Annotated in this window: 50 protein-coding genes, 1 tRNA gene and 1 pseudogene (2 of these 52 cut by a window edge); 27 read left to right on the top strand and 25 right to left on the bottom strand. The window is 66.6% G+C overall.

Annotated features, from left to right (window positions below):
* Both mdoH and TVNIR_RS06005 read right to left on the bottom strand, forming a co-directional pair.
* On the bottom strand, positions 1–1,463 hold the 5' portion of the coding sequence (gene mdoH, locus TVNIR_RS06010; RefSeq protein ID WP_169794292.1) for a glucans biosynthesis glucosyltransferase MdoH. It extends 577 nt beyond the left edge of the window; the window shows 1,463 of its 2,040 coding nt (coding positions 1–1,463); its start codon is at positions 1,461–1,463; the stop codon falls past the left edge of the window.
* Positions 1,453–3,024, bottom strand: a complete 1,572-nt coding sequence (locus TVNIR_RS06005) for an OpgD/OpgG family glucan biosynthesis protein (protein ID WP_015258099.1) — start codon at positions 3,022–3,024, stop codon at positions 1,453–1,455. Before TVNIR_RS06005 ends, mdoH begins: the two co-directional genes overlap by 11 nt.
* Before the next feature lie 457 nt (positions 3,025–3,481).
* Here TVNIR_RS06005 and TVNIR_RS06000 point away from each other — a divergent pair, with 457 nt between their 5' ends.
* Complete coding sequence (locus TVNIR_RS06000) at positions 3,482–5,062, top strand: alkaline phosphatase family protein (RefSeq protein ID WP_015258097.1); 1,581 nt, start codon at positions 3,482–3,484, stop codon at positions 5,060–5,062.
* A 221-nt stretch (positions 5,063–5,283) separates the two neighbouring features.
* The gene (locus TVNIR_RS05995) at positions 5,284–6,141 is read left to right on the top strand and encodes an amidohydrolase family protein (RefSeq protein WP_015258096.1); all 858 of its coding nucleotides are present in this window, start codon (positions 5,284–5,286) and stop codon (positions 6,139–6,141) included.
* A 291-nt stretch (positions 6,142–6,432) separates the two neighbouring features.
* On the opposite strand, the gene TVNIR_RS05990 is transcribed toward TVNIR_RS05995, so the two are convergent.
* From TVNIR_RS05990 to TVNIR_RS05980, 3 genes are read right to left on the bottom strand one after another with little or no spacing between them, the layout of a single operon-like run.
* A complete protein-coding gene (locus TVNIR_RS05990; RefSeq protein WP_083499373.1) occupies positions 6,433–7,551 on the bottom strand; it encodes a hypothetical protein in 1,119 nt (372 codons plus the stop codon).
* The gene (locus tag TVNIR_RS05985) at positions 7,548–8,369 is read right to left on the bottom strand and encodes a hypothetical protein (RefSeq protein ID WP_015258094.1); all 822 of its coding nucleotides are present in this window, start codon (positions 8,367–8,369) and stop codon (positions 7,548–7,550) included. Before TVNIR_RS05985 ends, TVNIR_RS05990 begins: the two co-directional genes overlap by 4 nt.
* 4 nt (positions 8,370–8,373) lie before the next feature.
* Entirely contained in the window at positions 8,374–9,855 is a 1,482-nt protein-coding gene (locus tag TVNIR_RS05980; RefSeq protein WP_015258093.1) for an SLC13 family permease, read from the bottom strand.
* Between the two features lie 696 nt (positions 9,856–10,551).
* On the opposite strand from TVNIR_RS05980, the gene TVNIR_RS05975 reads away from it, so the two are divergent.
* The 4 genes from TVNIR_RS05975 to ppk1 all read left to right on the top strand — a co-directional run bounded on the left by TVNIR_RS05975 (position 10,552) and on the right by ppk1 (position 15,846).
* On the top strand, positions 10,552–11,133 hold the full coding sequence (locus TVNIR_RS05975; RefSeq protein ID WP_015258092.1) for a superoxide dismutase: 582 nt from the start codon (positions 10,552–10,554) through the stop codon (positions 11,131–11,133).
* A 109-nt stretch (positions 11,134–11,242) separates the two neighbouring features.
* Positions 11,243–12,439: an aspartate aminotransferase family protein gene (locus TVNIR_RS05970; protein ID WP_015258091.1), complete on the top strand. Its 1,197-nt coding sequence runs from the start codon at positions 11,243–11,245 to the stop codon at positions 12,437–12,439.
* On the top strand, positions 12,436–13,347 hold the full coding sequence (gene argF, locus TVNIR_RS05965) for an ornithine carbamoyltransferase (RefSeq protein WP_015258090.1): 912 nt from the start codon (positions 12,436–12,438) through the stop codon (positions 13,345–13,347). Before TVNIR_RS05970 ends, argF begins: the two co-directional genes overlap by 4 nt.
* A 423-nt stretch (positions 13,348–13,770) precedes the next feature.
* The gene (ppk1, locus tag TVNIR_RS05960) at positions 13,771–15,846 is read left to right on the top strand and encodes a polyphosphate kinase 1 (RefSeq protein ID WP_015258089.1); all 2,076 of its coding nucleotides are present in this window, start codon (positions 13,771–13,773) and stop codon (positions 15,844–15,846) included.
* A 137-nt stretch (positions 15,847–15,983) separates the two neighbouring features.
* On the opposite strand, the gene TVNIR_RS05955 is transcribed toward ppk1, so the two are convergent.
* Both TVNIR_RS05955 and TVNIR_RS05950 read right to left on the bottom strand, forming a co-directional pair.
* The gene (locus TVNIR_RS05955) at positions 15,984–17,420 is read right to left on the bottom strand and encodes a Ppx/GppA phosphatase family protein (RefSeq protein ID WP_015258088.1); all 1,437 of its coding nucleotides are present in this window, start codon (positions 17,418–17,420) and stop codon (positions 15,984–15,986) included.
* A 334-nt stretch (positions 17,421–17,754) separates the two neighbouring features.
* Positions 17,755–18,285 carry a SixA phosphatase family protein gene (locus TVNIR_RS05950; protein WP_043739446.1) on the bottom strand — a complete coding sequence of 177 codons (531 nt, stop codon included), beginning with the start codon at positions 18,283–18,285 and terminating at the stop codon, positions 17,755–17,757.
* A gap of 145 nt (positions 18,286–18,430) precedes the next feature.
* Between TVNIR_RS05950 and egtC the strand changes: the two genes are divergently transcribed.
* Positions 18,431–19,213: an ergothioneine biosynthesis protein EgtC gene (egtC, locus tag TVNIR_RS05945; protein ID WP_015258085.1), complete on the top strand. Its 783-nt coding sequence runs from the start codon at positions 18,431–18,433 to the stop codon at positions 19,211–19,213.
* Positions 19,214–19,344: 131 nt separating this feature from the next.
* Positions 19,345–20,073 carry an SIMPL domain-containing protein gene (locus TVNIR_RS05940; protein ID WP_015258084.1) on the top strand — a complete coding sequence of 243 codons (729 nt, stop codon included), beginning with the start codon at positions 19,345–19,347 and terminating at the stop codon, positions 20,071–20,073.
* Positions 20,074–20,368: 295 nt separating this feature from the next.
* Here TVNIR_RS05940 and TVNIR_RS05935 read toward each other — a convergent pair whose 3' ends face one another.
* Positions 20,369–21,049, bottom strand: a complete 681-nt coding sequence (locus TVNIR_RS05935; RefSeq protein ID WP_418081290.1) for a hypothetical protein — start codon at positions 21,047–21,049, stop codon at positions 20,369–20,371.
* 54 nt (positions 21,050–21,103) lie between these two features.
* On the opposite strand from TVNIR_RS05935, the gene TVNIR_RS05930 reads away from it, so the two are divergent.
* Together TVNIR_RS05930 and TVNIR_RS05925 are read left to right on the top strand one after the other, a co-directional pair.
* Positions 21,104–21,958 carry a tetratricopeptide repeat protein gene (locus TVNIR_RS05930; protein ID WP_015258082.1) on the top strand — a complete coding sequence of 285 codons (855 nt, stop codon included), beginning with the start codon at positions 21,104–21,106 and terminating at the stop codon, positions 21,956–21,958.
* Positions 21,959–22,031: 73 nt separating this feature from the next.
* Positions 22,032–22,214 (top strand): PLDc N-terminal domain-containing protein, encoded by a 183-nt coding sequence (locus TVNIR_RS05925; RefSeq protein WP_015258081.1) that lies wholly within the window; start codon positions 22,032–22,034, stop codon positions 22,212–22,214.
* A 46-nt stretch (positions 22,215–22,260) separates the two neighbouring features.
* On the opposite strand, the gene malQ is transcribed toward TVNIR_RS05925, so the two are convergent.
* The 3 genes from malQ to glgC are packed head-to-tail and all read right to left on the bottom strand — an operon-like array spanning position 22,261 to position 26,733.
* Positions 22,261–23,739 (bottom strand): 4-alpha-glucanotransferase, encoded by a 1,479-nt coding sequence (gene malQ, locus TVNIR_RS05920; protein WP_015258080.1) that lies wholly within the window; start codon positions 23,737–23,739, stop codon positions 22,261–22,263.
* Positions 23,736–25,478, bottom strand: a complete 1,743-nt coding sequence (locus tag TVNIR_RS05915; protein ID WP_043739445.1) for a glycoside hydrolase family 57 protein — start codon at positions 25,476–25,478, stop codon at positions 23,736–23,738. The genes malQ and TVNIR_RS05915 overlap by 4 nt, the downstream gene beginning before the upstream one ends.
* The gene (gene glgC / locus TVNIR_RS05910; protein ID WP_015258077.1) at positions 25,468–26,733 is read right to left on the bottom strand and encodes a glucose-1-phosphate adenylyltransferase; all 1,266 of its coding nucleotides are present in this window, start codon (positions 26,731–26,733) and stop codon (positions 25,468–25,470) included. The genes TVNIR_RS05915 and glgC overlap by 11 nt, the downstream gene beginning before the upstream one ends.
* 108 nt (positions 26,734–26,841) lie before the next feature.
* Between glgC and glgB the strand changes: the two genes are divergently transcribed.
* Positions 26,842–29,055 (top strand): 1,4-alpha-glucan branching protein GlgB, encoded by a 2,214-nt coding sequence (gene glgB / locus TVNIR_RS05905; RefSeq protein ID WP_043739444.1) that lies wholly within the window; start codon positions 26,842–26,844, stop codon positions 29,053–29,055.
* A gap of 348 nt (positions 29,056–29,403) precedes the next feature.
* Here the strand turns inward: glgB and TVNIR_RS05900 are convergent, their stop codons facing one another.
* Genes TVNIR_RS05900 through TVNIR_RS05890 form a run of 3 tightly spaced genes read right to left on the bottom strand, consistent with a single transcriptional unit; the run spans position 29,404 to position 32,938 of the window.
* On the bottom strand, positions 29,404–30,171 hold the full coding sequence (locus tag TVNIR_RS05900) for a fumarate reductase iron-sulfur subunit (protein WP_015258074.1): 768 nt from the start codon (positions 30,169–30,171) through the stop codon (positions 29,404–29,406).
* Positions 30,168–32,147: a fumarate reductase flavoprotein subunit gene (locus TVNIR_RS05895; RefSeq protein WP_015258073.1), complete on the bottom strand. Its 1,980-nt coding sequence runs from the start codon at positions 32,145–32,147 to the stop codon at positions 30,168–30,170. The genes TVNIR_RS05900 and TVNIR_RS05895 overlap by 4 nt, the downstream gene beginning before the upstream one ends.
* Entirely contained in the window at positions 32,144–32,938 is a 795-nt protein-coding gene (locus TVNIR_RS05890) for a fumarate reductase cytochrome b subunit (protein WP_043739442.1), read from the bottom strand. Before TVNIR_RS05890 ends, TVNIR_RS05895 begins: the two co-directional genes overlap by 4 nt.
* Before the next feature lie 360 nt (positions 32,939–33,298).
* Here TVNIR_RS05890 and TVNIR_RS05885 point away from each other — a divergent pair, with 360 nt between their 5' ends.
* The 4 genes from TVNIR_RS05885 (at position 33,299) to TVNIR_RS05870 (ending at position 36,179) form a co-directional block, all read left to right on the top strand.
* On the top strand, positions 33,299–33,739 hold the full coding sequence (locus TVNIR_RS05885) for a hemerythrin domain-containing protein (protein WP_015258071.1): 441 nt from the start codon (positions 33,299–33,301) through the stop codon (positions 33,737–33,739).
* A gap of 3 nt (positions 33,740–33,742) precedes the next feature.
* Entirely contained in the window at positions 33,743–34,009 is a 267-nt protein-coding gene (locus TVNIR_RS05880; RefSeq protein ID WP_015258070.1) for a DUF2249 domain-containing protein, read from the top strand.
* A complete protein-coding gene (locus tag TVNIR_RS05875) occupies positions 33,984–35,354 on the top strand; it encodes a hypothetical protein (RefSeq protein WP_058933124.1) in 1,371 nt (456 codons plus the stop codon). Before TVNIR_RS05880 ends, TVNIR_RS05875 begins: the two co-directional genes overlap by 26 nt.
* A gap of 156 nt (positions 35,355–35,510) precedes the next feature.
* Positions 35,511–36,179, top strand: a complete 669-nt coding sequence (locus TVNIR_RS05870; protein ID WP_015258068.1) for a Crp/Fnr family transcriptional regulator — start codon at positions 35,511–35,513, stop codon at positions 36,177–36,179.
* 45 nt (positions 36,180–36,224) lie between these two features.
* Here TVNIR_RS05870 and TVNIR_RS05865 read toward each other — a convergent pair whose 3' ends face one another.
* Together TVNIR_RS05865 and rtcA are read right to left on the bottom strand one after the other, a co-directional pair.
* The gene (locus TVNIR_RS05865; protein WP_015258067.1) at positions 36,225–37,244 is read right to left on the bottom strand and encodes a ribonuclease Z; all 1,020 of its coding nucleotides are present in this window, start codon (positions 37,242–37,244) and stop codon (positions 36,225–36,227) included.
* Positions 37,245–37,274: 30 nt separating this feature from the next.
* On the bottom strand, positions 37,275–38,300 hold the full coding sequence (gene rtcA / locus TVNIR_RS05860; protein WP_043740274.1) for an RNA 3'-terminal phosphate cyclase: 1,026 nt from the start codon (positions 38,298–38,300) through the stop codon (positions 37,275–37,277).
* Between the two features lie 546 nt (positions 38,301–38,846).
* Here rtcA and TVNIR_RS05850 point away from each other — a divergent pair.
* Together TVNIR_RS05850 and TVNIR_RS21005 are read left to right on the top strand one after the other, a co-directional pair.
* Positions 38,847–39,089, top strand: a complete 243-nt coding sequence (locus TVNIR_RS05850) for a hypothetical protein (protein ID WP_015258065.1) — start codon at positions 38,847–38,849, stop codon at positions 39,087–39,089.
* Positions 39,090–39,168: 79 nt separating this feature from the next.
* Complete coding sequence (locus TVNIR_RS21005; protein ID WP_015258064.1) at positions 39,169–39,291, top strand: hypothetical protein; 123 nt, start codon at positions 39,169–39,171, stop codon at positions 39,289–39,291.
* 5 nt (positions 39,292–39,296) lie between these two features.
* Here TVNIR_RS21005 and TVNIR_RS05840 read toward each other — a convergent pair whose 3' ends face one another.
* Together TVNIR_RS05840 and TVNIR_RS05835 are read right to left on the bottom strand one after the other, a co-directional pair.
* A complete protein-coding gene (locus TVNIR_RS05840; RefSeq protein WP_169794291.1) occupies positions 39,297–39,941 on the bottom strand; it encodes a UvrD-helicase domain-containing protein in 645 nt (214 codons plus the stop codon).
* A 123-nt stretch (positions 39,942–40,064) separates the two neighbouring features.
* On the bottom strand, positions 40,065–41,252 hold the full coding sequence (locus tag TVNIR_RS05835; protein ID WP_015258062.1) for a PD-(D/E)XK nuclease family protein: 1,188 nt from the start codon (positions 41,250–41,252) through the stop codon (positions 40,065–40,067).
* Positions 41,253–41,367: 115 nt separating this feature from the next.
* On the opposite strand from TVNIR_RS05835, the gene TVNIR_RS05830 reads away from it, so the two are divergent.
* Together TVNIR_RS05830 and TVNIR_RS21235 are read left to right on the top strand one after the other, a co-directional pair.
* A complete protein-coding gene (locus tag TVNIR_RS05830; protein WP_043739438.1) occupies positions 41,368–41,643 on the top strand; it encodes a hypothetical protein in 276 nt (91 codons plus the stop codon).
* A gap of 177 nt (positions 41,644–41,820) precedes the next feature.
* A complete protein-coding gene (locus TVNIR_RS21235) occupies positions 41,821–41,940 on the top strand; it encodes an ATP-binding protein (protein ID WP_418081349.1) in 120 nt (39 codons plus the stop codon).
* 239 nt (positions 41,941–42,179) lie between these two features.
* On the opposite strand, the gene TVNIR_RS05825 is transcribed toward TVNIR_RS21235, so the two are convergent.
* Positions 42,180–44,495, bottom strand: coding sequence for an IS4 family transposase (locus tag TVNIR_RS05825; protein WP_015258061.1), 2,316 nt, complete (start codon positions 44,493–44,495; stop codon positions 42,180–42,182).
* 368 nt (positions 44,496–44,863) lie between these two features.
* On the bottom strand, positions 44,864–46,174 hold the full coding sequence (locus tag TVNIR_RS05820; protein ID WP_058933122.1) for a type II toxin-antitoxin system HipA family toxin: 1,311 nt from the start codon (positions 46,172–46,174) through the stop codon (positions 44,864–44,866).
* 145 nt (positions 46,175–46,319) lie between these two features.
* Here TVNIR_RS05820 and TVNIR_RS21230 point away from each other — a divergent pair.
* Positions 46,320–46,598, top strand: a pseudogene (locus tag TVNIR_RS21230) (tyrosine-type recombinase/integrase); the annotation flags it as partial.
* A 118-nt stretch (positions 46,599–46,716) separates the two neighbouring features.
* Positions 46,717–47,013 (top strand): tyrosine-type recombinase/integrase, encoded by a 297-nt coding sequence (locus TVNIR_RS20170; RefSeq protein ID WP_015258058.1) that lies wholly within the window; start codon positions 46,717–46,719, stop codon positions 47,011–47,013.
* Between the two features lie 62 nt (positions 47,014–47,075).
* Here TVNIR_RS20170 and TVNIR_RS05810 read toward each other — a convergent pair.
* From TVNIR_RS05810 to phaE, 5 genes are all read right to left on the bottom strand, one after another.
* A tRNA-Ser gene (locus TVNIR_RS05810) sits at positions 47,076–47,166 on the bottom strand.
* A gap of 149 nt (positions 47,167–47,315) precedes the next feature.
* Positions 47,316–47,645, bottom strand: a complete 330-nt coding sequence (locus tag TVNIR_RS05805; protein ID WP_015258057.1) for a DUF1820 family protein — start codon at positions 47,643–47,645, stop codon at positions 47,316–47,318.
* 36 nt (positions 47,646–47,681) lie between these two features.
* Positions 47,682–48,536 (bottom strand): formyltetrahydrofolate deformylase, encoded by an 855-nt coding sequence (purU, locus tag TVNIR_RS05800; protein ID WP_015258056.1) that lies wholly within the window; start codon positions 48,534–48,536, stop codon positions 47,682–47,684.
* Between the two features lie 275 nt (positions 48,537–48,811).
* The gene (locus tag TVNIR_RS05795; RefSeq protein WP_043739434.1) at positions 48,812–49,879 is read right to left on the bottom strand and encodes a class III poly(R)-hydroxyalkanoic acid synthase subunit PhaC; all 1,068 of its coding nucleotides are present in this window, start codon (positions 49,877–49,879) and stop codon (positions 48,812–48,814) included.
* Positions 49,879–51,099, bottom strand: a complete 1,221-nt coding sequence (gene phaE / locus TVNIR_RS05790; protein ID WP_015258053.1) for a class III poly(R)-hydroxyalkanoic acid synthase subunit PhaE — start codon at positions 51,097–51,099, stop codon at positions 49,879–49,881. The genes TVNIR_RS05795 and phaE overlap by 1 nt, the downstream gene beginning before the upstream one ends.
* Before the next feature lie 228 nt (positions 51,100–51,327).
* Here phaE and TVNIR_RS05785 point away from each other — a divergent pair, with 228 nt between their 5' ends.
* The 6 genes from TVNIR_RS05785 to mltF all read left to right on the top strand — a co-directional run.
* On the top strand, positions 51,328–52,515 hold the full coding sequence (locus TVNIR_RS05785; protein ID WP_015258052.1) for an acetyl-CoA C-acetyltransferase: 1,188 nt from the start codon (positions 51,328–51,330) through the stop codon (positions 52,513–52,515).
* 111 nt (positions 52,516–52,626) lie between these two features.
* Positions 52,627–53,112 (top strand): polyhydroxyalkanoate synthesis repressor PhaR, encoded by a 486-nt coding sequence (gene phaR, locus TVNIR_RS05780; RefSeq protein WP_015258051.1) that lies wholly within the window; start codon positions 52,627–52,629, stop codon positions 53,110–53,112.
* A gap of 386 nt (positions 53,113–53,498) precedes the next feature.
* Positions 53,499–53,642, top strand: coding sequence for a hypothetical protein (locus TVNIR_RS19995; protein ID WP_015258050.1), 144 nt, complete (start codon positions 53,499–53,501; stop codon positions 53,640–53,642).
* Between the two features lie 928 nt (positions 53,643–54,570).
* A complete protein-coding gene (locus TVNIR_RS05775) occupies positions 54,571–54,960 on the top strand; it encodes a phasin family protein (protein WP_157092204.1) in 390 nt (129 codons plus the stop codon).
* Positions 54,961–55,045: 85 nt separating this feature from the next.
* Positions 55,046–55,792 carry an acetoacetyl-CoA reductase gene (gene phbB, locus TVNIR_RS05770; protein WP_015258048.1) on the top strand — a complete coding sequence of 249 codons (747 nt, stop codon included), beginning with the start codon at positions 55,046–55,048 and terminating at the stop codon, positions 55,790–55,792.
* 152 nt (positions 55,793–55,944) lie between these two features.
* A protein-coding gene (gene mltF / locus TVNIR_RS05765) for a membrane-bound lytic murein transglycosylase MltF (protein ID WP_015258047.1) crosses the window boundary here: on the top strand, positions 55,945–56,998 show its 5' portion. Its footprint extends 407 nt past the window's final position; the window shows 1,054 of its 1,461 coding nt (coding positions 1–1,054); it begins with the start codon at positions 55,945–55,947; the stop codon falls past the right edge of the window.

Below are 56,998 nucleotides of genomic sequence, written 5' to 3'. Positions count from 1 at the left end.
GCCATCATCGCCGGCGCAATCAGCACCGAGTACCCGGTTTCCAGCAGTCCGCTGGCCGCCAGCCGCATCCGCCCCCCGAACGCGGCAGGTGCCCGAACCAGAGCCAGCATCACCCCGAGCAACTTGGGCAGCAGCAGCAACACCAGCGTGCCGGCCAGCAGCCCCAGGGCCATCGGCTGTGACGGTTCGGCGACGGGGATGCTGGCGGACGGTCCGGTGCTGGCCGCCCCGGTGGCGGCGGCCAGCATGAACATCCAGAACAGCGACGACAGGTAGGAGACCGCTCCGAAGAGGAAATGCACCCGGTTCAGCGGCTGCAACCCCGGAACGCGCAGCAGCCTCAGGTGCTGCAGGTTGCCCTGGATCCAGCGCCGGTCGCGTCGCGCGAAGTCGACCAGATTCCCCGGCAGTTCCTCGTGGCTACCGCCCAGCCCCGGCAGCAGCCACAGATCCCAGCCCGCGCGGCGCAGGAACGCGGCCTCGACGAAGTCGTGGCTCAGGATCTCCCCGCCCAGCGGCGGCCTGCCGGGCAGGATCGGCAGCCCACAGTGCTCCATGAACGGCCGAATCCGGATGATCGCGTTATGACCCCAGTAGTTGGCGCCGTCCGCCTGCCAGAAGGCGAGTCCGGCGGCCAGGATCGGGCCGTGCACGGCATTGGCGAACTGCTGGAAGCGCCCGAACAGCGTCTCCTGTCGCGCGGGCAAGGGCAACGTCTGGATCAGGCCGGTGCGCGGATTGGCATCCATGTAGCGAACCAGCGTCACCAGCGTCAGGCCTTCGACCAGGCTGTCCGCATCCAGCACCACCATGTATTCGTACCGGGCGCCCCAGCGGTCGCAGAACTCCGCGATGTTGCCGGCCTTGCGACCGGTATTGGCCCGGCGGCGCCGGTATTGCAGCCGCAGCGAGGGCGGCAGCCGCGAACGCAGACGGGCGACGCCACGCTCCTCGGCCCGGATGATGGCGGGATCGTTGCTGTCGCTGAGGAGGAAGAAATCGAAGGCATCGGCGCACCCGGTCGCCGCGAGCGACCGGCACATCGCCGCCACCCCGTGCATCACGCGGTCCGGGGCTTCGTTGTAGACGGGCATCACGACCGCCGTGCGCTGGCGCAGGGGCGTATCCGCGAACCGCCTCGTGCGGGCGGACAGCCGGCGCAGGCTCAGCGGGTTGCAGCCCACAGCGTGCAGCAGAAAACCGGCCATCGCGGTCCAGAACGACGCCGCAATCCAGGAAAAGGTGATCGCGAACAGCCCCAGGATGAACACCTCGAACGGGCCGAAGCCGCCCGCCGACAGCACCCCTGCCATCATCGCCGTGCCGCCCAGCGCGGTGACCAGCACCACCCCGAAGAACAGGATCTGCCGCCCGCGCACGGCCGGCGCGGCGAGGCGCATCGATTCCCCGCGGCCAGCCGCCCGTGCCGCACGATCGGTGACGTTGCCGGGTTCAGCGTTCATCGGGATACCAGACATAGGTCCAGGTTTCGGTCACCGGGCGGCCTTGGTGGAGAAGAGCCAGGCGAAGGTCCGACGGCCGCCCGCCCTCCGGGGCGAGCAGGAACGATGCGCGCCAGCCCGAACCATCGGGCAGCCGGCGCGCACGCAGGTCGTCGATCTTTCCCGAACGGGCATCGATCCGGGGCTCGAGCTGGGCCCCGGCCGGCAGTTGCTCGAGCTCCCTGTCGGCAAAATCGACGATGAACCGGCGCAGGGTGCGGGGCGGGGAATCCGCGACTCCCGGTACCGCCCCCCAGCCGGAGCGGGTGCGCGTCACCCGCGCCGGCGGCTGCCCCGGCGGGCGGTCGTCGAACACCACCAGGCGGTAGCGGTACTCCCGCCGGTCGCCGCGCCTGAATGCGCGGTCGCCCGCCCAGAATGCGACGACGTTGTCGTGGGTCTCGGAATCGGTGGGGATTTCGATCAACTCCACCCCGCCACGGCCCCAGTCGCCTCCCAGCGGCACGACCCACTGACTGGGCCGGCGGTGATACTCGGCTTCAAGATCGAGGTACGCACCGAATTCCCGGCGCCGCTGCACCAACCCGAAACCACGAGGGCGCTCGTCGCGCAGCGAACTGACCCGCAGATACCGGGGGTTGCTGAGCGGGCGCCACAGCCACTCGCCCGTGGAGCCGTGCTTCATCAATCCCTCCGAGTCGTGCACGCGGGGCCGGAAATCATCGTAGGCGCGCACGCTCGCGTCGCCGAAAAAGTACATGCTGGTCAGGGGTGCCACCCCCAGTTTCCGCACATCCTCGCGCGCGAACAGTCGCTTGTCGACCGACACGGTCACCTCGGCCCCGACGTGGAGATCGAATCGGTAGGCACCCGCTACCGAGGGGCCGTCCAGCAACGCCAGCACGGTGACCGTATCGGCACCCGACTCCGGTCGCACCAGCCAGAACGCCCGAAACGCCGGGAACTCCTCCCCTGCAGGCTCCGCGGTGTCGATGGCAATGCCGCGCGACGACAGCCCGTAAACCTGCCCCGGCCCGACCAGGCGGAAATACGAAGCCCCGAGAAACACCATCACCTCATCCTTGTAGGACTCTGTATTGATGGGGAAATGGAGTCGAAATCCCGCGAATCCCGGATCCCGCGACGCGACGCCCGCGAGGGCGCTGGCGTCCCCGTCGTAGCGGAACATCGCAGGGTCGAACGCGACCTCGCGGACCGCTCCGTCCCGCAGTTCGTAGACCGACACCGGGTGGCGAAACAGGAAGCCCGGGTGGAAGAACTGCACTTCGAAACGCGCCTCGCCCCGCCACAGAGACTTCTCGGGTCGGAAACGGATCGAGCGGTACTGATCGTAGGTGATCTCCGCCAGGGGTTCGGGCAGCGTCGCCTGCGGTGCCTGGTAGGGCGAGCCGGCCGCCGCCCGCGCCCGCGCGGCAACCTGTTCGAACAGCGTCTCGACCTGCGCGTTGGAGGGCGACGCAGCGCCCCAGGCGCCGTGCGCGGGGATCGCCAGCCAGGCCACTGCCAGGACCAGCCCGATCCATCTCCTCCATCCAGTCATGCGCTCTCCGCTGACTTCGCACCATGCGTTGTCACAGCAGGGACGGGGCATCTCGAAGTTCGGGGCGATTGCCCTGTACCCTGCCCTCAGCGCCCAGTATCCATCAACGTGAACGTTCGCGACCCAATAGCACGAAAAACACGGGAAACGGAATGGGCTCGATGTCTTTTCGGCATGTTCCAAGCGTGCCGTGGCTCGCCACTTCAACGTACGGGATGACTGCCGGCGATGGCAGCTGACGTGAAAGAATCCGTCCCCTCTCGCCGGCCCGCAGGACGGAGGAACGAAACGTGATCCGCCATTGGGTGAATGCGTCATGCCGACCCGGCCGGCCGCGGCTACCCCGACCCGGCGAAGCCCAACCTGAATCCCGCGGGACAGTCCCCCAGCGGAACAATGGTCCCCCAGGCACAGGGGGGCTGGCTTCAACCCGTGCCACCTGTGGTGAGGACGCCTCTTGCTGCGCCTGCTGATCATCTTCGGCCTGCTGAACCTGCTGTTCCTGGCGCTGGAGATCCCGCGGCACGCGGGTTTCGGTCCCAACTGGCTGGCACTGGACGCGGCGTTGCTGGCGGGCCTGTTCGCGCTGCTGCCGCCGGGTCGCGGGACGACCCGGATCGCCAGGCTTGCCGGATGGCTGTTCGCCGTTCTCACGCTGCTGACGTTGGCCGATGCTTTTGCGCGCCTGAGTCTGTCGCGCCCCGTGAACCTCTATGTCGACTACCCGTTGGCGCGCTCGGTCTACCACCTCACGGCGGGGAACGTAGCGCTGCCCGGGGCGCTGCTCGCCGCGCTGCTCGTACTGCTGGCCGTGGCCGCGATCGGACTGCTGGTATCGCGCCTGCTCGTCCGCCTGCCCGGCGGCCGCGGCACCGCCCAGACCGGGCTGGCGACCGTGCTGATCCTGGTCGGCGCCGCCGGGACCACCGCCTTCCACGCAGGCGAAGCCGTACCCAACCTGCCGCGCGCGATCACACCCGGCATCACCCTGGTACTGGACCAGTTCCGGTTCGGTCGCGAGGCCCGATCCGAGCGCCTGGCTTTCGAGACCGAACTCGAACGCGAGCGGGACGATGGGTCCGGAACCCGCCTCGAAGGGCTCGCGGGAATCGACGTGATCGTCGGCTTCATCGAATCCTACGGGGTTTCGGCGCTGTTCGACGACCGGTATTCCCCGGTGGTCGGCGCGCGGCTCGACGCCCTCGGGCGGCGCGCCGACGAATCGGGGCTGCACGTGGCGACCGGCCTCGTGAACGCGCCGATGTTCGGGGGGCAGTCGTGGCTCACCCACGCCTCGTTGCTGAGCGGCCTTTGGATCTCCAGCCAGACGCGCTACGAACTGCTGCTCGGGACCGAACGGTCGACGCTGGTCCGGGACTTCGAGCGGACGGGACACCGCACGCTCGCAGTGATGCCGGCGATCGTGCGCTCCTGGCCCGAGGGCCGCTGGTACGGCTTCGACAAGATCCTCGGGGCCGGCGACATCCCCTATGCCGGCCCCGCGTTCAACTGGGTGACCATTCCGGATCAGTACGTCTGGGCCCATTTCGAGCAGAAACTACGCCGCAGCGACGATCGCCCCGTGTTCGCCAAGCTCGCGCTGGTCAGCAGCCATGCACCCTGGGTACCGGTGCTGCCGGTCCTGGACGACTGGGACGCAATCGGTGACGGTTCCGTGTTCCGGCAGTGGGAAGGCAGCGGCGAGGCCCCCGAGGCCGTCTGGCGGGATCCCGCCCGGGTCCGGGAGGCCTACGCCGATTCCGTTGCCTACGCGCTGGAAGTGGCCGGCGCCTACACCGTCCGCTACACCGACGAACGGACCCTGCTGGTCCTGATCGGCGACCACCAGCCCGCATCCATCATCACCGGCCGCGACCCCAGTCCGGCGGTCCCGGTACACGTCGTCAGCGGCGATCCCGCGTTGCTGGAACCGTTCATTCAACGCGGTTTCGTGCCCGGGGTCTGGCCCGACGGCGAGTTCACCGGCACAGGCATGGATCGCTTCCGGCACTGGCTGCACGAGGCATTCGGACGATAGCCGGTGCTTGTACATGCAGACGCTTCCGGCGGGCGGCCGCCAGGGCCGCAGTGGCGCCGTGCGGCGGCGCCGGAATCCGCCGATGCCAAGGGGTAACCCGGCCTGGCGGCCCCGCAGGGAACAAAACCTGCCGTCGGCAGCGTCCTTGCTGAAGGCCGCGAAGCTGTCGACCCCCGAATGGTCGTCACGACGCGGAACTGCCGCACCAGAAGGAGGAACCGATGCCTGCCGAAACCGTTCGGCGGCTGTCTGCCGCCGCGTTGCTGACCCTGCTGCTGGTCCCGTGGACCGCCCACCCCGATCCGCAGCCTCTGTTCGACGCCCATCTCCATTACAACGTTGCGCACGCGGAGACCCTTTCGCCGAAGCAGGCGGCCGCCGCACTGGCCGAGGCGGGCATCGTGCGGGCGGTGGTCTCCACCCGGACCGACGCACTGGCCGAAGCACTGATGCAGGCCGCACCCGGGCAGATCCTGCCGTTTCTGGATGTCTACGAGACCCCCGCGCACAAGGAAACCTGGATGCACCAGCAGGGCCTGCCCGAACGCATACGGGCCCGGCTGGACGCAGGCCTGGCCAGCGGCTCCTGGCGCGGGATCGGCGAGCTGCACCTGTTCGCGGATGACCGGCATTCACCGGTGTTCCGCGAGCTCCTGGAGCTCGCGCACGCGCGCGGGCTGCCGGTGATGATCCACGGTGACCCGGCGGTGATCGACCGGGCCTACGAGATCGAGCCCGAGGCGTGGATTCTCTGGGCGCACGCGGGCAGCTTCCCCTATCCACCGCTGGTGCGCGACTACCTGGATCGCTACCCGGAACTCTACGTGGATCTCTCGATGCGCAGCGAGCGCCTGAACCCTCCCGGGGGAATGCCGCTCGATTGGCAGGACCTGCTGATCGAACACGCGGACCGATTCCTGATCGGCGCCGACACGTTCAGCATCCGGCGCTGGCTGGAGCTCGACGAGCACGTCGCGGACATTCGCGCTTGGCTGGCACAGCTGCCGCCGGATGTTGCGCGCCGGATCGGGCACGATAATGCCGCCGCGCTGTTCGCCACGGAAGCGCCCGCGGACTGACTCCCTCGCCAGCCCGCTGGCCGCGGTATCGGCCGATTGCCGGGTGCTGGCCGGCCACGCGCTGCCCGAAGGTGGGCGCACTTGGTGCTATCCACCTTCCGCGGCTCCGCGGTGGTCGGGAGCATGTCGCCGCGTAGGTTGTGCCAACGCAGGAGGCACAACCTACGCCACCACAACCCCAGACGCCGGCCCATCGCCAACGCCCGCGACGTTGTGCCTGCGGCACAGCCTGCGGCGGCTTGGCAGATGCGCAAGGGCGGAAAAGGCCGAACGAAGGCCGGCATCCTGCGGTCAAGTCTGGCCGGGGGCCGAGATCCGCACCGATTCGATCGGCGAGAAACTGCGCTCGATCTCGAGCTGCATCGCGCCGTGCCAGGCGGTGATCGCGTCGACGTAGCGTTCCAGCATCGCCGCCTCGAGCTCGGCCCGCAGCCCCTCCAGGCGCTGTTCCCAGTCGGCGATCAGCGCATCGCGGTGACGCCATTCGTCGACGCTGAGCAATGCCCAATCGGCCGCCACCCAGGAGGCTCCCCCAATCGCCAGCGCGCAGGGGAGCGCCGCGGGGCCGGTCGCGGCACAGCCGAGTGCGGTCGCGCCCGCCGCGCCGACCTTGGCGGCACCATGGCCCGCGCCCTTGGCCGCCACTGCGCTTGCGGTCAGCGCCGCACCCGCCGGCTGCACCAGCAGGCGTGCGAGCGCCGGGGCCGCGAGCCCCGCCCCGCCGGCCGCGGCGGTGCTGGTCGAGACCCGCTGCAGGAACTCGCTGCCGCCGTGCCCGGAGATCTCCGCGGCCAGCGCGTCCAGCGACCACTGTTCGACCGGTGCGGGACCGGGCGCGGACACCTGCCCGTTCGCGGCCAGTTCCATCAGGTTCTGCAGCCAGCGCGCGTGCAGGTCCTGCACGTGCCCGGCCAGCGAGGACTGCGCGCGCGCGTCGATCGCTGCCAGCTCGCGGTCAAAGCCTTCGCCGCCGAATACGAGCGCCAGCGCCCGATCCGCCAGGTAATCCCCGTCACGGACACCGATCCACTGCAGCACCGGCATCAGCATGCGGGCGTATTCGCCGGAAACGGAAAAATACCAGTCGGCGTAGTCGGGAATGCGCGCGGACAGTTCCGCGAACATCGGGTCGAGTTCGGCCGAGAGCAGCGCACGCACCCGCTCCTGGGCCTCCCGTGATCCAGCCGAGGCATGGACCTGCGAGCGGCGGACCATCTCGCGGGCGGTCGCCGGCGTTACCGTCAGCCGTTCGCTCGCCACCACGATCTCGTAGGGCGCCAGGGCCGACCACAGTCTTTCCCACGGACGCTGGTCGAGTGCCAGCAGCGTAAGCCCTGCCAGCGCCCCGAGCAGCAGCAGCGCCCGAAACAGGTTGCCGGCCGTGCCCGGCCGCGCGCGAATCGTCGTCATCTCCCTACCCCCGGATGCCAATCCCGCCAATGCGCCAGGGCCAACACCGACGAACAGAATACCAGGTAAGACCACACGGCCAGGGCGTCGGTTGCAAGCAGCAGCGCCCAGCCCAGGAACTGAAGCGAAGGCCGCGTGACCCCGGGCAGCACCTGCTGCCCCAACCACCAGCCAACCGCGTCCACCGCCGCAGCGGCCTGCAGCAGCACCTGCAGCAGCGCGCTGGACGCGTGCTGGCCGGCCACTTCGGACAGCACGGCGTCGCTCAGGCTCACGCCGGTAAAATCGGGATACGCCAGAAACACCGCGGCGACGGCGAGCCCGCCGAACAGCAGCACGAAGTTGATGACGAGCGCGAACCTCAACGCCAAGACGGCCCGAAAGCGCGGCACCGCGTGCCGCTTCAGCAGCTGGAACACCCCGTGCCACAGCAGAACGAGCAGCGGCACACTCAGGACCATTGCCAACAATAGCGGACCCGGCTGGCGCACGACCGCAACCAGCAGCACCCCGGCCAGCACCACGCCCTTGGCCACGGCTACCAGGGCGAGCCCCGCTCCGCCGCGCAGCCAGCGGTGCCCGACACTCTCGGGGCGCAGTGCACCCGCCAGAAAGATCCGCCGCCGGACGACCGCGCGCAGCCAGATGCCGGCCGCCATCAGCACCGCCATCGCGCCGACCAGCCCGACCACGGCCGCCTGCGGCAGCGCCACCGCCCATTCCCGGGCCACGAACAGGAACAGCGGCACCGGCAGCAGCCGGAACATGTCGTTCAGCATGGCGCGCAGTCGGGTTTCCGGACCGGGGAGCGCAGCCATCGATTCATCCGGCCCCGAAGATCACGCCGACCCAGGTCATCGCGACGATGACCAGAACCAGCACCGAGACCAGGCTGGGCAGCGCACCGCCGCGCACCATGTCGAGCACCGCCAGCCGATCGCTGCCGAACACGATCGCGTTCGGGGGCGTCGCCACCGGCAGCATGAACGCCGCCGAGGCCGCAAGCGCCACGGGAATCGCCAGCAACAGCGGCGCCGCCTGGACCTGCAGCGCCAGTGCCGCCACCAGCGGCAGCAGCGTGGCGGCTGTCGCGGTATTGCTGGTTACGTGGCTCAGACCCATCGTCAGTACGATCACGCCGAATACCAGCAGCCACAATGGAAGGTCGACCGCGCCCTGCAGCGACTGCGCCGCCAGCCCCGCCAGCCCGCTGCCTTCGATCGCGGCACCGAGGCTCAGCCCCCCGCCGACCAGTACCAGCACCCCCCACGGCAGATCCCGGGTGTTTTCCCAGGCCAGCAGGTAACGCTGTTCGGTACGCCCCGAGGGCACGACGAACAGCACCGCGGCGCCCAGCACCGCGATTCCCGCGTCAGTCAGTTCGACCGGCAGCCATTCGTTCAACAAGGGTCTGAACAGCCAGGCCAGCGCAACCAGGACGAAGATCACGGCCACGCGGCGCTCGGCGGACGACCAGCCACCGAGTTCCGCCCGCTGGCCGGCCAACAGTTCGTCCAGGCCCTCGAGCCCGATACGGTGCACCGGGAACACCCAGTGCGTCAGCGACCACCAAGTGAACGCGAGCAGGGCTGCCGAGACCGGCAACCCCATCGCCAGCCACTGCACGAATCCGATCTCGAGTCCGTAGCGCTCGTTCAGAAACGCGGCGGTCAACGCGTTGGGCGGTGAGCCGATCAGTGTGGCCATGCCGCCGATGTTGGCCGCGAATGCGATCCCGAGCAGCAGCGCCACCGCGGGTCGCGAACCGGTGCCGCGCGCCTGCGGATCCGACTCGACCAGCGCGAGCACCGACAGCGCGATCGGCAGCATCAGCGCCGCGGTCGCGGTATTGCTGACCCACATGCTGAGCCCCGCAGTCGCGAGCATGAAACCACCGACCAGACGGTCCAGGCGGTTGCCCGACAGGTGCAGGATCGCCAGCGCGACACGCCGGTGCAAATTCCAGCGCTGCACCGCGAGCGCCACCGAGAAGCCGCCGACGAACAGAAAGATCAGCGGGTTGGCATAGGGCGCCGTCGCCTCGGCAATCGGCACGACCCCGAGAACCGGCAGGACCGCGACCGGCAGCAGCGCGGTAACCGGAATCGGCGCCGCCTCGGTGATCCACCAGGTCGCCATGAGCAGCGTCAGCCCGAGCACGATCCACGCCTCGGCCGAGACGCCGGCGGGCGCAGCCGCCGCGAGAAATACCAGGAACACGGCAGGTCCGAGCCAGCGCCCGACCCGCGCCAGCGTCTGACCGGCGGAGGCCCCCACCGATCCCGGGCGCGACGCTGGCCTCATGGCCCCGCTCCGGCTTCGGCGACGCCGACCCGGTTGCCGGCCATACCTCCGACGCCCGGGTCTGAACCGGAGATCAGCGCTGCATCGAGAATCAACAAGCGTCCTCCCCGAACGACCGTATCGGTCCGGCATCATACAAGTGCCGTCCTGGCGCCGACTATCCCGCGTGCCCGCGAGGCGCGTTGCCGGGATTACCCGACCGTGTCAGAGTCCCGCCCGTCGCCAGCGGCAGCACCGAGCGCGCCATGGCGTTGCCTGACGGTGTCGGGAGGCCGCCCTCTGAACGCCCCCACGCCGCCCGAATCCCGCTCCGCCGATCGTTTTGCCCCGGCGCTCGATCGGCGAGAGGGCTCGCCTTCTGATATGGATTGCATCGCAACTAACTGTGCCAAAGGGCTCTTCTCTGTGCCAAAGGGCTCTTCTCTGTGCCAAAGGGCTCTTCTTTGGCGCAGATACTGGCCAATCCCGAAGACCCCATGGATTGCGACGCAATCCATGGGGTCTACAGGGCAGGCGCAGGTGTATGCATGAACCCTCACCCCACAGAGCACCATCGGCGGAGCTTTCGTGCCCATCACGTCGGCGAAAGCCGGCGCAAAACCTCGGCAATTGCATCCGGCAGAGGGTGTGTCTATCTTTCGTCGTCCCCTAGTCACCTGCGAACCGTTCGCAGTCCACCAACTGAGGAGAATCTGCATGGCACACGAACTGCCCGCCCTGCCGTACGCGAAGAATGCACTGGAACCGCACATCTCGGCTGAGACGCTCGAGTTCCATCACGACAAGCACCACGCGACCTACGTGACCAAACTCAACGGTCTGCTGCCCGGCAGCGAGTTCGAGAACGCCAGCCTCGAGGACATCGTACGCAAGGCGCCGGCCGGCGGCATCTTCAACAACGGCGCACAGGTCTGGAACCACACCTTCTATTTCAACTGCATGGGCCCGAACGGTGGCGGAGAACCCGCGGGCCAACTCGCCGACGCAATCAATTCGGCGTTCGGCTCGTTCGCGGCTTTCAAGGAAAAGTTCACCGATTCCGCGGTGAACAACTTCGGTTCCGGCTGGACCTGGCTGGTGCAGAATGCCGACGGTTCTCTGGAGATCGTGAACACCTCCAACGCCGCAAACCCGATGCGTGACGGCAAGATCCCGCTGCTGACCGCAGACGTCTGGGAACACGCGTATTACATCGATTATCGCAACGCCCGACCGAAATACCTCGAGGGCTTCTGGAACGTGGTGAACTGGGATTTCGTTGCCAGCCAGATGAAATAGTCTCACAATTAACATGAACCACCGGGGGCGCATGCCTGGCGTCCCCGGCGCTCGGGCCGGTGTGCCGTCGTTCGATGCCACCGGCCTTCTTCGTTCGGAGGCCGTTGCCATGGCAGATGCGCTGCAAACCACGTACAACCGGTTGCCGGTCGCCTTCGAGTACGGCGAAGGCGCGTGGCTCTGGGATACCGAGGGGCGACGCTATCTCGATGCGCTGTCCGGCATCGCCGTCTGCGGCCTGGGCCATGCTCATCCCAAGATCGCCGCCGCGATTGCCGAACAGGCCCATACGCTGATCCACACGTCGAACCTGTACCGCGTTCCGTTGCAGGAGCAGCTGGCGCGGCGCCTGTGTGCGCTCGGCGGAATGGATCAGGCCTTTTTCTGCAACTCCGGGGCCGAGGCCAACGAGGCTGCGATCAAGCTGGCCCGGCTGCACGGACACCGCCGCGGCATCGCCCGGCCGAAGATCGTCGTGATGGAAGGAAGCTTCCACGGGCGTACGCTGGCCACGCTCTCGGCCACTGGCAACGCGCGGATCCAGAAGGGCTTCGAACCGCTGGTCGAGGGCTTCGTCCGGGTGCCGTACGACGACCCGGACGCGGTCGCGGCGCTGGGAGGCGATCCCGAAATCGCGGCGATCCTGGTCGAACCGATCACCGGCGAAGGCGGGATTCGCCTACCGCGCCCGGGTTACCTGCAGGAACTACGGGAACTGGCGACCCGGCACGACTGGCTGCTGATGCTGGACGAGATCCAGTCCGGGATCGGGCGCACTGGACAGTGGTTCGCGTTCCAGCACGAGGAAATCGTGCCGGATGTGCTCAGCCTGGCCAAGGGCCTCGGCAACGGCGTGCCCATCGGGGCCAGTCTGGTTTCCGGCCGTGCGATCGACCTGTTCACCCCCGGAAGTCACGGCACCACCTTCGGCGGCAACCCACTCGTCTGCCGTGCGGCGCTGGCCGTGCTCGACGTGATGCAGGAGGAAGCGCTCTGCGAGCAGGCCGCGCGGCATGGCGACGTGCTCCTGCGCCTGCTGCAGGAGCGTCTGGCGCATCGCCCGGAGGTCGTCGAAATCCGCGGCAGGGGGCTGATGTTGGGCATAGAACTCGACCGCCCTGCAGCCGAACTGGTACGCCGCGCGCTGGACCGGGGCCTGCTGATCAACGTGACCGCAGAGCGGGTCGTGCGGCTGCTGCCGCCGCTGATCACGGACGACGATCAGATTACGGAGATCGCGGACACCGTGGCCGACATCGTGTCCCGGTTCATCACGAAGCACAAAGAACAGAAGGTTACGGTATGAATGTGCGGCACTTTCTCTCGTTTTCCGACCTTAGCGGATCCGAGGTCCGGCAGATCATCCAGCGCGCGACCGAGCTCAAGCGGCAGACCCGTGCAGGCATCGCGCAGGACCACATCCTGCGCGGCAAGACGCTCGGGATGATCTTCGAGAAATCGTCCACCCGCACCCGGGTGTCGTTCGAGGTGGGGATGCTGCAGCTGGGCGGCCATGCGCTGTTCCTGTCCCCGCGCGATACCCAGCTCGGGCGCGGCGAACCGATCGAGGACACCGCGCGCGTGCTTTCCCGGATGGTGGACAGCGTCATGATCCGCACCTACGAGCACGAGAAGATCGAGCGTTTCGCGCGCTTTGCGACGGTGCCGGTGATCAACGGCCTGACCGATCACGAACACCCCGCCCAGTTGCTTGCCGATCTGCAGACCTACACCGAGCATCGCGGCGACATCGGCGGCAGGCGCATAGCCTGGATCGGCGACGGCAACAACATGTGCAACAGCTACATCCTCGCAGCCCGGCAGCTGGGGTTCACGCTCGCCGCCGCGTGTCCCGAGGGCTACGACCCCGATCCCCGCATCGTGGCCGCGGCGGGCGACGCACTCGAACTGGTACGCGACCCGGCGGCCGCCACGCGCGATGCCGACCTGGTGGTCACCGATGTCTGGGCCAGCATGGGCCAGGAAGACGAGAAAAGTGCCCGGCGCCAGGCGTTCACCGGGTTCCTGGTCGATTCCGGGCTGATGGCCTTGGCCCGCCCCGATGCACTGTTCATGCACTGCCTGCCGGCGCATCGCGAAGAAGAGGTGACCACCGACGTGCTGGAAGGGCCGCAGAGCGTGATCTGGGACGAGGCCGAGAACCGCCTGCACGCCCAGAAAGCGCTGATCGAGTTCCTGCTGACCGGCAGCTGACCCGGCGCGCGGAGCGGGATCGCCCGGGTGGCTCGCGTGCGACCCGGACAGAGACCTGGATCCTGCCCACACTGAACGCAACAGCCGCCCGCGTCGACTTCATGGATCGCATCGCAATCCATGAAGTCTTCGGGACCGGCCAATATCTGCGGCAACTTTGATGGCGCACGAGCCCCCCGATGGTGAAGGCCGAAGGCCGCCATCCAGCGCTGGGGGCGCCGCGGACGCCTGGGCGGTACGAACGCCGCGTGGCGGATGACGCTGCGCTATTGCGTCCTGCGCGGATGAATACGGTACTCACTGTGGGCAAGCGCCAGCGCCGAGACCATGAACACGAGGACGATGAGCACGAGCAACGGCTACGCGGCATACCCGCCCGTGCAACGTGTATAGTCCCGGCCATTCCCGCCCCATGGAACCCGTATGAACGCCGTCGACCTTTCCAATCCCGAACTCTACCTGAACCGGGAACTCTCGCTGCTGGAATTCAACCGCCGGGTGCTGGAACTCGCGCTCGACGAACGCTTCCCCCTGCTCGAGCGCCTGCGCTTCCTGTGCATCTCGTCGACCAACCTCGACGAGTTCTTCGAAGTGCGCGTGGGTTCGCTGCGCCAGCAAGTCGCGCTCAATGTGCAGACCCCCGGGCCGGATGGTCTGTCGGCGCAGGAACAGCTGGCAAAGATCAGCGTCGGCGCGCACGAACTGGTGGCAGAGCAGTACCGAACGCTGAACGAGGTGCTGATCCCGGCGCTGGCCGAGCAGGAGATACGCTTCATCCGGCGCACGCACTGGACCGAGGAACAGCAGCGCTGGCTGCGCAGTTTCTTCCAGGAACAGCTGCAGCCGGTATTGAGCCCGATCGGACTCGATCCGGCACATCCGTTCCCGCGCATCCTGAACAAGAGCCTGAACTTCATCGTCACGCTCAAAGGCAAGGACGCGTTCGGGCGCGAGTCGCGCCGGGCGGTGGTGCAGGCCCCGCGTTCGCTGCCGCGCGTCGTCCGTCTACCCCGCGAGGTCGCCGGCGGGGACAACGATTTCGTGTTCCTGTCGTCGATCCTGCACGCCCACGTGAACGAGCTGTTCCAAGGCATGAAGGTCACCGGCTGCTACCAGTTCCGGCTGACCCGCAACTCGGACCTGTTCGTGCGCGAGGAGGAGATCGACGACCTGCTGAACGCGCTGGAGGGTGAACTGCCCCAGCGCAACTACGGTGAAGCGGTGCGGCTCGAGATCGCGGACAACTGCCCGGAGGACGACGCGCGTTTCCTGCTCGCGCACTTTCACCTGACCGAGGACGAGTTGTACCAGGTGCACGGGCTGGTGAACCTGAACCGGCTGATGGCGGTACACGACTTGGTCGACCGGGCCGAACTCAAGTTCCCACCGTTCATCCCGAGCCTGCCGAAAGCGCACGGCAGCGGCAGCATCTTCGATGCGATCCGGCAGCAGGAGCTGCTGCTGCACCACCCTTACGAGTCGTTCATGCCGGTGGTCGAGTTCATTCGCCAGGCGGCGCGGGATCCCGACGTGCTGGCGATCAAGCAGACGCTGTACCGCACCGGAACCCGATCGCAGCTGGTCGAACTGCTGATCGAGGCCGCACAGGCCGGCAAAGAAGTCACGGTGGTGATCGAATTGCGCGCGCGCTTCGACGAAGAGGCCAACATCGAACTCGCGAACCGGATGCAGGACGCCGGGGTGCACATCACCTACGGCGTGGTCGGCTACAAGACCCATGCCAAGATGGCGCTGGTCGTGCGCCGGGACAACGACCAGATTACCCGCTATGCGCACCTCGGCACCGGCAACTACCACGCCGGCACCGCGAAGGCCTACACCGACTACGGCCTGCTCACCGCGGACCCGGTGATTACCGAGGACGTGCACCGGGTGTTCCAGCAGCTGACCGGGCTGGGCAAGGTCTCCAAGCTCCGCAACCTGCTGCAGGCGCCGTTCACGCTGCACCCGTCGATCATCGACCGGATTGAACGCGAGACCGCGATCGCCGCGGCGGGCAAGCCGGCGCTGATCGCCGCGCGCATGAACTCGCTGATCGAGCCGGGCGTGATCCAGGCGCTCTACCACGCCTCGAGTGCAGGGGTACAGGTGCAGCTGCTGGTGCGCGGCATCTGCTGCCTGCGGCCGGGCGTACCCGGCGTGTCCGAGAACATCGAGGTGCGCTCGGTGCTCGGGCGCTTCCTGGAACACTCGCGGGTGTTCTATTTCGCCAACGACGGCCAGGCCGAACTGTTCATGTCCAGCGCCGACTGGATGCCGCGCAACTTTTTCCGCCGGGTCGAAGTCGCATTCCCGATCAAGGATCCGAAGCTGCGCGAGCGCGTGGCCGAGGAATCACTGTTCTGCTACATGCGCGACACCTGCAGTGCCTGGGTTCTGCAGAAGGACGGCAGCTATCAGCGCCAGCAGCCGGCTCCGGGCGAACCGCCGTATTCCGCCCAGGAAGATCTGCTGGAGAAGCTCGCGAACAAGGGCTGAGTCCGGCGCCTTCCCCGGCATCACCCATCCGCTGCAGGGGCCGCGAACGCCGCCACGCTCGCGCCGGCGGTTGTACCGAAGACGCAACCCACAGGCCGCCAATGGCGCCGACGGGCCGTTCCGGGATCTTCGGCCGGTTAACCGAAGCGGAGCGTGAACCCGAGCGAATCCAATTGCCCCGCCTCCTGTTCCAGGTCGGTGATCGTCAACGGGTGCTCGGACAGCCAGCCCGGCCCGAATCCCAGCGTAATCTCCCGCCGCTCGACGCGGACTTCCTGAACGGGTACGGGCTCGTCGCTGCGTGAACGGTGCAGCAGTACCGCGAGCCGCAGCAGAAGCGCGAGCCGGATCAGCCGCCGCCGCCGGACTTTCGGTAACGGCTCGAACAGCTTCGGCTGCAGGCGGCGGCGGTGCGCGCGCACCAGCAACGCAAGCTCGGCCTGTTCCTGTCGGGAGAAACCCGGAAGATCGGCGTGGGTCAGGATGTACTCGCCATGCTTGTGGTAGCGGCTGTGCGACAGCGCGAGCCCGATCTCGTGCAGTTCGGCGGACCAGGTCAGCAGGTGCGCATCGGTTTCACCCAACTGCCAGACTTCGGCCACCGGTTCGAACAGACGCTTCGCCTCCGTCGCCACCCGCTCGGCGTGCCGGGCATCCACCGCAAAGCGCTTGCGCAAATTCTGGATCGTCCGGGCACGCACATCTTCGTGGTGAAAGCGTCCGAACAGATCGTGCACGACCCCCTCGCGCATCGCTCCCTCGGAGGTCATCAGGCACTCGATTGCCAGGCCCCGAAAGGCCCCCACGATCACCGCGAGGCCACCTGCAATCACTGGCCGGCGATCCTCCGAAAGGCCCGGGAGATTCAGCCGATCGACGTGCCCCGCATCGATCATGCGTGCCCGCAGGGTCTCCAGGCCGCCCAGGCTTATTCCCGGCGTCTTTTCCGTGCCGCCTTCGTGCAGCATGCGATCCAGCGCCAGCAGGGTGCCCGACGAACCCAGCGCCTGTTCCCACCCCAGCCCGCGGTAGGCCGCCACGATCGGCTGCAGTTCCAGCTGCGCATGCAATTCCGCCTGCCGAAACCGCGCCGCGGTGATGCGCCCATCGGGAAAGTGCAACCTGCTGAAAGTGACGCAGCCCATCTGCAGGCTCTCGGCAAGCCTCGGCTCAAAGCGCTCGCCGATGATGAACTCGGTACTGCCGCCGCCGATGTCGATCACCAGACGCCGGCCACCGTCGTCCGCAAGGGTATGGGCCACCCCGAGGTAGATCAGCCGCGCCTCCTCGCGCCCCCCGATGATCTCCACCGGGTGCCCGAGCGCGTCTTTCGCCGCCTCCAGGAAGCCGCGGGCGCCACGCGCCTTGCGCAGGGTGTTGGTGCCGAGCGCCCGGACGCTGCCCGGCGGCAGGTTGCGCAGGCGCTGGCCGAATCGGCGCAGACAGTCGAGTGCCCGCTGCTGCGCCTCCTCCGACAACCGGTTGCGCGCATCCAGCCCGCTGGCCAGGCGCACGGTCTCCTTCAGTCGGTCCACGGTGATGATCTCGCCCTCGTGCCAGCGCGCAACCAGCATGTGGAAGCTGTTCGAGCCGAGATCCACTGCGGCAACGGTATCGGAATTCAAGTTACCCCCCTGCTGCGGCCCGACCGGCGCCGGGTTCCCGCGGTCATCCTGCTGCTATCGTCATTCGCGTTGATTCACAGACATCAGCGCCTTGTCATGCTTCCGGATTCTCGCCCGGATTGGCTACGGATGAACACGGACAGACACGGACAACACGGATTGGTTAGGATTTCGGAATCCATCCTATCCCTCTCACCACCATCTCCATCCACGTTCATCCGTGTCCATCGGTGGTCCATCCGTGCCTAATAGTCATGATGGGGCTGGCTATCAGGGCGAACGACTATAGCTTGCGCAGCACGGACTGCGGGAGCTTCCAGAGCAATTCCACCGAACCCGGCTTGATCGCGCCCCGGCAGCGAAGCGCACAGACCGAACCCTTCTCCATCGGGACCGGTACTGCATGTGTTGCGCACAGCCAGTGCCCGAGCAGCCCGGACAGGTCGGGCTCGTGCCCGACCAGCACCGCGCTCTCCCCGATCCGCAGGCGCGGCTCGAGCCAGGCGGCCAGGCGCTCGCGGTCCCAGGGCGGAACCAGGTCTTCGAACGCCTCCAGCGGGCAGCCGAAGACCGCCGCGACCCCCTCCGCGGTCTGTCGTGCCCGGACATACGGACTGCTCCAGACGTGATCGACCCGGTTCAGGATCCGGCCCAGCCTCCCGGCCGCCGCGCGGTTGCGATCGATGCCTTCGGCAGTCAGCGGCCTTTCCCGATCGGGGCGACCCGTGTCGCGCAGGAATGTTTCCGGGTCACCCGCCTGCGCGTGCCGGATCAAAATCAGCAGCCGCTCTCCCGGTTCGAGTCGATTCTTCATCGTGTTTTTATATAGTTGGCGAACACTCATGAACGCGCTTCGAAGGTCAGGGAGATTTCCGGACGCCCGTGCGGGCCCGTGCAACCCGTCGGCGGGAACGCTAACATGAATGGGGTCGCCGCACCCACTCCCCGAGGTCACCCGGATGTGCCGCCATCTCGCCTACGTTGGCCCGGAGGTTCCGTTGCAGGATCTCTTGTTGCGGCCGCCGCACAGCCTGCTGCAACAGGCCGCCGAGCCCGGGGAACTTCGGTATGCCCGGATGAATGCCGATGGCTTCGGATTCGGCTGGTACGGCGAGGATGACGTCGCGGTCGTCTACCGGCGCGCGGAACCGATCTGGCAGGATCCGAACCTGCGTGATCTGGCCCGCAACCTGTACGCCGACCTGTGGGTCGCTGCGGTCCGCAGTGCGTCACCGGGATTCGGTGCCGATGTCGTCAACGCCCAGCCCTTCGCGAGCGGCGATCTGCTGTTCAGCCACAACGGTCTGATCGAGGGCTTTCGCCCCTCGGTGCGCCGCCAGATCCAGGAGCTGCTCGACCCGGAGGTCGAGGCCGAAATTCTCGGCACCACCGACTCGGAATACTTGTTCGCCCTGATCCGCCAGCTGCTACTGGACGACGAAAACCTGAGCCTCGAGGGAGCCGTGGTGGACGCATTCTCCAGCGTGCAGTCGTGGCTGAACGCCGGCAAGGCACTGCTCAACGTGATTCTGACCGACGGCGAACGGCTGGTGGCGAGCCGCCACTCGGTGAACGATCCGAGCCCCAGTCTCCACTACACGCTGGACGACGAGGCCTTTCCCGAGGGCGCGGTGGTGATCGCCTCGGAGCCGCTGACCGACCCGGAACGCTGGCACAGCATTCCGCAGGGGCATCTGTTGATCGTGGTACCCGATGAACCCCCGGAACTGCTGGCACTCTAGAAACCCGGACACGCAGGCATGCATGGAAACGGGGCACAGCGCGACCGGCCACGTTGCTCGGCGGGAAACGCAATGGTCGGGCCGCCTATACTTCACCTGCACGCATCGCGAACTGCCCAACCGAGGTTTGAATGTCCCGAGTTCTCCTGATCCCGACCCTGCTCGCCGCCCTTCTCGCCTGGCCGCCGATCGCGGGCGCCGACGACGGTTCCACGCTACTGACCGTCACTGCCCAGGCCGAAGGTGAGTTCGACAACGACCGGATGACCGTTCAACTGCGTGCGGAACGCCGCGCCGCCGAGGTGAGCGAGGCGGTGGCCGACATCAACCGCCGGATGCGCGCGGCGCTCGAACGGCTGGCCCGCGAACCGGAGATCGACGCGCGCACGCTGAGCTACTCGACATCGCCGATCTATGATCGCGACCGCAGCCGCACCGAACCCGTTGCCTGGCAGGTCGACCAGGTGCTTGAACTCAAGGGTGGAAACTTCGAGCTGATCGCCAGTATTGCCGGAGAACTGCAGGAGCACGGACTGGCCATCGCCCAGATCCATTTCTCGCTGAGCCCGGAGAAACGCGCGCGGCATCATCGCGAGCTGCTGCTCGAGGCGATTCGCCGCTGGCAGCACATCGCCCAGGACATGGGGGCAGCCATCGGGGCCTCGCATATCGTGCCGAAGGCGCTGACCCTGCACGACGACGGCTTCCCGGGCCCCCGCCCGATGCTCGCGCTGCGGGCGCTGGACACGGCCGAATCCACCCCGGCGCTCGAGGCCGGACGGTCGACGCTGCGCGTCACCGTCTCGGGCGAAGCGCGCGCCTACGGCGCAGCGACCCTACGCACCCTGGAACGGCGTTAACGCGCCACGGAAAGCACGGACAGACACGGAAAAGGATTTAATCCGTTTCATCTTCCGTGATTTCCGTGTTCTTCCGTGGCTGCATTTTCGCGTCAACGATCACAACGAGCGCAACAGCGCAGCTGTCATCCGCCATTCGGCATTCGGCATTCGGCATTCGGCATTCACGCCGCCGAGGTGAGCGAGGCGACCCCAGCGCGGGAACGGCGGATGACGGTCTTCGGCCTTGTCCGGCGCACGCTTCCGGCATCGCCGGGGTTGGCCGTGCGACGATGCGCGTTGGCCTGGTGCCGGTTCAGGGGGCCAGCAGCAGATGCAGGTGGCCGTCGTCGACCTGCAGCGCCTCGATCCCTGCACCCAGCGCTGCCAGGCCGCTGGTGGCCAGCAGATCCTCGCCCTTCAGCCCGCCCAGCCAGGCATCGGGAAGTGGCACCCCCGCCACGCTCACCCCCACCAGACGGGCCTGCACGCGCTCGTCCCGCGTCAGCAGTTGCAGACCCGTCTGCACCCGGACGCTGCGCCCCCCGAACAGAAGCAGCTCCTCGGGCAGATCGACCCGGAAGCTCGCGCTGACCTGGTCCGGCGACAGCCGCACCGCGGCCCGCCCCGCCAGCGCTGGATCGCGTGCAATCAGCGCATTGAGCTCGCGCTCGCTGAACTCGATCCGGCGCCGCTCCGGATCCTCCCGGTAGATTTCCGGCCGCTCGGCGTTCCCGGGACCCGCCTCGGTTCGGTGCATCGGGGCAGGAGCCTCACGCACCGAAGTCCGCAGGCGGTCCAGCTTCTCATCCAGGATCCGCTCCTCGGCCGCACTCAGCGCGGGCGCCGGTGCCGGGCCCGAGAGCAGGTACCAGATCCAGACCCCGGCGGCGACCAGAAGCAGCGCCAGCAGGGCGGCGACCCACCAGCCCGCACCGGACGGTCGGCCGGGGATTTGCGGCGGATTCTGCGTCACGGGTAATCGACCTTCATGCATCAGGCGGCCTTTGAAGGTAGCATAAGGGGTCCACGTAGGCACCGGACCTGACCCATGCGCACGGTTCTACCCATCCTGTTTCTGTTGGTACTGTCGGTTCCGGCCGCGGCTGCCCCGAAGCCCCATTCCCCCGAACTCGCCGCGACCATGGACGCGGAGGAGCAACGGCTCGAGGCAGAGCGGCACCTGCAGCGTAATCCGCCCGATCTGAACGAGGCCCGACAGTGGCTGGAAACCGCGGCCGAGAACGGCTCGGTCGAAGCGATGGGCGCCGCCGGCTGGCTGTACGAACAGGGCCTGGGCGTGGAACCGGATCCCGATCGCGCGATGTCTTATTATCGGCAGGCCTACGAGGCCGGCGACAACGAATACGGCCTGCGGCTCGGATGGATGTACATTCAGGGGCATGGCGTCGAACCCGACCGGGCCCAGGGAGATGCGTGGTTCCGACGGGTGATTGCCGAGCGCGACGACAGCAAGGCCCGCCTGGCGCTGGCGTCGGTGCTGATCGCGGATGCGTCGGCCAATGTCCAGCCCGATCCCGCGCCCGAGGCCCGCGACCTGCTCGCGCGCGCGCTCGACGACGGCATTGCCGGCGCAGCCTACTACCTGGCGCGCATCTACATGGACGGCCTGGGGTCCATCGGACGCGACCGTGCGCGTGCCATCCACTACGCGCGCATCGGCGCCGAGGGCGGACATCCGGAACTGCAGAACTGGCTGGCCGTCCTGCATGCCCGCGGCGAGGGCGTACCACTGGACCTCGTCGAAGCCTACAAGTGGGCAAGCCTGGCCGCAGCGGGCGGAGATCCTTCCGGCGAGCGGGTCCGGCGGGAACTCGAACCCCGAATGGAACGGGAAAGCATCGAGGAGGCCCGTCGGCGCGCGCTCGAATGGCTCGGTCGCTGACGCCGCGCAACTACCGGCTCGGAACGGCTGCAGTAAATTATCTTACAAATACTTATAACAGGAAATTCAGAAGATGATCGAAGTCTCCGGCTTGCTGGGCCTCGTGCTGCTGATCCTGGTGATCTGGGCGATCGTCAGTACGGTACAGAGCCGTGCATCGACCGCGGCGAAGGTCATCTGGATCGTGGTGCTGGTGATGCTGCCGCTGCTGGGGTTCATCCTCTGGCTGATCTTCGGACCCCGCTCGCGCCTGTGATCACGGAACTCCTCGTGGGTCCGCGGAAGGGGTCTCGCCCACCGTTTCACACCGCGGGAATACGGCCAGCTTCCTCGTTCATTTGGCGCAGTTCCTCCGCGCGCCTGTCCGGCACCTGTGACCAGTCGAACCGCCAGGTCCAGTTGCCATCGCTCGTTCCCGGGGTGTTCATCCGATGGCGGCCATCCAGGGCCAGGGCATCCTGCATCGGGATGATCGCGACCTGCGCCGGCGAGGTCAGTGCCGCCCGCACCAGCGCCCAGGGCATCGGCTCGGCGGGATTGCCCAGCACCTCGAGCACATGCGCGCGGCGCTCCGGCTCCAGCGCCTCGAACCAGCCGACGGTGGTGTCATTGTCATGCGTGCCGGTGTAGACGACCCCGCACTGGACGTGGTTCTGCGGCAGATAGGGGTTGTCGTCTCCTCCGTCGAACGCGAACTGCAGGATCATCATCCCCGGCAGGCCGAAGCGATCGCGCAAAGCCGTCACCTCGGGCGTGATCACGCCCAGATCCTCGGCCAGCAGCGGCAGTTCACCGAAGCGCGCGAGCAGGGCCTCGAAGAAGTCGGCACCGGGTCCGGGCTCCCATTGCCCCGCGATCGCGGTCGGCTCGCTGGCCGGGATCGACCAGTAGGACTCGAAGCCCCGGAAATGATCGATCCGCAGCGCGTCGACACCGGCCAGCGCCCACTCGATACGGCGCAGCCACCATGCGTAGCCCGCCTCTTTCATCCGGCCCCAGCGGAATTGCGGGTTGCCCCAGCGCTGCCCGGTCTCCGAAAAATAATCGGGCGGCACACCCGTCACGGTGTTCGGCTGGCCTTTGGCATCGAGATCGAAATCGTCCGGGTGCGCCCAGACATCAGCGGAGTCGTGCGCCACGAAGATCGGCATGTCGCCGAGCAGCAGGACGTCGCGGGCATTGGCATACTCGCGCAGCGCGCGCCATTGCCGGAAAAAGACGAACTGCCCGAAACGCACCGCATCCAGCGCCTCGGGCATCTCGGCCCTAAGCTGCTCCAGCCGGCGGGCCGACCAGTCGCGCAACGGCTCCGGCCACTGCCACCAGGGCCGACCGCTCTCGAGCCGCTTGATCACGACGAACAGCGCGAAATCGTCCAGCCAGTCGTCCTGATCGTGGCAGAACCGAAGGTAGTCCTGCCAGTCGTCGCCTCCGTCGGCCATCAGTGCCGCCCGGGCCTCCGACAGCGCCTGTCCCAGTGGCCAGCGCTCCGACCCGGGAGGCAGCCATCCGGCCTCGACGAGCATTCCCGGATCGATTAGCCGGGTATCACCCGCGAAGGCCGAGATGCACGCGTACGGAGAACCGCCCTGCTGCGGCGGATTGACCGGAAGGATCTGCCAGACGCTGAACCCGGCGCTCACCATCCAGTCCACGAACCGCCGCGCTTCATCGCCCAACCGCCCCACCGGGCCAGGCCCGGGCAGCGACGTGGGGTGCAGGAGAATGCCCGACCTGCGCTTCTCCAGCAGCCGGTTGACCGGCGCCCCGGGCACGCTCACGAGTGCGCCTGCCCGCGCCGCATCGTGCCGCCCGTATCCGGTTCGCCTCCGCCGGTGGAAAGCACGAGCGACAGCGCGGGTGGCACGGCGAGACCGGCGCGCCGGTACAGCGCTGCCAGGTGCTGCCGGTAGAGCAGTTCAAAATCGCTGACCGACCCCGCCGGGTTGTAGCCACCAAACCACCAGCACCAGTCCGAACCCTCACAGACCGCCAGCGGCTCGGCCAGGGCATCGCGGTTCAGCTCCGGGTGCTGGCGCAGCGCGGTGTCCACGGCCTGCTTGGCCTCGATCAGCCGGTCCCAGCCGGCATTCTTGTCGGGGTCGCCGATCCAGGTGGAGAAGGTACCGTAGACCCAGCTGCCGGCGACCACGGATGGCAGTTCCGGGCCCTGCCCGGCGCAGCGGGCGTGCACGTCGGAAAAGGTACAGAGACGGATTCGGGGGTGTTCCGACAGGCGGGCGTACAGACCCTCGAGAAAATGGAAGCCGTTGTCCGGATAGTACTCCCAGGCATTCTCGCCATCGAGGATAACCGACACCACACCGCCGACAGGTGGCGCATCGACGATATTCTCGAGGTGGTGAACGAAATCCTCGACCGCGTCCCGGGCATGCCAGTCGGCATAGCGGAAACCGATCGCATCGGACAGCCCGTCGTCGCGGAAGAACGCGAGCATCTCGCTTCCCTCCAGCCGGTACGGCCGATGCAGCCAGCCGTCGTGCGGGCCCTTGTCGGTGCCCGGAAGCGCCGCGAGGCTGTTCGCCAGCACCGTCTGCCCGCTGGCGGTCCAGGACAGCCCGTACTCGTCGAGCAGCCGCAGCGTCGCGGTACTGACGCTGCCCTCGGACGGCCAGCACCCGGCCGGGGCAAAGCCGAAATACTTGCGGAATACATCGAGCCCGCGCTCGATGTGCCAGCGCACACGGTCCTCGCCGCCCGGGTAACCCGAATACTGCGGCAGCCGCACGTCGGGCATCGCCTCGCGGGCGGATTCGATGTCGAGCAGCAGCGGCATGATCGGGTGCGCATAAGGCGTAAACGACAATTCGATCCGCCCCTGCTCGGCCAGGCTGCGATAGCGCGGGATGATGCCGGCGATCACCTCGCCGATCAATTCCAGCAGCTCGCGCCGGGTGCCCGGTTCGAATCCCTGTTCCTGCGCGAGCCAGTGTTGCACTTCCGGCCGCTCGCGCCGCACCGCCGCGCCGAGCCAGGCCAGGTGGTAGCAGGTCGCCAGATCCAGGAAAAAGCCCGCGTCCAGGTGTCGCAGCAGCACGGGATCGTCCTGTGCGCGTTGCGCGATGCCGGCCAGCGCCCGGTACAGCGGGATCGGCTCGATCATCCGCGGCGCATGGCCCCGCAGGCAGACGCGGATGATCTCGGCGCGGGCCGCGGCGTCGTCGGGCACGGCATCGGCAGTCAGCAGCGCCAGCACCGGATCGGGGATCGGCTCGCCGTGATCGAGAAAGGCCCGGATGCGCCGCGCGTAGTCGTCGATCTGTTCGAGCAGGATCGGTGCGAAATTCACCACCACGCGGGCGTCCGGTGCCGCCTCGAGGTGTGCGGCCATATCCGAGTAGTCCTTGATCGCATGGAGATAGGTCCAGGGCAATCCGTAGACTCCCCGCTCCCGCTCGAAATACTGGGGCTGGTGCATGTGCCAGCACAGCACCACGTCGAGCTTCGCTGCCGATTCCCCGCCCGCCGGCTCGGGAGCCGCCGGCGCTTCAGCGGACATAACGCGAAACTTGCCCGAGCATCTCCGGCGTGACCACCCGCACTCCACCTGGCGAGATGTAAAAGCGCCGGGCGTCGTCCTCGTCGCTGAGCCCGATCTCCATGCGATCCGGAATGCGGCAGCCCTTGTCGATCACGCAGCGCTGGATCCGACTCCCCTCCCCGACGTGCACGCTGGGCAGCACCACCGAGTCCTGCACGACCGAACCCGTACCGACCTGCACGTCCGAGAACAGCAGCGAGTGCCGCACCGTACTGCCGGAAATGATGCAGCCGCCCGAAACCATCGAGTCGATGGCCATGCCGCGGCGGTCGTCGTCGTCGAAAACGAACTTCGCGGGCGGCCACTGCTCCTGGTAGGTCCAGATCGGCCACTCGCTGTCGTACAGGTTAAGTTCCGGGGTCACGCCGATCAGTTCCAGGTTCGCCTGCCAGTAGGAGTCGATCGTGCCGACGTCGCGCCAGTACGCCTGATCCCCCTGTTTGCCGTTGCGGAACGGATAGGCCATCACCCGATAGCGATCGATGATGTCCGGAATGATGTCCTTGCCGAAGTCGTGGCTGGATCGGCTGTTGTCGGCATCCCGGATCAGGCGTTCGAACAGGAACGCGGTGTTGAACACGTAGATGCCCATCGACGCCAGTGAGACCCCGTGCTTGCCCGGCATCTCCGGCGGATCGTCGGGTTTCTCCAGGAAATCGGTCACCCGCCCGTCGCCATCCACCGCCATCACGCCGAAGGCACGCGCATGCTCGCGGTCCACCTCCAGGCAGCCCACGGTCATGTCGGCACCAGTCTCGACGTGGTAGGCGATCATCTGGCCGTAGTCCATCTTGTAGATGTGGTCGCCGGCCAGGATCAGCACATATTCCGGGGCATGCTGGCGAATGATGTCGATGTTCTGGTACACCGCGTCGGCCGTTCCCGCGTACCAGGAAGTCTCGATGCGCTGCTGAGCCGGGAGCAGCTCGATGAACTCGCCGAACTCGCCGCGCAGAAAGCTCCAGCCGCGCTGGATGTGCTGAATCAGCGAATGCGCCTTGTACTGGGTCAGCACGCCCACTCGGCGGATCCCCGAGTTGATGCAGTTGGACAGCGGGAAATCGATGATGCGGAACTTGCCGCCGAACGGAACCGCGGGCTTCGCCCGCCAAAGCGTCAGGTGCTTGAGCCGCGAACCCCGCCCCCCCGCGAGAATCAGCGCGAGGGTTTCCCGGGTCAGCCGGCTGACGAAGCGTTGCGGTTGGCGATTCATACGGTAACCCTTGCGTCCTTTGGTTGTATCATTGCCCGCACCCAACTGGACCGGGTCATCAGTCTACCGGTATCGTCGTTGAAGACCCCCAGGTGAGTGGCCGTCAGTATGACAACAGCCCTGCACAATTGCATCCGTCCTCCCGGCGATCCGATCGCCCGCCTCGGCACCGCCCGCTGGCACGATCCACACGGGCTGCTGGGACGTCACGCAGTGGACCACCAGACAGTCTGCTGTCGCAGCTTCCTGCCGCGCGCACGCGAGGCCTGGCTGCTGTGTGGCGGGGCCGATGCTCTGCACCGCGAACCGATGACCCCGAGCCCCGACCTGCCCGGCCTGTTCACCTGGACCGGCGCCCTGGCGGACTGCCCCCTGCATCCGACGATCCTCTGGTCGGAGGGTGGCGGCCAAACGTTTCAGGCCGTTGACCCTTATAGCTTTCCACCGCACATTTCCGGGTTCGACCTGCACCTGTTCGGCGAGGGGCGGCACTGGCATGCCCACCGCATGATGGGGGCCCACCCGGAAGTTCGCGATGGCATCCCGGGCGTCCGCTTCGCGGTCTGGGCACCGGGCGCTGAGCGCGTCAGCGTGGTGGGTGACTTCAACCACTGGGACGGCCGCAGCCACCCGATGTCGGTGCACGGCGGCAGCGGCGTCTGGGAACTGTTCATCCCCGGCCTGCCCGACGGCGCACTGTACAAATTCGAGATCCGCAACCGCGAGTCCGGCCAGATTTTCGTGAAAAGCGACCCGTACGGCGCATTCTTCGAGATGCGCCCGAACACCTCGAGCCGCGTCTTCGCCAGCCGGGGATACGAATGGAGCGACGACGCCTGGCTGCAGCGGCGCAGCGCCCCGAACGCGTGGAAACACCGGCCGATGAGCATCTACGAGGTGCATCTCGGATCCTGGAAGCGCGGGGTCGCTGGCCGCTTCCTCGGCTACCGCGAACTCGCCGACGAACTGATCCCCTACGTGCGCGACCGTGGATTCACCCATATCGAACTGTTGCCGGTGACCGAACACCCGTTCGACGGCTCCTGGGGCTACCAGAGCACCGGCTTCTTCGCCCCCACGTCGCGATTCGGCACGCCCGACGATTTCCGCCACCTGGTCGACAGCGCGCACCGGGCCGGGATCGGCGTGTTGCTGGACTGGGTGCCGGGGCATTTTCCGAAGGACGCTTTCGCTCTGGCCCGCTTCGACGGCACCGCACTCTACGAGCACGAGGACCCGCGCAAGGGCGAACACCGTGACTGGGGCACGCTGATCTTCAACTACGGGCGTTCGGAAGTTCGCAACTTCCTGCTGTCGAGCGCATTGTGCTGGATCGAGGACTTCCACATCGACGGCCTGCGCGTCGATGCGGTGGCCTCGATGCTGTACCTCGACTACTCGCGCCAGGCCAACGACTGGATCCCGAACGAGTACGGCGGCAACGAAAACCTCGACGCAATCGCGTTCCTGCGCGAACTGAACCGTACCATCCAGGGCAACCACCCCGGCGTTCTGATGATCGCCGAGGAATCGACCGCCTGGCCCGGCGTCAGCCGGCCGCCGGAGACCGGCGGACTGGGGTTCACGATGAAATGGAACATGGGCTGGATGCACGACACGCTGGCCTATTTCCAGCTGGATCCGATCCACCGCCGGCACCATCACAACCAGCTGACTTTCGGGATGCTGTATGCCTACACGGAAAACTTCGTGCTGCCCTTCTCGCACGACGAAGTGGTACATGGCAAGCGTACCCTGCGCGGACGGATGCCGGGCGACGAGTCGCAGCAGCACGCCCAGCTGCGCCTGCTGTATGCGTACCAGTGGACCTACCCCGGCAAGAAACTGCTGTTCATGGGGCAGGAGTTCGGCCAGGGCACCGAGTGGAGCGAAGACCGCGAACTCGACTGGTACATCCTCCAGTACCCGCTGCATCAGGGCATGACCACGCTGGTGCGCGACCTGAATCACCTGTACCGGAACGAGCCCACGCTGCATGCCGCCGAGTTCGAACCCGAGGGCTTCGCCTGGCTCGACTGCGACGATGCCAGCCGTTCCGTGCTCAGCTTTCTGCGCCGCGGAGGCGATTCGCAGATGATCGTCGTGCTGAACCTCACCCCGGTTCCGCGCGAGGACTATGCGATTCCCGCACCTCACGGCGGTCTCTGGACGGTCCGTCTGAACACCGACTCCGAGTTCTACGGCGGCGGCTCGCGCGGCTCGCTGCAGGCCCGGGCCGAGGCCCGCCCGCTTCGCGGTTTCACGCATACCCTGCGCCTGGATCTGCCGCCGCTGGCCGCACTGATCCTGGCACCGGGCTGACCGGACCCATGGCGACACCCAGCAGTGCCCTAGGAAAACGCCGACTGATTCATCATCTCGAGGAACAGAGCGCCGGGGCGATCCATAGGGCGTTGATTTGACGAAAAACCGTGGCCCCGGAAGAACACGGATACGACGGAAAATGAAACGTACTCAGAGTCTTTTCGTCGTGTTTCCGGGTTCATCCGTCGCCCGTTATCATGCTCTCGGGGCCTGACGCCCACGAGCATGAGAGTTGGCGGGAATCTCACGCGCTGCGCCCCCAAGCGGGGGAATCTTCGTCGTCCGGGAGGCCTGCGCCACGAAAGCTGGGCACGATGCGGGGCTGCGAGGTCACCGGTGCAAGGTTCAGGCGGGGAACACCGCTGCGCGGAGCATCTTGCGGCGCATGTAGGCGATCCGGGTCTGCAGGCCCAGGTTCTTCGGGCACACGTCCTCGCAGCCGAGCAGCGACATGCAGCCGAACACCCCGTCGTCGTCGCCGATCAATTCGTAGTACTCGGCATCGCTGCGCCCATCGCGCGGATCCAGCCGCAGGCGCGCGATCCGGTTCAGCCCCACCGCGCCGACGAAATCCTTGCGCATGCGTGCGGTACCGCAGGCGGCCAGGCAGCAGCCACACTCGATGCAGCGCTCGAGTTCGTAGATCTGCTCGGCGAGTTCCGGCTCCATCCGCTCCTCGAGCCGGCGCAGGTCCACATCCTCCTGCGCATGCACCCAGGCCTCGAGGCGCTCGGTCATCCGCCGCATCCACTTGCCGGTGTTCACCGACAGGTCGCCGATCAACTCGAAGAACGGCAGCGGCGCCAGCGTGATCCGTTCGCCGAGATTGCCGGTGAGCGTGCGGCAGGCCAGTCCCGGGCGGCCGTCGATCAGCATCGCGCAGCTGCCGCAGATGCCGGCCCGGCAGACGAAGTCGAACTGCAGCGACGGATCCTGGTGGTCGCGGATGTCGTTCAGCGCGACAAACAGCGTCATGTTCGGCGCCTCGTCGACCTCGAAAGTCTGCAGGTGCGGCCGGCTGTCCGGATCCTGCGGGTTGTACCGCAGGATCCGGAGCTGCAGCCGGCGCCCAGTGCCCTCCCCGTTCGGCGGGCTCCCCGCGTTCGTGCTCATCGCAGCCGCTCCGTCAGACGTTCGTTGCGCCCGCGGTATTTCTCGGGCAGCAGCGACTCGTATTCCATCAACGCCGACTGGCGCGCGAAGCGGTCGGCTTCCGGCATCGTGTCGAGGATCCGTTCGACCTCGGCCACGCGTGCCCCGGTATCGGGATGTTCGATGTGGTTGCGCGCGCCATAGCCGCGAAAGCCGGGCGGCAGTTCCATCGTCGTCACGTCGATCTCCTCGTAGCCGATCGTCGGCAGAGTGTCGTCTTCGGATGGCCAGGTCGCCAGCGTGCGCTTCAGCCAGTCGCGGTCGTTGCGCTGCGGGTAATCCTCCCGGAAGTGCGCGCCGCGGCTCTCGGTACGCAGGCTCGCCCCCTGGGCGACACAGAGTGCGACCTTCAGCATCTTCTGCACCCGGTAGGCGGCGACGAGTTCCGGGTTCGCACCCCGGACCCGCGAACGCACGCCGATGTTGCGGCTGCGCAGTAGCAGCTCCTGTAGTTCGCGGACCGCCCGTTCCAGTTCCTCGCCGGTGCGGAAAATGCCCACGCGGTCCATCATCACCTGCTCCATCCGGGTGCGCAGTTCGTTCGCGCTCTCGCTGCCGCCGCCGTGCAACAGTCGATCGAGCCGAGCCTGCTCGCGCTGCAGAAATTCGCGCACAAGTGCGACCGAAAGGCCGGCGCCGCCTTCGGTTTCACAGAAGTCGGCGACGAACTCGGACACGATCATTCCGGAAACGACGGTCTCGGCGACCGAGTTGCCGCCGAGCCGGTTGAAGCCGTGCATGTCCCAGCAGGCCGACTCGCCACAGGCGAACAGACCCTTCAGTCCCTGGCTCTGGCCGGTGTGGTCGGTGCGGATGCCGCCCATTGAGTAATGCTGAGTCGGGCGCACCGGAATCCACTGCTCGACCGGGTCGATGCCGAGGAAGTATTCGCAGATATCCTTGACCTCGCGCAGGTTCTTCTCGATGTGCGCGCGGCCGAGGTTGGTGATGTCCAGCCACAGGTGCTCGCCGTAGCGCGACGGCACGCCCTTGCCCTTGCGCATGTGCTCGGTCATGCGCCGCGACACCACGTCGCGCGAGGCGAGTTCCTTCTTCTCCGGCTCGTAGTCGGGCATGAAGCGGTGGCCGTCGACGTCGCGCAGCACACCGCCGTCGCCCCGGCAGCCCTCGGTCGTCAGAATGCCGGCGGTGATGATCGCGGTCGGGTGGAACTGCACCGCCTCCATGTTGCCGAGCGGCGCCACGCCCGTCTCCAACGCCAGCGCGACGCCGGTGCCCTCGCAGATGATCGCGTTGGTGGATACCCGGTAGATGCGCCCGTAGCCGCCGCTCGCGATCACCGTGGCGGTCGCGACGTAGGCCGTCAGTTCGCCGGTGATCAGGTCGCGCACCACCGCGCCGTGGCAGCGGCCCGCGTCGTGGATCAGCGCCAGCGCCTCCTGGCGCTCGAGCACTGGGATCCCGTGCGCGATGGTCTGGTCACCGAGCGCGTACAGCATCGTGTGGCCGGTGCCGTCGGCGGTATAGCAGGTGCGCCATTTCTTGGTGCCGCCGAAATCGCGCGCGGTGATCAGCCCGTGCGCCTCGTTCGACTCGGTGATCGTGATCCTTTCCGCATTGACCACCGATTCGCGGCTGCCGCGCGCGACCCGGTTCCAGGGCACACCCCAGGCCGCCAGTTCCCGGATCGCCTTCGGCGCGGTGTTCACGAACATGCGCACCACGCGCTGGTCCGCGCCCCAGTCCGAACCGCGGACGGTATCCTCGAAGTGCACGTCTTCGTTGTCGCCGGCGCCCATGGCGCTGCTGCCGAGGCTGGCCTGCATCCCGCCCTGCGCCGCTGCCGAGTGCGAGCGCTTGGCGGGAACCAGGCTCAGCACCAGCACGTCCCGCCCGCGCCGGCGCACGCCGACCGCGGTGCGCAGGCCGGCGAGACCGCCGCCGATCACCAGTACGTCGGTGTACACGACCTTCATGGCAGTACCTCCCGGGATCCGTGGGCAGCCGGCAGGTCGCGCTGCCAGGTGGGTACGTAGCGCTCACCGGGTTCGCGCTCGTCGAGGCCGATCCGGATGTAGGTGCTCAGAGAAGCGAGACCGAGCAGGATGAAGAACACGATGAAGCCGCGCGTCGCCCACTTCAGCCGCCGCCGCCCGAGACCCGGATCACGCGCGGGGAGCCACCCCCATTTAACGCCGACGCGGTACATGCCGACCGCCGCGTGCACGACGGCGGTGATCAGCAACAGCAGGTACAGCGGCCACATCCACTCGCCGACCACCCGGTCCGACGAGGCGTACGGGCCGATGTTCGCGGGTTGCGACAGCATCGTGTAGAGGTGCACCGACACCAGGAAGAACAGCACGAACCCGGTGTAGACCTGCACCCACCAGAGCGTCGTGTCCTCGTGACGCATCACCTTGATGTGGTCGCGCAGCACGCGGTACTGCCGGTAGCTGTTCGGGAACTTGCGCACCGCGAGCACCGCGTGCAGCAGCACGATCGCGAGGATGAAGGCCGAGAACAGCGTGATGATGATCGGGTAGGTGTCACCGAGGAAGTAGTAACCCTCGAAGAAGATCGTGACCCGGTACATCGCGTCCTTGCCGAGCAGGATCGAGGCCTCCGCGAACAGGTGCACCCACAAGAACAGCGCCAGGAACAGCCCTGATGCACTCTGCATGAAATCCATCCACGCCGGCCAGCGTCCCGTTTCGCGCCGACCGGTGAGGGCCGCCCCGATCGACAGTTCACCCGTCTTGCCCATTCCACCACCTGCCTTTTCGGTTGAATGCGAAGCGACGGGCACCGACAGCCACCCGACCCGGACATGCTAGGCCGGAAAGCCTACATAAGCATTGATCCATATCACTGGCTGTTCCGTCCCTTCGGGTCGCAGGACGCCAGGATCCGGTCCCAGCACACCGCTCGCATGCGTCCAGAGCATCACCGATCCCAGCATCGGCTGGGACGACTCGGTGACCTTGCTGGAACAACTCGTGCAGGCTGTCCGCGAGCGCCGCAGGGCGGCCCCTGCCGGGCCGGAACCCGCAGGCTCTTGACCCGGGTCAAGTGCAGTTGACTCGGTTCCTGCTACGGTCGGCTTCGCCGCCTCAGGGAGCACCCGATGATTGGAATCCAGGCCTTTCTTACCGACGACCACCGTTCCTGCGACCGGGCGTACACGGAGATGGAGAGCGCACTCGCTACCGGCAACCGCGACGGGGCACGTTCCGCCTGCGATCGGTTCATCGCCGACATGAAACGCCATTTCCAGCGCGAGGAAGCGGTGCTGTTCCCCCGCTTCGAAACGGTGACCGGAATGCGCGACGGACCCACCCGCGCAATGAAGATGGAGCACGACCAGATGCGCGGCCTCATGGACGAACTCGCGCAGGCCGTCGCGAACGGTGATCACCGGTCCGGCCTCGGGACGGCCGAGACCCTGCTGATGATGATCCAACAGCACAACCTGAAGGAAGAGCAGGTGCTGTATCCGATGGCCGGGCGCGCACTCGACAACGAGTCGGCGGAACTCATCGAGCGGATGACCGGCATGGGAACCTGATCCGTGGAGATCCGCCTCGATGTTCGCGACCTGCCGCCTCCGGAGCCGATGCAGCAGGTGCTGGACCGGCTCCCCGAACTTGCACCGGGCGACCTGCTGCGCATGCTGCACCGTCGCGATCCCTATCCGCTCTATCCGATCCTGAAGGACATGGGCTTCGCCCACACGGTGCGCCATAGGCTGGAGGTGCCGTTCGAGATCCTGATCTGGCGAGCCGATGGACCGGTCCCAGACGCGGTCCGGAATGAACAGCCCGGCGCTGGCTCTTGAAGCCACGCCTCCCCTGTGGGTGCCGGTGCAGTTCCTGGTCACGGCGCCGCTGTTCGGGGTGGCGTTCGCGGTAACACTGGCATGGCTGGGCCCGGAAAACCTGCAGTCACGCTGGATGCCCGGGTTGCTCGGCCCGGTACACCTGCTCGTGATCGGCTACGTCGCGACCGCCATGCTCGGGGCGCTCCAGCAGCTTCTGCCGGTGCTGCTCGGCACCCCACCGGCGCAGACCCGCACCGGCGGCCTGCTGATCCTCGCGCTGCTGGCCGCCGGTACCGCTGCACTCGCCGCAGGACTTGCCGGAACGGAACCCCTGCTTGTCCGGTCGGGCTCCGCGCTGCTGCCCGCCGCGGTGATCGGATTCATGGCAATGACGCTGCCGGGCCTCGTGCGCTCCGGAGTGCGCGACGCGGCTGCGCTCACGGTCACGCTGGCGCTGTTGGCGCTGGGCATCGCGACCCTGCTCGGCTTGTGGATCGCGGCAGGGCACATGGGTTTCGGGCTCGGGCTGCCCCGCCACCTGACCGACGTGCACCTCGCCTGGGGGCTGTTCGGCTGGATCGCCCTGCTGGTTGCCGCAGTGGCCGTGCACGTGGTACCGATGTTCCAGATCACGCCGCCGTATCCGCGTGCCTTCGTTCACGTCCAGGCGCCGGCGCTGTTCATGTTGCTGGCCTCTTACACGATCCTGCGGATCGCGTCCGCGGGCGCACCGCCGGCCCTTCCCGAGCGGATGCTCGAGGCCGGGATCGCGGCATGGACCGCGGCATTCGCGTTGCTGACGCTTCGCGTTCTTGCCCAACGCCGGCGCAGGCTGCCGGACGTGACGCTGGATTTCTGGCGTCTGGCGATGGGTGCACTGCTGGGTGCCACCGTCCTCTGGGGCACAGCGCAAGCCGTACCGGGACTGGTGTCCCAGCCGGCTCTCGGACTGGCGCTGGGGTGGCTGTTCCTGTCCGGATTCGCGGTCTCGGTGGTGAACGGCATGCTGTACAAGATCGTGCCCTTCCTGGTCTGGCTTCACCTGAACCGGGTGCAAGTGCGCACGGGCATGCGCGGGGTGCGCATTCCCAACCTCCACGACGCCATCCCGGCCTTGCTGCAGCGTACACAGTTCCTGACACACGCCGTGGCAGTCACTGCCGGTCTCGCCACGTTCTGGCTGCCCTGGATGTTCTACCCGGCCCTGTTCGCCTTCGGCGGTTCCAGCCTGCTGCTGTGGCTGAACCTGGTGTATGCCCTGACGCGCTACAGGCACGCACTGAACGCGATCGAACGGGCGGGTGCGCACCCCACCCGGATGCCCACGACCCAACGCGGCGGTCCCGACACTGCCGGGCCGTGACCTGCCGGATGTTCGACCGACGACCTTGGGCACCCCTTCCGTCGTTTGCTAGCTTCGGGGTTTTGGAACCGGTACCGTTAAGCCTCCGGACCGCATCCAGCCTTGTCCCGCAAAGCCGCCGCCATCACGGTCCGAACACCGCCGAAGGAGAGGCCGATGTCCGCCGAAGACCCGCTTCAACAGGTGCACCTGTTCGAACCTTTGGACGATGCACAACTGGCCCGGATGCGCGAATCGATGCGCGAATTCCACCTTGCACCGGGGGACACACTGTTTACGCAGGGCGACCCCGCGCGCTACTTCTTCTTGATCTGCGTCGGCTCGGTAAAACTGTTTCTGCTGTCCCGCGAGGGCGAGGAGAAGGTGATCGACGTGCTGCACGCGGGTGCGATGTTCGCCGAGGCGGTGATGTTCATGGAGCACCAGAGCTACCCGGTCAGCGCAGGCGCCCTAAGCGAGACCCGGCTGCTGGCGTTCGACAACGAGGCGTTCCTGGGGCTATTGCGGGAATCCCCGGAGCTAACCCTGCAACTGCTGGGGACGATGAGCCGGCGCCTGCACCAGATGGTGCGGGAGATCGACGAACTGAGCCTGCACAACGCGAACTACCGGTTCATCACCTACCTCCTGCAACAGGAACGCACCGGCCCCGATCGGGTCGACCTGAACGTTCCCAAGCAGGTCATCGCGTCGCGCCTGTCGATGAAGCCCGAAACGCTGTCGCGGACCCTGTCGAAGCTCCGCGAAAAGGGGCTGATCCGGGTCGAGGGGGATACCATCACTTTCCTCGACGAGCCGGGAATGCGCCGCCTGCTGGAACGCTGATCTCTGCGGCGAAACCATCGTGGCCACGCGCCCCGTGTCGTCGCGTCAAGCCTTTCCGCCGGCGAATGCGGTCATCGCCTGTTCCTCGATCAGAGCCTCCTGCCCGGTATGCCGGGACGAGAAGTGAAACGGGATCAGCCGTTTCACCCCCGCCTCGCGCGCCAGTCGCCCGGCCTGCCCGGCCGTCAGGTGGCCGGTCGTCGCCGCACGTGTGGCGGCCTCGTTCAGAAACGGGGCCTCGACATAGAACCGGTCGGCGTAACGGGCGAGCTGCACGATCGCGCGCCGGTTGGCATCATGAAAAACGGCGTCGACCACATAGGCGATCGTCTGTCCCGGCACCTCGCGCAGCACCTCGCGGCGCAACAGGCCCAACGGCTCTATCCGCTGGTGCTCCCCGTGACGGTCACGCCAGCGGATCGTCAACGCCGTGTCGTCTGCGTCGCCCCGGCGTACTCGCCGCTTCAGTTCGGTGAGCCATGGGCCGGTCGGCAGCCCCAGTTCGTCCAGCCGGTTCTTCCAGACGTTCAGGTGCGCCTTTTCCTCCAGCGCGAACGCCAGCGAGACGATCCCGTTATGATCCAGTGGCACAGCCCGTACCCGGAAGTCGTCCTCGTCGAGCAGTACGCCGTCCGAGGCCGTTGCGGGAGGCATTTCCTCACGGGCGAATGCGCGGGAAGACCGGAACCGGGCCCGGCGCAGCTCGCCGTCCGGCCACCGTTCGACCGCCTCGATCACGAGTTCCACCGCAAAGTTGTGCACCAGGTTCCAGGTGTAGCCGAGCAGCCGGTGCGCGACCCGGTCCAGGAAGTCCGGCGGCCCGAAAAGCCGCAGTCGCTTCGAACGCCCCAGCATCAGCCGCAGCATCGTGTCGAAGCCGATGAAATGGTCCATGTGCGTGTGCGATACGAACACATCGGTGACGCGCAGCACCTGGCGCGGCGACAACGCCACGATCTCGCCGAGGTCGAACAGCAGCGCACGGCGCTGAAACAGGAAGTCGACGTAGAGCACCGGATCACCGGTGGTGCCGTTGACCAGGTGGGTCTGGAACTGGGGTTTCATGAGCGTTGCCGTTCTCCAGCCGAATACCGCTCAGGGACAGACCCGAACGGTCCCCGGCTCACCGAGCCGGCCGTCGACCTCGATCCGGACCGGCAGCAGCCGCGGGATCAGCTCCGCCTGCGTCAGCAGGTGCCGGGTCACCTCGGCGGTCCGCACCGCCGAAGGCTGCGAAGCCAGAGCCAGCGGCAGCAGCAACTGATCCGCGGCCCATGGGTCCACTGCACCATCGGTCGCCAGGAACCGCCGCAGCCCTTCCACGGCCTCATCGGCAACCCGCTCGGCCCGCTTGCCACGTGCGCCGAGCGCAAAGAAGCAGGCCTGAGACCGTTCGAACTCCGCCAACAGCACCAGCACCGTGCCCGGCGACTGCGCAGGCAGCCGCTGCGCCTCGATCTCGACCGGGCAGCGCTGGGCCCGGAGTCCGCCGAGCGCCCGCACGCGCTGGCGCTCGGCGATCTCGTCCGGAAGCAGCGCCACCGCGGACAGTCCGCGGATCCGAACCAGAGGCCCGCGGTCCAGCCAGTGCGCCGCAACGACCCGGGCACCGCCGCCGATCTGAGCGTGCAACACGCCACCTCCGGGCGGATAGAACCCGGCCATCGGCATCTCGAGAGCAAACGGCACACCGATGCGCGTCATCAGCACCCGCCAATGCCAGTCCAGGTAATGGTAACAGGGGCTGAACGGCACATGAGTACCGCCGGTCACGGTGATGCGCGAGGCCTTTTCAGCAACCGCGAGCGGAAGCAGCACGGTCTGCAGCACCAGGCTGGCAGCACCCGCGGTACCGATATCGAAACGGTACTCTCCGGGGATGATTGGGCCGGGTTCGAACCGGAGCTCTACCGATCCCACGCGCACGCCCTCCATACGGGCGCCGCTGATCTGGCCTACGGCGTGCACCGCCATGCGATGCTGAAAGGCCAGCCCCGGTCGGTCGCGCCGCGCGCGAATACGAACCAGGTGAATCCCCTTGCCGGTCAGGACCGACAGCGACAGCGCAGTGCGCAGCACCTGCCCACCGCCCTCCCCCATCGTACCGTCGATCCTGATCATGCCGTCAGCCAGCGGCCAGCGCACCTCTCGCGCCGCGCCTCATTCCTGGCACCCTGTTCAATAGTCGACACCAATCCTGCCCTCGTTTCGCCTTGCACACCACCAGACCCCCAGCCGCCAACCTGATTATCACGGATGCTCCGCAAGCTGGAACGGCCGGCTCGTAACCAGCGTCATCACGAGGAGCGAAGCCTTTAGCCGCGAGCGCAGCGTGGCGGGACGTGGCGATCCACACGGCGTCAGTCCTCCCCACGCCGCCTGGATTATTCGCTGCGCTCACCCTGCGGGCCAGCGCCGCGGCGACCCGCCACCATCGGCGTAATAACGCCTTGAGCGGAGGCGTGCGCCACTGCCCGGCCTGCTCGGCGTTACCGAGGAATACCGGGGTATCGAAACGAACGGTGAACCGGTGCTCCTGCATCATCGTCTGCTCTCCTGCCGACGAGTCTTGTCCAATTCGAGGTCCCTCGTCTCCCGCCGCAAGCTTGCGGTCGCAGAACACGCTCGCCGGGTTGCCTTCCGCTCCGATGGGCGTAGCATCATCCCATGTCCTCGCATCCGATGACCGAGAACTTTCGGAACGACGCACTCACCAAGCGCCCTTATCTGCGCCTGGAATGGCGCCTGGCTGCATTGGCTCACCCGGTGCGCCGCGAAGTTCAGCCGGAAGACGGACGGATCCGACAGTGGATCTACGTGGAGGACCTGGGCAAATATCTGCGCGTGGTCACTCTGGCCGACGGCATCACGCCCCACAACGCATTTCCGGACAGGAGATTCGAACCATGAAACTTTCCTACGATACTGTGACGGGTTCGCTCTATATCCACCTCTCTGAGCGCACGTCGACGGATTCCGATTCGGCGTCGTGCTGGACTACGCGGATGACGGCGTGCTCGTGGGCATCGATGTGCAACACGCCAGCCAGCGTGCGGATATCCGGACCCTGACCGTGCTGCACCTACCGATGGCGGAAATTCACGCCGCATGAACCCGCTACAAGTAGACCACTTCATGGCGGGTCTTCTGCGTGGCGTCCCCCTCGGCGGACAGGCTCCGAAGCGACTCCGTCACAGCTTGCAGCAGATCCTGGTCGGGGGTGCCGGCCTCGGGCGCGGGAAAGTGGCCGAGCAGACCCGCGATGCTGCGTTCCGCGTGCACGGCCAGTTCGCCAGGCGCGAGACCGTTGGCACGGGCCAGTTCGGCCAAATCCCGCACCGTCTCGCGCCAGTCGTCCTGACCCAGGCGCCATCCCAGCCGGTTCAGTGCCCGGATCTGTGCCGGGCCGGCCACCTGGTCGAGCGCCTGCGCGAACAGCACGGGGGCGTCGGTTTCGTCCATCACCTGCACCCGAGGTGACAGCCCGGCCTCGAACGCATAGCGCGACAGCAGTTCCCCACACACGCTGTTGACGGTGCCGATCCGGCCCTGGGCGATGCACATCGCGTCGCGGTGGCGCCCCTCGGCGTGCAAACGCTGGCGTACCCGTTGCACCAGGTCGCCTGCAGCCTTGCGGGTGAAGGTGGTCGCGATCACGCCCCCCGGCCGCACCCGGCCCTGCGTAAGCAGTTCGCCCAGCAGTTCGGTCAGCCGGTGGGTCTTGCCGCTTCCCGCCCCGGCGCTGATGAAGCGGATGTTCATCTGCATTCCCCCCTGCGGCGGGTTCCCCGGGTGGACCGGTCCACCCGCGGCCACCGGGAAGAGAAGCCCCAGGAGTGGCCCCGGTACCGGCGGCAATGGACGGCCTTGATCCGCATCGTGCGCTCAGCTCCCTTCTGGCCAGCCCGTCAGGGCCCGGTAAATGTCGAGCCGGTCTGGCTCGGAAGCGACCGGAAGTCCATCCACCGGCGGTACGCCCTCGTCGTCGGGCTCGGTACCGGGCGCATTGACCTCGATCCGGCCCGCGTCGAGTTGCCCCCGACGCCAGTGCCAGGTTTTCTCGAATGCCGCCCACAGGGCCGGGCTGCCCGCGGTACCGGGCGCATCGCAGATCACCGCGTCGGGGAAACGGCGGGCGCTCTGGGCAAGCAGCCGTGCCTCGTTCAGTACGAAGTAGCCCTCGTCGGGCCACCGGCCGCTGACCTGTTGGCGAAGCTGTGCATAGATCGCGAGTTGCAGCTGCCGGTCGCCGCGGAGTTCCTCGCAGCGCGCCTTGGCACGACTCCACTTCAGGTCCACGACTGCCTCGTGCCCATTGGCATCCACCGCCAGCAGATCGATCCTGCCGGTAAAACGGCCGCCACTGAAGCTCCCTAGCACCGATTCCCCTATACGCACGCTTGTGGCCGAACTGCTGTGCAGGTGTTGCAGCAGGGTCCACAGCGCTCGTTCGGCGACCCAGCGCAGTTCCTCCGCCTCGCGTTGCCTGCCGGGCAGATGCAGGTTTGCGCCCTCCCGCTCCAGCAATTCCGGCAAGCGGCGGTCGATCCACCGGCGCACGGCGGTGCGGTCGGCGCCCCGCCAATCGAGATCCGGTGCCCCGAACAGCCATTCGACCAGGCGGTGGAGCAACACGCCCTTCTGGCGATTACCCAGCACCGGGTCCGCGAGACGGCCGGGGTACAGCGCTGCGACGTGTTCCAGCACCCACTGATGCGGATGGTTTAAGAAGGCCTGCAGGCTCGAGTACGACTCGACCTCGCGGACAGCAATGCCGGGCCGGCCGGCAAGCGACCACCACCGCCGGGGCACCGGCAGGGGCCGATAATCGATGGCCTCGGTCGGCACCGGGAGCCAGGGGTGCGGCGTCCCATCCTCGAGCAGACGGTCGACGTCCACCGTGGTCAGGCCGCTCTCGCCCAGTACGGCCCGGATCCGATCGGCAAGGGGATGGTCGGCCACCGGTTCATCACCGCGGCGGCGTGGTGTCACGCACAGCAACTGGCGCCCCGCGGCCAGAACCGGCAGAAGCCAGGTCTCGGCGTCGTGTTCGAGGCGCCGGTCGACTGGCATCAGTTCGGCCCCTTCGGCCCTGAGCTGATCGATCTCGGCCCGGAGGTTCGTGGTTGCAGAAGTCCCACCAGACGACCCGAGGCGCCGGGTCCACGGCCGCACCCGAAGCCGAATCGTGACGCGGGACTTCGAGCCATGTTCTCACCGCCTCCTCGATGGGCATGGCCGCGCGCCCGTCGCCGCCCGCCCGAACCACCGCGTCGCGGCGAAAACGCTCGAGTGCATCGAGCCACGCCTGGCCACCGATGCCCGGTCGCTCGGCCACGGCAACGGAGTGCGGGCGACGCAGAATTGCCGGCACGGGGCTGACAGGATGGGTCAGAAACTCGAGCAGACAGGCGGGATCGAGCGGGTGCCAGAGCAGGGCCAGCGCCAGGTGGAGGACCTGTGAAGCCGGCCGCCAAGGCGACCGTTTGGACTCACCGGTGGAAGGCAGGGCGATCTGCCGAAGGGCAAGATCAAGCGCCCCGGACTGGCCACCGGCTAGGACCGAGGTCGATCCCGGAGCCCAACCAGGCCCACCGGTCATGCCTCCAGCCAAAGCACGGGACAGGGTCATGTCGCCGCCATCGACCGGCTAATCCATCACGCCCACGTCATCGAACTCAGCGGCGAGAGCTACCGGAAGAAGACCCACAAGCGAGACACTGACGAAGATCATCCATCACCGACCGGCCAAAGTAATTGACGCCGACCGGCCAGAATAATTGACGTCAGACAAGCCCTCCAGGTGCATTCCGAACAGAATCTTCATCGTACGCAGCGTCTCGCGGCAGGTGCATACCGCCAGCCTCGGGAGGCCGCTGGATCAGAGAGTGATCCTTGGGCGGCGACATCCTTGGGCGGCGACATCCTTGGCCGCATTTCCCGATGGCTTGCCCTGCCCTTTACCCACAAGTTGCGCAGACCAATGGTTGCAGGGCAGTGTCATCCGATTTCATCTCGTAAAGCGTAGGCGAAGGACATGGTGGTGAGTTTGGCGTAGCCGTGCCACATCAGTTGGTGTCCGGGCGGTGGATCGTGATTGCGGTTGGTGTAGCCGCCCAGGATGGCGACTTCGCGAACCGCTTCCTGGAGACTGGTGGGGCGGGGTCGGCGCCGGGACTGGGCGTAGTCACCGAGCACCCGCAGTTCGACGTCCGAGAACAGCAGCTCCGGCGGCAGTTCCGGGGCCTCGCGGCCCAGCAGGGTCATCAGCATCACCCGCCAGGCGATGACCAGCCGGATCGCGATGGCGCGTTCCAGGCGCTCGACGCTGTGGTGGCCGAGCTCGTCGATCTTGCAACCCGATTTCAGCACCCGGTGCCAGTCCTCGATGCGCCAGCGCAGGCGGTACCAGCGCAGAATCTCGGCGGCCTGTTCGGCCGAGGTGACGGTCAGTGTGGTGAGCACGAACCACTCGAGCGGCTTTTCCCCTTTCGGCGGATCCCGTTCCAGCGCATGCACCACGGTCAGTTCCAGCGTCACGGGCGGATCGGCACCGGCGGGTGTGCCACGGAGCGTGACCGGGGTGTAGCGCAGTTCCAGTTCCGCGGTCCGTGCCGCCCGACCCAGGCGGGCGGGGCGCTTGCTGGTCTTGGTGCGCAGGCTCTGCCCGTCGACCTGGAGTTCGACCGACCCGCGGCTCGCCGTCGCCCGAGCGACGTCGAACAGGCGCCGCCCGTCGGCGAGCCGGCGGTTGTGCTGGGCACGGACCACCAGTTCCACCTCGGGATGGCGCTGCTGCTCGGCATAGAGCTCGAACGCATCCGCCTCCCGATCGGCGACACTGACCACCCGGGTGTTGGGGAGGGTCGCCGCCAGTGCGGCTGTATCGCGCAGACCGGCGATCCAGCGAAAGCTCTTTTTCTCTTCCTGCGACGGTTCCTCGTCGCCCCGCAGCTGCGGCGCCTCGAACTGCGCCTTGAGCACGCCCAGCGGCAGCCCGTCGGCGTTGACCGCAAGCGTCGAGTGCAGATGCAGTCCCAGACTCTCGGCACCGGTCTGGTTACGGCCAATGACGCCGATGCCGCGCGTCTGCGGGCGGGTGGTGAAGTTCAGATCGGTGCCATCCTGCAGGCACAGCACCGTCGCCTGCGCCTGCATCCGGCGCTGCGTGCGCGCGCGATGTGGCGCCAGGATGTGCTCCGCAGTGACCTCGGAATCGGCCGGCTGGTCGATCAGCCGGTAGTAGCCCTTCACCGCCGCCCAGTCGTCGCGGGCCACCGCGGTAAAGGCGCGCAGCGGATCCTCCCCCTGGCGCCGGGCGCTGTCCACCAGCCGTTTCGTCAATCGCTGGTCCCCCAAGGGCGCACCCCCGAACTCGTGTTCAGCCCACTGCTGCGCATCCAGACCCTCGGCGGGTTCCAGCGGTGTGTCGCCCCGTGCCGGTGCCGGACCCACCCCCAAGCGTGCGCGCCAATCGGGTTCGAGTTCATAGAGATAGATCGCCTTGCGGGTCTCGGCCGCGGCGTGGCCCCGGTCCTGGCGCCCCCGCCCGCCGGTCTCGCCCACAAAACGCCAGTTCGACGCCCGCAGGCTGACCCCGGTGTGCGGAGGCTCGATGAAGGTCTCCACCAGCCAGGGACGATACCCATGGCAGGCCTCGAAGTCAGCCCCCAGCCGCCGCAACGCCCGACCCAGCGTCCACGACGCGAGGTTCCGGCAGGAAACGCCCGGACGCAACAGGAACCGGTTCAGTCCCACCACACGGTGTCGGTGGCGTTCCCGCAGCGCCGGATCCCAGCCGATCCAGGCATCGCGTGCGGCCAACTGCAACGCCGACGCCGCAAACCCCAGCGCCCCCAGCCAGCCCTGCGCCGAACCCACCAGATACCGCAGCTGCGCGCCCACCAGCGGCCCCATGCCGCGCGGGTGCTCGCGCGCCATCAGCTCATTCCAGAGCGCCCGGTGCTCGGCCGTGTCCACCCGTACCAGCGCCAGGCCCTCCAGCTCGGTGACCTCGCGGCCCACTCCCTGGGGTGCCGGCACCGCCACCCCCAGGCGCCGGCCCTGGCCCCCGCGCCCCGGGCTGCTGCACGCAGGCGGCAGCGTAATCCGGCCCGCGCGCTCCAGCGCCCGCAGCGCCTTCAAGCAGCCCGCCCGCTGCGGCCGCCCACGCGCATCGAAGAAGCCCCAGGTGGTACAGATCTGATCCGCCAGCGCGGTGCGGTGCAGTTCCGGCGCTTCCCGGATCAGCGCCTGCACCCGAGCCAGGTTCGCCGGCGCGCTCAACGTGCGCTTGATCTGGCTCTGCTCCCACATGCCCGGCACGGTACCCGGCCGGCAGGCGTTTGTCCAGCACTAGATGTGGGTATAGGGCAGGGCTTGCCTGCACTGTGTTTCATGCGATGGATGGTAGGCCATGCCCCGCCGCAGGCAGTGGGCCGCAAGCTTGCGGTTGACCTCCTGCGCCACGATTGTTGTGACGTGGCCTGAGGGGTAGTCTTGCGGTGCCGCGCCATAGCATGACTGATGGGCCGACCTGCGCACGCAAGAAGCCGGCCCGGCCGCGTCGCGGCGCACGCGCGAGCACGGGCGCAACGCGAGCCATCCCGGGGCTTATCGACCGGTACCGTATACCATCGACGCAGCCGCGAGCTTTTCGTTCGACAATCACACGAAATGATGGGCTAGCCGATAAGCCTGCCCCGGTCCCCTATGCCTTCCAGGATCCGGGCGAACGTTGTTTCCGGCGCGCCTTTTTCAACGGCCAGCTTGTTAATCTCTTCAAGCGCCGGACCAATACGGCCTGCCAATGACGAAAACATCTCGTCCATATCCGTCCTGTTCAGTCCCACCACTTGCGCGGTCTGGTAAAAGTGTCTCGGCAATATCTCTTTCACGCGGTAATGGCGATTATCGCCGATCGCCATTGCGAGCTTTATCTTGTGCTCAGAAAGGTTTTTATATGGCGCAGCCGACATTACGTCATACAAAGGTGTCATCTTGTAGCCGCCGGGCGTCAGAAAGATCGAGAAGTTTTTGGCATGCCCGTCGATGGCAGCCAAAAGCCAGAACACGATTTGCGCCTTCATGAAGTGAAGACGATCTGCATGAGGCGAAACGGCCCCGTTCAGAAAATCAAGCACATCCGTAATGCCCGGACCACCATCGCTCTGGTATTTGCGGGTTGGCGGCACACCCAACGCCTGACAGGTATCTTCTTGCGGCAACCGATACAAGACATCCTTCTGCCAGCGCCGGTCAAATCGCTCAACGACGAGGACCGGCTCATCATCGAAGGTAAGCACTTCCGCCATTGCCGCGTCCAGCCCCAGGGCCCGGCAAATCGCAAGGCACAGCCATTCATTCCACCGCGTGTCGGAAAAATCCGCGCCGTTCGGTCCTTCTTTCAAGGCCGGCTTGAATATGTGCGATGTCGGCGTTGGCCCAAGGGGAAGATGCCACATCCCGCCGATATTGAGAAAAGCGGCCTTCTCCTGCACACCCGCGATGGAAATACGGAACTCCGGGTCATCGGCCTCCATGCCAAGAGGCGCGACGCCGAGCGCAGCAATGCGCGCCGCGATTTCCTCGTCGCTGATCGGCCTTGAGGACATCCTGGTCGGGTCGCCGGGATCGAGACCCTCGGGGACAAAACGCAACGCACCGACACAGTCCCGCCCGATGACGGCAAGCAGGTCGAACGTGCCTGCGCTCTCGGCCTGCTCGCGCGCTGCGATCGTGTTTCGGATTGCCGGATCGTCCGGTAACAACCCCTCAAAGAAGCTGTTTACGTTGGAACCCGACCACAGGCGGTCGGACAACGGCAGCGAGACAGAGACCGGAAAAGCGCGCTCGGAAGCGAGCCAGGCCGGATCATAGCGAAACGATGTCGAGCCATCAGCGGCCCGGCTGTAGAGCCCGACTTTGCTGGACCCCACATAGACATCCAATGTCAATATATCTCCCATAGCGTATAAATTATAATTGTACGCCATACCGGATACGGCGACGAGGAACAGGCAAGGAGAGCTGACGAAGGTCCGTGGCACCGTATGGCCATGGAAACCGCATCCGCGACCCTCTGCGAGCGATCCAGCGGCTGACAGGCCCCTCTCGGCACCTGGCCAGGAGGATGACGCCATGCCGGTGAACTGGGTCACCATCGCCAAGACGGCTGCCGAGACCGGCTACACGGAAGACGCCATCCGCACCAAGATTCGCGATGCGGTATGGGTCGAGGGAAGAGTCTGGACCAAGGCCCCCGATGGCCGCATTCTCATTTCAACGGCCATTTTCGAAGCCGCCAAGGGCCAGGAACGCAACTTCATCCAGTTCGCCTTCTGGACCGGCCTGCGGATTTCCGAGCTGTGCGCGCTCGACTGGGGCGATGTGGCCTGGGTGAACAAGCGCATCTTCGTGCAGCGCGCTCTCACCCAGCACAGCAAGGAACCGGAGACCCCGAAGACCGCCGGAACGCTACGTCAAGCTGCTACCAACTGCCCTGGAAGCGCTCAAGGCGCAGAAGGCCTTCACCTTCATGGAAGGCAACGAGATCTTCCGCAATCCCCGCACCGGCAAACGCTGGACGGGCGACATGGTTATCCGTCAGCGGATGTGGAAGCGAGTCCTGCTCCGCGCTGGCGTGCGCTATCGCTATCCCTACCAGATGCGCCACACCTACGCCTCGATGATGCTACAGGCCGGGGAATCGGTGATGTCGGTTGCCCAACAGATGGGCCACACCGACTGGACCTTCACCGCCCGTACCTACAGCCGCTGGGTTTCAATCGATGCGCTGGAGGCCGGGAGCCTGGCGGCTCAGAAGTGGGGCTGAGAAAAGCGGACCAAGCCCACCCCAAAAATGGTCACTCAGAGAACTCTAAGCCATTGATTATATGGCGGAGAGGGAGGGATTCGAACCCTCGATACGGGGTTACCGTATACACACTTTCCAGGCGTGCGCCTTCAACCACTCGGCCACCTCTCCGGTTTTCGCGAACGGCGCGGTTGCCCCCGCGCCGGACGAAGGTGCGAAGGGTAAACCAGCGGGGGCCAAACCGCAATTCGGCACGGTACGCGCGTCATGCTGCGGCAGTCTCCGGCACGGTACGCTGGGCGGACAGCGCCGCCCGGTCGCTATTGGCCGCGACCGGGCGGCAACATGCCGGGAAACATGTGAACGTTGCCGCCGGATCCCATGTCGCGGATGCGCGCGCTGCCGACCTCCGCCACCTCGTCGATGCGGATGATCGCGTGCAGGGGCACGTGGAAGCGCTCGACACCCTCGAACTCGTGGCGCAGCCTCTCCTCGCTGGGGTCGACGACTACCTGCGAGTGCTCGCCGAACAGGAGCCCCTCGACGGTCACGAAGCCGTAGAGACGATCCTGGAAGACGTCGCGAGCGAAGACCTCGTAGACCTTGCCCTGGTTGATGAAGGTGACACGGAAACGGTTTGTCTCAGCCATGCCCCCATCATGCGGCCGCCACCAATGATTGCAAGCTCAGTCGAACACGATGGTCTTGTTGCCGTGCGTCAGCACCCGCCCTTCGAGGTGATAGCGCAGCCCCCGCGCCAGCACCCAGCGCTCGACATCGCGGCCCTTGCGCACCAGGTCGGCCACCTGATCGTCGTGGCGGATGCGCACCACGTCCTGTTCGATGATCGGACCCGCGTCGAGGTCCTCGGTCACGTAGTGGCAGGTCGCCCCTATCAGTTTCACGCCGCGCGCGAAGGCCTGGTGGTACGGGCGGGCGCCGACGAACGACGGCAGGAAGCTGTGGTGGATGTTGATCACCCGCTGCTCAAATTCGGTGCACAGCGTGGGGGGAAGGATCTGCATGTAGCGGGCGAGCACGACGGTCTCGGCCTCTAGCGCGCGCAGCCGTTGCTGCAGTCGCAGGAACGCCTCGTCCCGCGTCTCCGCAGTGACCGGGATGTGCTCGAATGGGATGCCGTAGCAGGCCGCGATCTCCTCCAACAGGCGGTGGTTGGACACGATCGCGGGGATTTCCATGGGAAGTTCGCCGGACTTCCAGCGTGCGAGCACGTCGGTCAGGCAGTGCGGCTCCTTGCTGACCATGATCACGACACGCGGGCGGGCATCCGCGCGCGTCAGCGACCACTGCATGTTCAACTCACCGGCCAGCGCTTCGAAACGATGGGCTAGGTCCGCGTCGCCGCCCTGCGGCAGCGAGAACACCCAGCGCATGAAAAACCAGCGTGCCTCGGTGTCCGTGTGCTGGGCGGCCTCGGTGATCCACCCCTGGGCATCGGCGATAAGCCGTGCCACCCGGGCGACGATGCCCATCTGATCCGGGCAGGAGACGGTCAGGCGGAACTCGGTACGTTCGGTCATCGGGGGCTCGCAGTGGCCGGGGAGACTGCATAGTGTAGTGCGCTGCACGCACCCGCTTGTAGTCCCAAGCTCGTGCGGCACCGGATGCCGAGCCTATCGCCGGTCACGGCCGGTGACTGCCGCCGTGCGAATCCCCGCGGCCTGCGATTCAGCAACCGGAAAGGCGTACGAGCGCGGCGTCATGCCCGGTGGCACCCGGCATGCAGCGCCGGCGGGACAACCCCGGACGCCGGAACGGCGGCTGACGGCCTTTTCCGCTCTACCCTGCTGGCATCTCAGCTGCGCTCATCGATCCAGCGGCCGATCGACGGCGGCACCTCTTTCTGGGCCCGCCCGCTGACGTAGATGCCGATGTGCCCGCCCTTGAACGAGATCTCAGTGTAGTCGCGCGTACCCACGAGACCCTTCAGCGCTCGCGAGGCATCGGGCGGCACCAGGTGATCCTCGGTCGCGTAGATGTTCAGCACCGGCATGGTCACGTCCTTCAGCTTCACCTCGTGCGGCCCGATGCGCAGGCCACCGGTCACCAGCTTGTTCTGCTGGTAGAAGTCCTTCAGGAACTGCCGGTACGCCTCCCCCGCCTGGTCGGGGCTGTCGAAGATCCACTTCTCCATGCGCAGGAAGTTCGCGACCTGGTCCGGGTTGTCCAGTAGATCCACCATGTCGAGATATTTCTGGCCGAGCAGCCGGTAGGGCTTCAGGTTCAGGAAGGTCCAGTTCAGCATCTCGCCGGGGATGTTTCCCAGCGTGTCGACGATCAGGTCGACGTCCACGTGGCGCACCCAGTTGGACAGCATGTTGTCCGGGGTCTGGAAGTCGACCGGGGTCACCATGGTCACCAGGTTCGCGACCTTGTCCGGGTGGGTCGCGGCATAGCAGAGGCTGAACGTTCCCCCCTGGCAGATGCCCAGCACGTTGATCGCATCCACGCGGTGCCGCTTGCGGATCACGTCCACACAGCGGTCCAGATAGCCGTTGATATAGTCGTCGAGCGTCAGGTAGCGGTCCGCGCGTCCGGGATAGCCCCAGTCGACCAGGTAAACATCCATGCCTGCGTCCAGAAGGCCGCTCACGGTGGAGCGGTTCTCCTGGAGGTCGGCCATGTACGGGCGGTTCACCAGCGCGTAGACGATCAGTAGGGGAACCGGGTTCTGGACCACGCTCGCGGGTGCCTGGAACCGGTAGAGGACCATCTTGTCCTCTTCGTAGATCACCTCCCGGGGTGTCACGCCGGTGGTGATCTCGCCGGCGTCCATCAGATTCTGGACACCATGCGTGAGCTTGCGCTGGAAGCTGGTCAGTTCCTCGAGTGCCTCGTCGGGGCGAATCTGGATCGGGGTCATCACGGGCTTTTCCTCCGGGTCGCTCCGGTCTTGCGGGTCGTGGCGGTTTTCGGGGTGGCGGACGTCCGGCGGCTCCTGGGCTTCGGGGTTTCAACGGGCGCGTCGCCCTCCGGCTCGGGTACGGCTGTCGCGCCGCCGGTCGCCGGTGCCGCGGGCGCCTGTGCTGCAAGGCTGGTACGGAGTCCCGCGATTTCGTTGCGCAGGCGCTCGACCTCGGCACCCACTCCCTTCAGGTCATCGAGTTCCGTTCGCATGTCCTCGGCCTGGCAGCGCAGCGTCTGGTAGGCGGCGCGGGTATCGTGCAGGCGCCGCTGCAGCGTTGCGATCTCGGAGGCCGTCGGGACGCTCATCGCCTCCAGCCATTCGTCCACCAGCCGTGCGCCCTGCTGCTTTACCGCCATCAGCGCATTCACCATCCGGCCATAGCGTTTGGCGTAGTCTTCCGAGCTTGCATACTCGGCGTACGCCTCCTCGCAGGCATCGACCCAGATATTGAAGACATCGCGGACGGAATTGATCGGAGTACCCTCCTGGGCCGCAGACTCCATCCGGCGGCGGAAAGCGTCCAGCGATCGGGAACCCAGGTTCGCGAATCCGGCCTGGTACTCGCCCATCGCCTTCTCGTAATTGAGCAGCAGGCGCGCGAGCCGCTGGTACTGTTCCTGCGACTCGCGCCCGTAGCCGATCGCCGGTGCGGACAGGAAACCTTCCAGCTGCGCCCGGAGATCCGTCGCCTTGCCGGTCTCGAAGGCCTTCATGAAATCGCCCGGGAACGGCATTCCTCCCGACAATGTGCGCGACCAGGTATCGAACGGAAGATCCCAGAACGCGATACCCTTGCGGCCACCCTCGCGCGCGATCTGGGCGAACGGGTTAAGCCCCTGCCCCCCCTGGCTGAAGGCCTCGCTCATCATGCGCGTCCAGTTCTCGATCATCTCCGGGAGGTCGGTCGCGGGCCCGCCCTTGCAAAGACCCTCGACCATCGAGAAATACCCCTTGCCGACATTCACCATGTGCTCGAGCAGCTCGTTCGCCGGTTTCGGGGTGGCCGGGGCAACGGCCTTCCACCATTGTTCCATCGCGGTGGCCCATGGAGGGGTTGTCCCCTCGGGTGTCGGAGTGGCCGTTTCGAGCCCACGCCGGGTCATGTCCATCCAGGCGTCCCAGTAGCGCCTTTGCGCCTCCAGCCACTGGTCGGGAGTCGAATCGGAATCAGCCATCGTCAGTCTCCTGGTCGTTGCCGCGCCCTGCGGGCGCGCAGCCTGGCTTGGATAGTAGAACCTACCGGGAATAGTAGCACGGAATTTGTGCACTGCACCATTATAGGGGCAGGCTGAACACACTGGGGAACGCAGGAACGGCGTGCAATAATCGAATTTTTCCATCCCGACAACCCGGCAGCCAACTGAACCCGCTCCGCAGAACGTTACTCGAAGGAAACCCGAGAGATGAATGAAGAGATCGTGATCGTCGGCGCCGCGCGCACGGCCGTTGGAACGTTGCTCGGCTCCCTGGGCGACATCCCGGCGAGCCAGCTGGGCGCGAAGGTGATCCGCGCCTTGCTTGAACGCGCGAGTGTGAAGCCCGAGCAGGTCGACGAGGTCATTCTGGGCCAGGTCCTCACCGGCGCCGCCGGTATGAACCCCGCGCGCCAGGCGTCACTCGCAGCCGGGATCCCCTATACCACGCCTGCGATGACCATCAACATGGTGTGCGGCTCGGGTCTCAGGGCCGTGCACCTCGCGTCGCAGGCGGTACGCTGTGGCGATGCCGGCATCGTGGTGGCCGGGGGCCAGGAAAGCATGAGCCTGGCACCCCATGCCCTGCCCAAGTCCCGCTCGGGGCTGAAGATGGGCGAATGGCCGATGAAGGACACGATGATCCTCGATGGTCTTTGGTGTGCGATCACCGACGGCCACATGGGCAACACGGCCGAGAACATCGCCCGCGAATACGGCCTCAGCCGCGAGGAGCAGGATGCGTTCGCAGCCGAATCGCAGCAGCGGGCCGAGGCGGCGATCCGCGACGGCGCGTTCCGCGACGAGATCGTCCCGATCGAGATCCCGCAGCGCAAGGGCGACCCGATCGTGTTCGACACCGACGAGTTCCCCCGCCCGGGCACCACCGCGGAGACACTGGCCAAGCTGCGCCCCGCGTTTCACAAGGAAGGCTCGGTAACGGCCGGCAACGCCTCCGGCATCAACGACGGAGCAGCGGCCGTGATCGTAACCACCGCATCCCGGGCCGCGGAGCTCGGCCTGAAGCCGATGGCGCGCATCGTGTCTTTCGCCTCCGCCGGGGTCGACCCCGCGGTGATGGGCACGGGTCCGATCCCGGCCACGCGGACCTGCCTCGAAAAGGCCGGCTGGACCCATAACGACCTCGAACTCGTCGAGGCCAACGAAGCGTTCGCGGCCCAGGCAATCTCCGTGAACAAGACGCTTGGCTGGGACCTGTCCAAGGTGAACGTCAGCGGTGGCGCGATCGCGCTCGGTCACCCGATCGGCGCCTCGGGTGCCCGGATCCTGGTTACGCTGCTGCACGGGATGCAGCGGCGCAACGCCCGGCGCGGTCTGGCGACGCTATGCATCGGCGGCGGCCAGGGCGTGGCAATGGCGGTCGAGCGCGTGGGCTGAACGCGCGCCGAGTCCCGGGGGGCCGACTAGGGAGAGCCGACCCGCCGGAGCCGGCACCCGCCCCTGCCATCATGTAGAATCGAGGTGGGAACAGCGAACAGGGGCAGCGCCGTGACCGACCAACGCCTGATCAAGAAATACCCCAACCGGCGCCTCTACGACACCGAGGAAAGTCGATACATCACGCTCGTCGACGTGCAGCGACTGGTGCAGTCGGGCAAGGACATCAAGGTGGTGGACACGCAAAGCGGCGAGGACATCACCCGAGGCATCCTGATCCAGATCATCACCGAGCAGGAAGCGAGCGGCACCCCGATGTTCACCACCGACATGCTGGCCCGCTTCATCCGCTTCTACGACGCTTCGATGCAGGATGCGTTCTCGAGCTTCCTCGAGCAGACCTTGAAGCTCTATTCCGAGCAACAGGAACAGATGCAGGCGCAGTTGAGCCACCTGGTTTCGGGAAAGAGCGTGGACAACTGGACGCAGCTCGCCGAGCGCAACATGGAACTGTGGCGGGAGATGCAGGACAGTTTCTTCCGCGCCGCTGGCCTCGGGGGCACGGACCGATCCTCACGACCTCGCCGCGACGACTGAGCGGCCCAACCGGCGCTCGCTGAATGGGCGCCTTCATCGCTGCCCGTTTCGTGCGGCGCTGCCCGCGCCCCGTCCCCTGGTTCGCCTGGACTCCACTGAATGCACCGGCAGGCCCATTCGTGGCCGTAGTCGCACGAACAAGCACCGCGTCGCAATCAGCTCGGCGATGCCGAGATCGGCATACGCGTGACGGTCGATCGAGTCCGGCGGTCCGGAAATAGCGGTGTTCGAAACGAAACGGTTCGGGGAATGGGGCATCGAAACGTCGAGGTGTGGGTTCCACAATTGTTGTCGTGCTGGCCTAGTGGTTTATACTCCTGCCCCGGGGAGCCCTTCCCTACAACGTCGCTCGGGATGAATTCCCTACAACGTTTCGGAGAAATGCCATGGTCTCGTTCACGCTCGAAGCTTCCGACGGTGGTCTCGAAATGCTCAACCCGCTGCTAAGCGTGGTTGAGCGTGTCGTCGAGCCGGTGCTGGTCGCGCTCAACAGCCTGCTGTTTCCTCTGGTCGGCAGCCTACCATTCTGACGCGGTCGGCACGAGGGCCTGGGGATTTCCCGGGCCCTCGTGCGTTTCCACTCCTGTATCTCGGGGCTGGGGGCACACAGCCACTGTGGATCGACTCCACCACTGTGCTCGCGGCCGCATCCAGCGTCATCGCATCGGAGGCGACATTCGTGCGGAGTCGCGGGATCGTCGTCCACCGATCAGGCTCGGCCTCACGAACGGCGGTTCGTTCATCCTAGCCACCGGAACGTACGTGAATGCCCCGCCACATGTGTACCAACGCCCGCAGCGCCCTCGGTTTGTGCCCCACTCGTTGCGGAACATTCAGACGCGTCTCGGGCGGAGAGTAAGCAGGGTCACGGCGTCTGAAGGGCGCTCGCTTTTCGCACAGGATGTCGATAGCCGAGACCGATCGCGCCAGGGCGGATTCATTCTCCAGGCGATACACCTCATCACCGAGTGGAGCTGCGCAGAATACCGCAGCCGGATCCGCACCGGCCACACCCACCCGGCGCCATACGCCTGCGCCGCTCGCGGCCGGCATTCTGCGCACCTTCCGCAAACCCGACCAGTCGCTTGCGCGGACGATTCGCCCACTTTCTATCAACGGCCCCGGACCATCTGCCTCTGAGGGCCCGCTACGCTCCCCGGATTGCGGCTACGACACCAGACGGACTTGCCCAGGGGGGTTATGCGGGTACCTCGGTACCCGTGGAGCACAACCAGACGCACTGGAGCATCCCAGGAAACTGCGGGAATGGCGAGCGAATTTCAAACAGACCCAACGCAGTGCCGAGGTGTCTGGCGAGACGGCTTGGTGATGAATTTCCCGCATGGCCCACCAGCCTTGCCGCCCCTTGACATCCGTTGCCCCCAAGCCTATGCTGCATTGCAACAATGCTGCACTGCACCAACGCGGGGTGGTGGCATTTCGACGGAGATGATGATCATGCAAAACCAGATGTTCGACGCCTATAATGAAATGGCTCAGGGTGTCTTCGAGGCCCTGCGCAAGCTCGGCGAAATCAATATGCGCGCTGGAGAGCGCCTGTTGCAGCAGCAGCTGGACCTGACCAACACCATGCTGGAAGCCAGCACCAAGGGCATGGAACTGATGACCAAGGCCAAGGGCTACCAGGAGCTGATGGCGGGCCAGGCGAAACTGGCCCAGGACTACGGCCAGGAGTGGCTGAAGGGCTACCGCGGTGCGGTCGAAGTGCTGGCCGAGGCCCGCGATGCGGCCGCCGAGGTGATGGACCAGCAGGCGCAGGCCGCCAGCAAGAACCTGCAGGCCGCCGGCGAGACCCTGAAGAAGGCGACGGCCAAGGCAGCCGCCTGAACGCAAACCAGACGGCCCAGCGCTGCCGCCGCGAGGCTTTACAGGCCTGCGCCGGCAGCTGCGCCGGGCCCTTTACGGAGGATGCATGGCAGCACGCACAGCGTTGGTCACCGGGGGCATCGGGGGCATCGGTTCCGCGATCTGCAGGGAACTGGCCGCGAAGGGATTCCGGGTCGTCGCGGGCTACTATCCGGCCGAGAAAGATCTGGCCGAACAATGGCAGCAGAAGCAGCATGCCGAGGGCCTGAAGTTCGAGATCGCTTCGGGCGACGTATCGTCTTTCGAGGACTCGCAACAGATGGTCCGGGACATCGAGACCCGCGTGGGTCCGATCGACGTCCTGATCAACTGCGCCGGAATCACCCGCGACAAGACCTTCCGCAAGATGGAACCCGACCAGTGGCGGGCCGTGATCAGCACCAACCTGGACAGCCTGTTCAACGTGACCCGGCAGGTCGTCGACGGCATGATGGAGCGCGGCTGGGGCCGTATCGTGAACATCTCGTCGGTGAACGGCCAGCGTGGTCAATTCGGCCAGACCAACTACTCCGCGGCGAAGGCCGGCGCCCATGGCTTCACGATGGCGCTGGCGCAGGAGGTAGCGCGTAAGGGCGTGACCGTGAACACCGTTTCGCCGGGGTACATCGCCACCGAGATGACGCAGGCCATTGCCGAGGAAGTGCGCCAGCAGATCATCGCCCAGGTACCGATGGCCCGAATGGGCGAACCAGATGAGGTCGCGTACCTGGTCGGCGTGCTCTGCGACGACCGCGCGGGCTATATCACCGGCGCGAACTACGAGCTGAATGGCGGGCTGTTCATGAGTTTCTGAGCTCTGCTGGAGGGGCCCGCACCCGGGCCCGAAACGCTTTTCGCCCGATCCGGGACCCCCTCTCCGTCTACAATGCGGTGAGGCGTTGCCCGTTCTCGGCCGGCCGTCACCAATGCGCCCCCTCCTGCTGACGCACCCGCCACGCAACGGCTATGCTCTGTAGCCTGATGCGCTGGCACCCGACCCTTCGTCCCCGAAATTCGCTGATCCGTCGGATCGAGATCGGCGTGTTTGCCGTGCTGCTGACGGTGATCGGCGTCTGGGCCTGGCACCACAAGCCTTCGGCGCTGAATCTCGCACTGTTCAAACAGGAACTCCGGGTCGCGCTGGTCAGCCATCCCCACGACCATACCTCCATCGACTTGAGCGCCCGCGCGGATCAATTCGAACACGTGCTGGTACGCGGCCTCGCCCGGCGTATCGGCGCACGGCTGCAGATCCGGCCCGTGGCCGGGCCACACGAGGCCTATCGACTGCTCCGTGCGCGTCGCGTCGATATCGCGGCAGGATTCCTGGTTGCGCCGAACGGCGATGCCGGGATCGAGGTCGGCCCCGAAATCCTGCCGATCGAAAAGAACCTCGTGTACTGGAACGGGCGGGCGCGAAACATCAGCTCTGCCGCGGACCTACCGGCGCGGTCACGCATCGGCGTAACCTCCACCCTCGCACTGCCCGACGACTTGCTGGGCACGAGCGGACACCCGCGGCCCGAACTCATCCAGTATGCCGACGGATCCGAACTGGTGCCGGCGCTGCAGTCGGGCTTCCTGGATTACGCGGTACTCACATCCATCGAGCTGAGCCGTCTGCGGCGCATCCACCCCGAGCTGCGTTCGGCGTTCGAGTTCCCCGCGCGGTTCTCCGTGGTCTGGCTGTTTCCGACGGGCTACGACCGGAGCCTGATCGACGCCGCCCACGCGCACCTCGACGAACTGCGCAGCGACCGCGAATTCGAACTCCTGTTCGACCGATTTTTCGGGCACCTGGACGTGCACGGACTGGTCGACGTGATCACTTTCTCCCGTTTCGTCGAGGACCGGCTAGGCTCACTGAAACCGCTGTTCCGGCAGGTGGCGCAGGACTACGGCCTCGACTGGCGTTTCCTCGCCGCGGTCAGTTACCAGGAATCGCTGTGGGATCCGGATGCCGTCTCCCCGACGGGAGTGCGCGGCCTGATGATGCTGACCCAGGCAACGGCCGGATCGC

This window comes from Thioalkalivibrio nitratireducens DSM 14787, assembly GCF_000321415.2.
Lineage (GTDB): Bacteria > Pseudomonadota > Gammaproteobacteria > Ectothiorhodospirales > Ectothiorhodospiraceae > Thioalkalivibrio > Thioalkalivibrio nitratireducens.
The sequence above is the reverse complement of the archived record's forward strand: the minus strand, read 5'-3'. Positions and strand labels throughout refer to the sequence as shown.

Bases quoted from the DNA above. Each gene is read 5' to 3' on its own strand.
- phaE (WP_015258053.1), bottom strand. From the start codon at position 51,099: ATGGCTGATTCCGATTCGACTCCCGACCAGTGGCTGGAGGCGCAAAGG.
- TVNIR_RS06005 (WP_015258099.1), bottom strand. From the start codon at position 3,024: ATGACTGGATGGAGGAGATGGATCGGGCTGGTCCTGGCAGTGGCCTGG.
- TVNIR_RS05900 (WP_015258074.1), bottom strand. From the start codon at position 30,171: ATGAGCACGAACGCGGGGAGCCCGCCGAACGGGGAGGGCACTGGGCGC.
- TVNIR_RS05930 (WP_015258082.1), top strand. From the start codon at position 21,104: ATGCGCACGGTTCTACCCATCCTGTTTCTGTTGGTACTGTCGGTTCCG.
- glgC (WP_015258077.1), bottom strand. From the start codon at position 26,733: ATGAATCGCCAACCGCAACGCTTCGTCAGCCGGCTGACCCGGGAAACC.
- TVNIR_RS05950 (WP_043739446.1), bottom strand. From the start codon at position 18,285: ATGAAGAATCGACTCGAACCGGGAGAGCGGCTGCTGATTTTGATCCGG.
- TVNIR_RS05970 (WP_015258091.1), top strand. From the start codon at position 11,243: ATGGCAGATGCGCTGCAAACCACGTACAACCGGTTGCCGGTCGCCTTC.
- TVNIR_RS05990 (WP_083499373.1), bottom strand. From the start codon at position 7,551: ATGACGACGATTCGCGCGCGGCCGGGCACGGCCGGCAACCTGTTTCGG.
- TVNIR_RS05865 (WP_015258067.1), bottom strand. From the start codon at position 37,244: ATGAAACCCCAGTTCCAGACCCACCTGGTCAACGGCACCACCGGTGAT.
- TVNIR_RS05820 (WP_058933122.1), bottom strand. From the start codon at position 46,174: ATGGCGTACAATTATAATTTATACGCTATGGGAGATATATTGACATTG.
- TVNIR_RS05925 (WP_015258081.1), top strand. From the start codon at position 22,032: ATGATCGAAGTCTCCGGCTTGCTGGGCCTCGTGCTGCTGATCCTGGTG.
- phbB (WP_015258048.1), top strand. From the start codon at position 55,046: ATGGCAGCACGCACAGCGTTGGTCACCGGGGGCATCGGGGGCATCGGT.
- TVNIR_RS05785 (WP_015258052.1), top strand. From the start codon at position 51,328: ATGAATGAAGAGATCGTGATCGTCGGCGCCGCGCGCACGGCCGTTGGA.
- TVNIR_RS05870 (WP_015258068.1), top strand. From the start codon at position 35,511: ATGTCCGCCGAAGACCCGCTTCAACAGGTGCACCTGTTCGAACCTTTG.
- TVNIR_RS05795 (WP_043739434.1), bottom strand. From the start codon at position 49,879: ATGACCCCGATCCAGATTCGCCCCGACGAGGCACTCGAGGAACTGACC.
- TVNIR_RS05915 (WP_043739445.1), bottom strand. From the start codon at position 25,478: ATGTCCGCTGAAGCGCCGGCGGCTCCCGAGCCGGCGGGCGGGGAATCG.
- TVNIR_RS05825 (WP_015258061.1), bottom strand. From the start codon at position 44,495: ATGTGGGAGCAGAGCCAGATCAAGCGCACGTTGAGCGCGCCGGCGAAC.
- rtcA (WP_043740274.1), bottom strand. From the start codon at position 38,300: ATGATCAGGATCGACGGTACGATGGGGGAGGGCGGTGGGCAGGTGCTG.
- TVNIR_RS05985 (WP_015258094.1), bottom strand. From the start codon at position 8,369: ATGGCTGCGCTCCCCGGTCCGGAAACCCGACTGCGCGCCATGCTGAAC.
- TVNIR_RS05940 (WP_015258084.1), top strand. From the start codon at position 19,345: ATGTCCCGAGTTCTCCTGATCCCGACCCTGCTCGCCGCCCTTCTCGCC.
- TVNIR_RS05935 (WP_418081290.1), bottom strand. From the start codon at position 21,049: ATGCATGAAGGTCGATTACCCGTGACGCAGAATCCGCCGCAAATCCCC.
- egtC (WP_015258085.1), top strand. From the start codon at position 18,431: ATGTGCCGCCATCTCGCCTACGTTGGCCCGGAGGTTCCGTTGCAGGAT.
- TVNIR_RS05835 (WP_015258062.1), bottom strand. From the start codon at position 41,252: ATGCCAGTCGACCGGCGCCTCGAACACGACGCCGAGACCTGGCTTCTG.
- TVNIR_RS05975 (WP_015258092.1), top strand. From the start codon at position 10,552: ATGGCACACGAACTGCCCGCCCTGCCGTACGCGAAGAATGCACTGGAA.
- TVNIR_RS20170 (WP_015258058.1), top strand. From the start codon at position 46,717: ATGGAAGGCAACGAGATCTTCCGCAATCCCCGCACCGGCAAACGCTGG.
- TVNIR_RS05850 (WP_015258065.1), top strand. From the start codon at position 38,847: ATGTCCTCGCATCCGATGACCGAGAACTTTCGGAACGACGCACTCACC.
- ppk1 (WP_015258089.1), top strand. From the start codon at position 13,771: ATGAACGCCGTCGACCTTTCCAATCCCGAACTCTACCTGAACCGGGAA.
- TVNIR_RS05890 (WP_043739442.1), bottom strand. From the start codon at position 32,938: ATGGGCAAGACGGGTGAACTGTCGATCGGGGCGGCCCTCACCGGTCGG.
- TVNIR_RS05775 (WP_157092204.1), top strand. From the start codon at position 54,571: ATGCAAAACCAGATGTTCGACGCCTATAATGAAATGGCTCAGGGTGTC.
- TVNIR_RS05980 (WP_015258093.1), bottom strand. From the start codon at position 9,855: ATGAGGCCAGCGTCGCGCCCGGGATCGGTGGGGGCCTCCGCCGGTCAG.
- TVNIR_RS05955 (WP_015258088.1), bottom strand. From the start codon at position 17,420: ATGCTGGTTGCGCGCTGGCACGAGGGCGAGATCATCACCGTGGACCGA.
- TVNIR_RS19995 (WP_015258050.1), top strand. From the start codon at position 53,499: ATGGTCTCGTTCACGCTCGAAGCTTCCGACGGTGGTCTCGAAATGCTC.
- TVNIR_RS05995 (WP_015258096.1), top strand. From the start codon at position 5,284: ATGCCTGCCGAAACCGTTCGGCGGCTGTCTGCCGCCGCGTTGCTGACC.
- TVNIR_RS05875 (WP_058933124.1), top strand. From the start codon at position 33,984: ATGAACAGCCCGGCGCTGGCTCTTGAAGCCACGCCTCCCCTGTGGGTG.
- TVNIR_RS05840 (WP_169794291.1), bottom strand. From the start codon at position 39,941: ATGAACATCCGCTTCATCAGCGCCGGGGCGGGAAGCGGCAAGACCCAC.
- TVNIR_RS05895 (WP_015258073.1), bottom strand. From the start codon at position 32,147: ATGAAGGTCGTGTACACCGACGTACTGGTGATCGGCGGCGGTCTCGCC.
- argF (WP_015258090.1), top strand. From the start codon at position 12,436: ATGAATGTGCGGCACTTTCTCTCGTTTTCCGACCTTAGCGGATCCGAG.
- TVNIR_RS05885 (WP_015258071.1), top strand. From the start codon at position 33,299: ATGATTGGAATCCAGGCCTTTCTTACCGACGACCACCGTTCCTGCGAC.
- TVNIR_RS05805 (WP_015258057.1), bottom strand. From the start codon at position 47,645: ATGGCTGAGACAAACCGTTTCCGTGTCACCTTCATCAACCAGGGCAAG.
- glgB (WP_043739444.1), top strand. From the start codon at position 26,842: ATGACAACAGCCCTGCACAATTGCATCCGTCCTCCCGGCGATCCGATC.
- purU (WP_015258056.1), bottom strand. From the start codon at position 48,536: ATGACCGAACGTACCGAGTTCCGCCTGACCGTCTCCTGCCCGGATCAG.